We start from the raw sequence: 57,671 nt of genomic DNA on the forward strand, positions 1-57,671 counted from the left end.
GAAGCCACCAGGTACAAGGATACCATCTGTGTCGCCAACTAGTTCTTTTACATTTTCTGCTGTTACATGCTCAGCATTTACCCATTTTACTTCTACATCTGTATCAAATGTATATCCTGCATGGCGAAGTGCTTCTACAACAGAAATGTATGCATCTTGAAGCTCTACATATTTACCAACAAGAGCAATTCTTGTTTTCTTAGAAAGGTTACGTACTTTATCAACTAATGCTTTCCACTCTGTCATATCTGCAGGAGCGTTGTCTAGTTTTAAGTGATCACAAACGATTTGGTCCATGTTTTGCTCTTGAAGAGATAATGGAACTGCATATAATGTATCTGCATCTGCAGCTTCGATAACTGCTTTTGGATCGATATCACAGAATAATGCAAGTTTATCTTTCATATCTTGAGAAACAGGCATTTCTGTACGAACAACGATAATATTTGGCTGAATACCTAAGCTACGAAGTTCTTTAACGCTATGTTGCGTTGGTTTTGTTTTCATTTCACCCGCTGCTTTTAAGTACGGAATTAATGTACAGTGAATGTACATTACGTTATCGCGACCAATGTCGCTCTTAATTTGGCGAATTGCTTCTAGGAATGGTAGAGACTCGATATCACCAACAGTTCCACCAATTTCTGTAATAACAACATCCGCATTTGTTTCGCGACCAGCACGGAATACACGCTCTTTAATTTCATTTGTAATATGAGGAATAACTTGTACTGTTCCTCCTAAATATTCACCACGACGCTCTTTTTGAAGAACAGAAGAATAAATTTTACCAGTTGTTACGTTGCTGTATTTGTTTAAATTAATGTCGATAAAACGCTCGTAGTGACCAAGGTCTAAGTCTGTTTCCGCACCATCATCTGTTACGAATACCTCACCGTGTTGATATGGACTCATTGTTCCTGGGTCTACGTTAATGTATGGATCAAATTTTTGGATGGTTACATTTAAACCACGATTTTTTAAAAGTCTTCCAAGAGATGCTGCTGTAATCCCTTTACCTAAAGACGATACTACACCGCCTGTTACAAAAATATACTTAGTCATGAAAGTACTCCCTTCTGCTTTCTTGTTATATAATCACCGTTGCAAAGCGCAACGTATGTAGATAACAATGTATCTATCTTATTGTTAGACTCTTTTTATTTTCTAAACAAAAAACAAAAAAGAAAATTGCTCCCCTCATTACAAAATGTAATAAGTAGGGAGCAATTTTCTTTTATATTTACACTTAAAAAGTATGATCGTCCTTTTTTAAAGAGCCCAAAAATGATTCTACATGGACGATAATGAAAAGTCAAGGACTACAGTTCTTCCTCTTCCTCTTCAGTTTCATCATACTCAAGTTCTTCATCACCAAAATCATCGTCTTCTTCTAAATCATCAAGATCATCGTCGTCATCAAGAACATCGTCTAAATCATCGACGTCTTCCTCGTCTTCTTCATCTAAAGTAGTGAAGTCTTCCTCGTCTTCAACGTAATCATCAAAGTCTTCTTCTTCTTCAACTTTACGTTTCTTCTTAGCTTTCGGTTGAGGTAGGATCTCTTCATCAATTTGTTCATATGGATACCAAGTGCGAAGACCCCAACGATTTTCTCCTAAATTGATGAAACGTCCATCGATATTTAAATCTGTATAAAATTGTGCAATTCGCGCATTAACTTGCTCTTGAGATAATCCAAGTACTTGAGCAACTTCTTGAACTAAATCCTGGAATGATGTTGCTTGTTTTTTGTCCTCTAAAACACTATGTACAACTTCAATCATGGAAAATTCTTGTAGCTCTTCTGGAGAATATTGCTTAAAATCCACTTATGCGGCACTTCCTTTCTAAAAATATAATCCTATATATAACGGCCTGTTTAAAAAAATCCATACTATTCATTATAAACAAAACTCCAGCAAATATGCTACAAAAAAAACGTGAAACTTTCACAAGTGTTGAACAAAATGATTACAGCTATGATCCACTTTCATCCAAGACTTTTTCATATGAACGATTTGTCTATTTTGGAAGCATGTGCGCTCCATGCAATACATATCTAATTTGCATTTCTGTATACTCTTCTAATGTATACATTTTTTGTAGCGCCCAACGTCTAAAACCCCACATTTGCCCTTGAATAAAAATGTTATGAGCAAGCAACTGAATTTCCTTTTTTGTTAATTTGAACGTCCCATTTTCTGTACAATGCTCTAAAATCTTTTCAAACATCCCTACCATTTGAAACTCTTTTTCTAATACATATGGCAAAGATTCCTTTGGTAAAAAGCGAACTTCTTGGTACATAATCAATACTTCTTCTTGCAATTCATCCATCACTTTAAAATAATTTGTGATCGCTTTTCTTAAACTTTCGATGCTGCCCTTCTCTGTGCAAACGACTTCTTCTAACCGTTCTTTTACATGTTCATAAATACTATCACAAACTAAATACAAAACATCATCTTTTGTACGAATATATTCATACAGTGTACCAATGCTAAATCCCGCCGCTTTCGCAATCTCTCTCGTCGTCGTACGTGGAAACCCTTTTTGCTTAAAAAGCTGTACAGCCCCTTTAATCATTTGTTCGCGTCTTAGCGCCACTAACTTCTCATCTTTCACTGATGCCTGCACATTATGCTTAACCATCCCCTTTACCTCTCTTTCGTTTGCAGAAAAAGCGCAGGAGACTCCCTACGCTTTTTCCTCTCATTTTGTTAACATACGAGAAATGACAAGCCTTTGAATCTCTTGCGTTCCTTCATAAATTTGTGTAATCTTCGCATCGCGCATAAAGCGCTCTACTGGATAATCCTTCGTATATCCGTAACCACCAAATACTTGAACCGCTTCCGTTGTTACTTTCATCGCTATATCTCCAGCAAATAACTTTGACATCGCCGATTCTTTTCCGTAAGGAAGCCCTTCGGATTCAAGCCAAGCCGCTTGATACGTGAGTAACCTCGCTGCTTCTACATTCGTTGCCATATCCGCCAATTTAAAACTAATCCCTTGCTGCGCGGCGATTGGTTTTCCAAACTGATGTCGCTCCCTCGCATATGCCACAGAAGCATCTAAAGCAGCTTGTGCAATCCCTACTGCCTGCGCGGCAATGCCATTGCGACCGCCGTCTAGCGTCTGCATGGCAATTTTAAATCCTTGTCCCTCTTCACCAAGTAAGTTTTCAGCAGGGATGCGGCAATCTTCCAATATAATTTCTGTCGTTGGTGAAGAGCGAATACCAAGCTTACTCTCCTTCTTCCCAATCGAGAATCCCGGCGCATCACTTTCTACAATAAAAGCACTTGTGCCGCGCTGCTTCGCTTCTAGGTCAGTCAAGGCAAAAACAACGTAAATATCCGCAATACCACCGTTCGTAATAAAAATTTTAGAACCATTTAAAATATAGTGATCTCCCTCGCGCCTTGCTGTCGTTTTCATCCCCCCCGCATCTGATCCTGAACCTGGCTCCGTTAAACCATATGCACCGATTTTCTTTCCTTCTGCCATCGGGCGTAAAAACTGTTGCTTTTGCGCTTCTGTGCCAAATTTAAAAATAGGCCATCCTGCCAGAGAAGTATGTGCAGATAACGTTACACCCGTCGAAGCGCAAGCACGCGATAATTCCTCTACTGCAATTACATAGGCTAAGTAATCGCTTCCAATTCCGCCATATTCTTCAGGCCACGGAATCCCTGTTAATCCAAGGGCTGCCATTTGATCAAATAAAGTGCGATCAAAACTTTCTTCTTCGTCTCGCTTTGCCGCTGTGGGAGCAACTTCATTCCTTGCAAAGTCGCGTACCATTTTTCGGATCATTTCATGTTCTTCAGATAGCTTGAAATGCATAACCCTTTCCTCCCCATGCTCTTCTATTACAGCGCTCTACTAATTACAAGTCTTTGTATTTCACTCGTTCCCTCATAAATTTCACAAATTTTCGCATCGCGGAACAATCTTTCTACGGGATACTCTTTTGTATAACCGTAACCACCAAATACTTGGACTGCTTCAATTGTAACTTCCACTGCAGTTTTAGAAGCAAATAGCTTCGCAATGGAAGCTTCCTTCCCGCACGGAAGCCCCTGTACTCGAAGCGAAGCCGCCCTATATACAAGCAGTCGTGCGGCTTCTACACTCGTTGCCATATCCGCCAACTTAAAGCCAAGCCCTTGCTGCGCGGCAATCGGCTTCCCAAATTGCTTGCGTTCTTTTGCATAGTCTACTGCACAAGCGAGTGCCGCCTCGGCGATGCCAAGTGCCTGCGCTCCAATTCCAATACGGCCAACGTCTAAATTTGCCATCGCGACTTTGAAGCCTTGTCCTTCTTCGCCAAGTAAATTCTCAGCTGGAACCTTCATATCTTCAAAAGTAAGCTGCACTGTACGAGAGCCATGAAGCCCCATCTTATGTTCATCTTTTCCAATAATTAAGCCTGGCGTATCCTTCTCTACAATAAATGCAGATATTCCGCTCTTTCCTGCCTCTGAATTTGTAGAAGCAAATACGATATATGTATCCGCCTCGCCTCCATTTGTAATAAATATTTTGGAGCCGTTAATCACATAATGATCCCCATCTTTGATAGCTCTTGATTTCAAACTGCCCGCATCAGACCCAGCACCTGGCTCCGTTAAAGCAAATGCCCCTAAATACTCTCCTGTTGCAAGCTTTGAAACATACTTTTTCTTTTGCTCTTCTGTTCCAAAATATAAAATAGGATTTGTGCCAACAGATGTATGTACCGCTAAAATCACCCCAATGGCTGCACTTACCTTTGATAGTTCTTCAATCGCTAAAATATAAGAAATAAAGTCCATTTCAGCACCGCCATACTTTGCCGGTGCTGGAATTCCCATCAATCCCAGTTCCCCCATTTTCTTCAAAATCTCTCTAGGAAACACCCCTTGTTCCATCTCTGGAACAAAGGGAGCAACTTCCTTTTGAGCAAAATCCCGAACCATCTTCCTCATCATTTGTTGTTCTTCTGTAAAATGAAAATTCATATGCCTCGCCTCCATTTGCTATCGATCTTTTCAATTCTCTGGTAAGACTACTACTTTGAAAAAAGATGGAGACCTACCTTTTCTTACCCTTTACTCATATACGTAAAAACCACGACCTGTTTTTCGACCGAGCCAGCCAGCATTTACATATTTCCGCAATAGCGGACATGGACGATATTTGCTATCTCCTAAGCCTTCATGCAATACTTCCATAATGTATAAGCATGTGTCTAAGCCGATAAAATCTGCTAATGTTAACGGCCCCATTGGATGATTCATTCCAAGCTTCATGACCTCGTCAATCGCCTCTTTCGTTGCGACACCTTCATATAGCGCATAAATCGCTTCATTAATCATCGGTAATAAAATACGATTCGAAACAAAACCAGGGAAGTCATTTACTTCAACGGGCACTTTCCCAATTTTCTTTGTAATATCTTCAATTGCTTTATACACGGCATCATCTGTTGCAAGTCCGCGAATAATCTCCACTAATTTCATTACTGGTACAGGATTCATAAAGTGCATACCGATCACTTTCTCTGGTCGATTTGTTGCTGCTGCTATTTCGGTAATTGGCAATGAAGAAGTATTTGTCGCTAAAATGGTATGTTCCGGAGCAATTTCATCTAAATTTGCAAAAATTTTCTTTTTAATATCCATTTTTTCTACAGCAGCCTCAATAACAAGATCTGCTTCTTTTACACAATCTAATTCAATTGTAGTTGTAAGAAGACGTAATGTTGCGTCCTTCGCCTCTTCATCCATACGTCCCTTTTCTACTTGGCGCGCTAAATTTTTAGTTATTACACCGAATCCCTTCTCTAATTGCTCTTGCTTTACATCTTGCATAAACACTTCATAACCAGCCATTGCACACACCTGTGCAATACCTGATCCCATTTGCCCAGCACCGATTACAACAATTTTTTGTATACTCATTTCTTCTCCCCCTTTTTATTAATGAACTTCAATCATAATTGCGTCACCTTGGCCACCGCCGCTACAAATCGAAGCGATTCCAATTCCTCCGCCGCGCTGCTTCAACGCATGAATCAAAGTAACAATAATCCGTGCTCCACTCGCTCCAATCGGATGCCCCATCGCAACTGCTCCGCCATTTACATTGATCTTCTCAGTTGCAATTCCAGCAATATTTGCACTCGCAATTGCAACTGCTGCAAAGGCTTCATTAATCTCAAATAAATCAATATCATCCACTGTTTTTCCCGTTTTCTTCAGAAGCTCATTTATTGCATAACCTGGCGTTCTCGGAAAATTCTTTGCTTCTACAGCAATTGCTGTATGCGCTAAAATGGTCGCTACTGGCTTTCTGCCTTCTTGCCGCGCTCTGTCCTCGCTCATTAATACAAGCGCCGCCCCTCCATCATTAAGGCCCGGTGCATTTCCAGCTGTTACTGCCGCTGTCTTATCAAAAACAGGCTTTAATGTAGCTAATTTTTCGACTGTTGTATCTGCACGCGGCGCCTCATCCTTCGCAACAACGATTGGATCACCTTTGCGCTGTGGTACGGATACAGGTACGATTTCCTCGTCAAATCGCCCTTCTTTCTGTGCCGCAATTGCACGTTGATGACTGCGATACGCCCAATCATCTTGTGCTTCGCGAGAAATTCCTTCTTCCTTCGCTACCTCACCACCGTATACGCCCATATGGACGCCAGAGAAGGAACATGTTAAACCATCTACTATATTTAAATCAGCAACTTTACTATGTCCCATTCGATATCCCCAACGCGCGCCTTCTAAAATGTACGGACTGTTGCTCATGGATTCCATTCCGCCCGCTACAATTAACGTTTGATCCCCTGCGCGAATAATTTGATCCGCTAATGTCACAGCTCTAAGGCCTGATGCACAAACTTTATTTATTGTTTCCGTACGTGTCTCCCAAGGAAGTCCTGCTTCCCTCGCTGCTTGGCGAGAAGGAATTTGCCCCTGTCCTCCTTGCAGAACCGTCCCGAATATCACTTCTTCTACATCGTCTTTGTTCACATTTGCTCGCTCAAGTGCAGCTTGAATAGCAATTCCTCCAAGCTTGGTTGCTTTCACGTCTTTTAATACTCCGCCAAATTTTCCAACTGGTGTTCTTGCGGCACTTAAAATAACTGTTCTTACCAACTTTAATTCCCCCATTTCTTTTTGACTGCCGAGCGCTCGCTCGATATCTTTTCGTTGAGAAGAGGTGCAATCTGCACCTCTATCTAAAGTTGTATGAATTCTTCTAAATTACATCGCTTCTACCTTTGGCCCAATAACAGACCGTTCTAAAATCTCTGTTACATCTAGTGTTTGTACTTGTTCTTCAACTTCCTTCGCTTTCGTTCCATCGCTAATCATCGTTAAACAGTACGGACATCCTGTACCGATAATAGATGGTTTCACAGCAAGTGCTTGTTCCGTACGAGCCACGTTAATGCGTGAGCCTGTAGTCTCTTCCATCCACATTAATCCGCCACCTGCACCGCAGCACATTCCTGTTTCCCTATTGCGCTCCATTTCTACAACAGTAACGCCCGGAATCGCCTTTAAAATGCTGCGCGGCGCTTCATATACTTCGTTATATCTTCCTAAATAACAAGAATCATGGTACGTAATCGTCTCTTCAACGGGATGGACAGGTTTTAAACGTCCTTCTTTCACCCACTGGGCTAATAGTTCTGTATGATGATAGACTTCTGCTTGTAACCCAAAGTCTGGATACTCATTTTTAAATGTGTTATAAGCATGCGGGTCAATCGTAACAATTTTCTTTACACCCGATTTCTCAAATTCGGCAATATTTTTCGTTGCCATCTCTTGGAATACAAATTCATTTCCGAGGCGGCGCGGCGTGTCTCCCGAGTTCTTTTCTTTGTTTCCAAGGATCGCAAATGAAATGCCCGCTTTATTCATTAATTTCGCGAATGATATCGCAATTTTCTGACTGCGGTTGTCATATGATCCCATAGAACCAACCCAGAATAAATATTCAAATTCTTCGCCAGCCTTTGTTTTCTCTTTCACAGTTGGCACGGTTACCTCATCGTCACCTTGACGCCACGTTTCGCGCTCCTTACGATTTAGTCCCCACGGATTTCCTTGCCGCTCAATATTCGTCATAGCACGCTGCGCTTCAGCATCCATCTTTCCTTCTGTTAAGACAAGGTAACGACGCAAATCAATAATTTTATCAACATGCTCGTTCATGACCGGACATTGATCCTCACAGTTACGGCACGTTGTACAAGCCCAAATCTCTTCTTCTGTAATGACATCTCCAATTAAACTTGGATCATATAAAGGTGCTGTAGCTGCTGATTCTTGCTGTCCTTTACTAGAAGCCATAAGCGCCAATTGATTACCTTGTGTATTGTGAAAAGCAACAGCTGGAACCCACGGTACTTTTGAAGTTACCGCCGCTCCTTTATCTGTTAAATGATCGCGAAGCTTTACGATTAAATCCATCGGTGACAACATTTTTCCAGTTCCAGTTGCTGGACACATATTGGTGCAGCGTCCGCACTCTACACACGCATATAAATCAATAAGCTGCGTCTGTCTAAAGTCTTCAATCTTTCCAACACCAAATGTTTCTTGTGTTTCATCTTCAAAATCAATCTTTTCAAGTTTCCCTGGATTCGTAAGGCGAGTTAAAAATACATTTACCGGTCCTGCAATTAAATGTGCATGTTTGGACTGCGGAACATAAACTAAAAATGTTAATAAAATAAGTAAATGCACCCACCAAGAAAAATAAAATATATAAATGGATGCGATTTCATTTATTCCCGAAAGAACATAAGCAATTCCAGAAGCAATTGGTTCGCTCCAAGAAAGCTCTTCTCCGTGCCAAATAATGCCGGCTCCGTTACCAAGTAATACGGAAAGCATTAAGCCTCCAATAAAAATAAGGACGAGGCCTGATTTAAAATTTCGTTTTAAACGAACGAGCTTTTCAACATACCTTCTATAAAAAGCCCAAACAACTGCGATTAAAATCATAAGTGTGACAATTTCTTGGAAGAATGTAAATGCAGGGTATAGTGGTCCTAGTGGAAGATGTGATCCTGGTGCGAGACCTTTCCAAATGAAGTCGATTGCTCCAAATTGGACAAGAATAAATCCGTAAAAAAACATAACGTGCATAATACCGCTCTTTTTATCTTTGAGCAATTTTTTTTGCCCAAAGACGTTCACTTTGAGGATATCCCATCGCTCTTTAAATCGGCGGTCAAACTCTACTTTTTTTCCTAATTGTATGTAGGCCATCCTCGTTCGTATGAGGTATACAAACAAATATACCGCATAAGCAATAACCGCAATAGAAGCTAGCCAATTTACGATTAGTAAGCTATTCATTTTATGCTACCCCTCTCCTTATAAACCTTCCTTCTTTTTGAATCTTCGAAAATATATAATTTTCTGAATTATATCCCCCTACCCTCATTATATAATGAGTGAGCATTCAGTCAACAGTTTTTTGTTATACAACAACATCTTTTTTCATCAGTCTGTTTATTTTCATACTCTTACATCACCTATAAAAATAAATACGAGAAACTAGGATTGAATCACTTTACATTCTTTTGTTTAAACTATAAGCATTGTGATGCAAGTAAGGGAGAAGCATCTTACTAAAAAATGAGTGCGAGGAAGGAAGACTGGTAATGTTTTTTTCAGCTCTTTTACTAATAAGTGTTGTCCTTTGGATTGCAATAGATCTCTCGTATGGCAGAAGCCTTCATCTCAGACGGCTAAAGCCTCGTACTTTCCCTTTGCGCCGTAGTAATTTTCAGCTTTATACATACGGAACGGACTTATATAATAATTTATTTCACGATATTCGAAAAGCAACACACCATATCCATATTTTATTTTTTATTGTGAAAAATGATGAAATCAGTCAAGTCTTTTTACAATTGCTATGTGATAAAGCGAAACAAGGAGTTGAAGTGCGTCTCCTTCTTGACCAAATTGGAAGTCATCAATTATCAAAAAAATCTATTCAATCATTACAAAACAGTGGCGTCTCTTTTTCATTTTGCCACAAAGTAAAATTCCCCTTTCTTTTCTTTTCAGCGAATCAAAGAAATCATCGAAAAATTACAATCATCGATGGGAAAATAGGATATATTGGCGGCTTTAATATCGGGGAAGAATATTTAGGTCACAATCCTAAATTAGGATTGTGGCGCGATTATCATTTACGGCTTACTGGAGAAGGTGTGCAAGATTTGCAAAAACAATTTTTACATGATTGGCGTGACGATACAAATCAAGATTTATTAAAGAATACAATCTATTTTCCAAAACAAGCACCCGGTAGTATTCTTCATCGATTTATCCCAACAGATGGCGCTTATTTACAGTCTACATTTTTACATTTAATTGAAAGTGCAAATGAAAAAATCTATATCGGAACACCTTATTTTATCCCTGGTAAAAAAATTATGAACGCCTTATTACAAGCGAGAAAAAGAGGTGTGCAAATTACCATTCTTGTTCCTAACAAAGCCGACCATCCTCTTGTAAGAGAAGCAAAATTACCATACTGCCGAAAACTCATGCGAGCTGGGTGTAACATTTATGCATTTCAAGAAGGGTTCTTCCATGCAAAAATCATTATCATAGATAATCGTATATGCGATATTGGAACTGCCAATGTGGATATGAGGAGTTTATATATAAACTATGAGATGAATTGCTTATTGTATGACGAGGAGTTTATACATGCAATCCAAAAGAAGTTTAACAAAGATATTCAATCTTCCGTATTACTTTCCTTGCAAGATGTTAGTTCTCTATCCCTTATTGATAGAGGAAAGGAATTGCTGGGGACGATATTAGCGTTTTTTTTATAGGAAGGCTTATAAAAAAAGAAGATGTTACATGCGTTTTTCATATATCTCGTGTACTGTAGCTTTATAAAGCTTCTGTAATTGAAAAATGAGAAACACATAAACAATGATTACTGCACCTATCATTACATTCAAACTTTGGGAATGAGGAAAATATCTAAAGGTTGCTACAAAAAACAACTGCCTAAAATGTAGACAGTTGTTTTTATTTTAATGTTCAAAAGGTAAATCTGAAGCTAACTGTACTTCTTCTTGTTGATTTGTTAATGCCTGATCTTGACCTACACCAAAAGCAACACCAGCTAGCATTGCTACTGCTACTAAACTACAAGCAAGAAATTTCTTCATGTTTATCACCCTATGTTTTGTTTTTCCTAAATATAACATGAAATCGCCCTCATAAAACATGCAATTTTGCATATTCTAACCATGTTTAATTATTTATATATTTTTTCTTACATAGCAATATCTTTTTATATGAATGTAAATCCAATAATTCAAAAAATAAGAGCGCTTTATTATAAACTTCCTCAATTTCCTTTGATGGATAGCCTAACTTTTCTAAACATTCCCCTTTTTGATAATACAATTGCCCCAGTAGTGTCATACTACCGATATTACATGAAACCTCAATAGCTTGGTTCACTTGATACAGAGCCTCATTATATTTATCACTTAAATATAATGATTTTGCATAATTATATTTCACCTTAATTATAAATTCCTCGTTATTATGTAAAGATTCTAGTTGTTTCAAGATGTTTTGAAATAAAGTTATCGCTTTTTCCAATCGATCATTTTCTGCATAAATACTAGCTATTGAATTTTCAATATATAAGTTCTGAAATACATCCACACTACTATATTGCTGATGAATAATATTTTTCAATTCTAATACACAATATTCAAAACTAATTTTCTTTAAAACATATGCAGATAAATAATAGTACCAAAGAAGAAATTGTTTAAACTCAGGATGACTCTTTTCCTTTTTAAGTTCGTTGGAAATGATTTTATAAATTTCATCATATTGTTTTTTCTTACTCAGCAGCTGAATTTGATCTTTGAACCTTTTCTTCCTTTCAATATCAGAATAGACGAGAACCTCATAAAAGTGGGTAATCGGAACTTGTAATTTTGCTGCAATTCCTTGCAGTATGTCCATACTTGGATATACTGCACCAGATTCAATTCTGCTCACCTCTGATTGATGACATATATTTTCAGATAACTGTTTTTGCGTTAAACCCCTCATTACTCTAATCTTCTTTATTTCGCTTCCTAGCTTTTCTGCTTGCACGCTCGCTCACCATCCCATTACAGCAATCTATTCTTCTTAAGTTGTCATACAACTACAATAATGTTAATTCAATATGATTTGATATGAAATCATGCATAATATATATAAAATTCGACATTTTTTTCATAACATTCTCCTCAAATCATGTGAAAATTCATGGAGTTTTCATTGTCTTCAGTCTACTTCTCCGTTATCAATGGAAGTGATTTACACCCAAAATTTCAATAAAAATTAAAATGGCTCAGCCTAGTTTAACCATTAGAAAGTTAACAAATCTCAAAATAATATAAACAAAAATATTGCTAAAATTATTTGAAAGGTGAAAGAAATGAGGCTAAAGTTCCACAAGAACAGATCATTACTAAAACACGGAGATTTTCAACTTACAAACAACGAAACGAAGTACGCCTTACAAAAACATATAAGCATGATAAGAGATGCGATCAATGGAGTAATTACAACTATTAACGGTAAAATCCCCTAAATTTTAAATTAACAATCTAATCTTACTATAACAAATTTTTTGTCGAAAAATGAAGTAAAATCTGCATTACAGCTATTAATTTAGAACGTTTTACTGAAACGGCTGTCTATAAAAAAGGAAGTTTACCAACATATAATCAGTAAACTCCCTTTTTTATATCCATCCTTTTTCCTCTGCAATTGTAATTGCTTCAATTCTATTTTTCGCATCAAGCTTCGCTAATACGTCTGAAATATAGTTTCTTACTGTACCAGGAGAAAGATAAAGTGACTTTGCAATATCATTTGTTGCCTTTCCTTCTTTCGCTAATAAAAGGACTTCTCTCTCGCGATCTGATAATGGATTTTGTTCTTGCCATAATCCAAACATGAGCTCTGGAGAAATTTCGCGTTTTCCTTTCATCACATTGCGAATAGCTTCCGCTAACTCTTCGCTCGGGCTATCTTTCAATAAGTATCCATGTACACCAGCTTTCATCGCTCTTTCAAAGTAACCAGGACGTGCAAATGTTGTTAAAATCATTACTTTGCATGATGATTTCTTCTTCTGTAATGTTTCAGCAACATCCAATCCGCTTTGAATCGGCATTTCAATATCCATGATACTAACATCCGGTTGCAGCTTTTCAATTAATGTTAAAGCCTCTTCTCCATTTTCCGCTTGTCCAACCACTTCAATATCATCTTCTAAATCAAGTAGCGCCCCCAAGGCGCCGCGCAGCATTCGTTGATCCTCAGCAAGGATAATTCGAATCATGCTCTCACCCCATCTTTTCCTGTTCTAATTACAATAGGCACATTCACCGTTAACATCGTTCCTTGCTTCAGTTCCTTTAGTTCCAATGAACCATCAATAAGTGCAAGCCGCTCTTTCATTCCTAAAATCCCATTTCCATCATGACTTCGTTTTTGGAAACCTACTCCGTTATCTTTTACCTGCAAAATCAATTTTCCTTGTGTTTCGCATAAAGACACTTCGCATGATGTCGCCTTACTATGTTTCACAACATTCGTTATGGCTTCACGCAGGCACATTCCTACAATATTTTGCTCAAGCGGTGATAATGAATGAAAACTCGCCTGTTGATCTACTGCTAATGAAATATTAGCAGCATGTAAAATCACCTTTATTTGTTCCAATTCTTCTTCTACTGTAATCATTCGCATATCAGAAATGAGTTCACGAAGTTGCTTTAAGGCAGTTCGCGATGTTTGTGTAATTTCCTTTACTTCTATGCTGGCACGTTCTGGATTTTTCACAATCAACTTCTCAACAAGCTGACTTTTTAACGTAATAAGAGATAATGTATGTCCTAACGTATCGTGGAGATCCCTTGCAATTCGTTGGCGCTCTTCACGTTTTACTAGCTCTTTAATCTGTTCATTTGCTTCATTTAATTGATTCTTTAGCATCTTTTTCTGATTAAAATTACGCATCGCAAATGGCATCATAAGCATTAAAATAAACATCGGTACTCCACTTAAAAAAGAGGTGACTGAAAAGCCTTGACAAAACATGAATATGAAAGCAACAACAGTTAACACCAATAAAGAAAACAATACGCGAAAGGATTTTTTTGTTGGTGCAAATGCGATTGCATTTGCTGTAAAAAAGCATAAAAAAATAAGATAGGGGCTATAAAAAATCCCTAAACAAAACGCAATAAACATTTGAAAACATGCCCATACTATAAATGTTCGTTTTACAAAATAAAGTTGCCGATATGCTAGAACAAAAACAACTAGCATACCGGATCCTATTACTAACTTCCAACCAGTCTGTTCCGATAGCGTATAAATTGGAAATGCTAAATAGACAAGCCAGACGTACGGGAAAAAACCCATATTTTTTGGAAATAGTTCAAACTGCTTCTTCTCTTTCACTCTATACCGCTTCCTGTCTTTTTCTTATATATATTGATATTACAGCAAATATGAGAAAATAACCTCCTAAAATTACGACATTTTCCAACGATATAGACTTACCAGCTACAATATCCCATGCTCCACTTCCAAAATGATATGTTGGTGTCCATTCTCCAATCGCTCTTAATACTTTTGGAAATATTTCAATTGGCATCCATAAGCCGCCTAGCACTGCCAAACTCATATTTAAAATATTAGCAAGCCCTGAAGCTGCATCAGCTTTCTTAATAGATCCAACAATTGTTCCAAGTGCTAAAAATGGGGTGACACCTAATAAAAGCCACAATCCAGCACCGATCCACTGTCCCAATGTCAAATCTACATGATTCATTACCTTGCCTACGATAAAAATAACGAGGATAGAAAAAACATTTACTACTGTTTGGGCAATAACTTTAGCTGTTAAATATACTCCTTCTGGGAGGGGAGTAATTTTTAAAAGATGCGTCCAACCTTGTCCCTTTTCCTGCGATAGCCTTACACCGAAACTAAAAAGTGCAGTTCCTACAATACTGAAGGTTGCCATTGAAATTAAATAATGCGCTTTCCAAGCATCTCCGTTTTGTGGCACCTGAATAACATTTGTAAAAATGTAATAAAACATAACTGGCATTAATAAAGAGAAAAAGATAAATAATTTATTACGAAACGTACGTAAAATTTCTATTTTGCACTGCATCCATACTACTCTCATACAATTCCCTCCTTCTGATTTGCAACAAACTGTTCAAAGGCTTCATCAAGGCTTCCACGTTCCACTGCAATATCTTGAACAGGTAAACTCTTTTGAAAAATAGCCCGCAACGTATCATCTATATTATCTGTTCTTAAAATGATGCGCTGATTATGAAACTGCACACCCGTAACATGCGGTAATTCCTTCAATAAAGCTGTTGGGATTTTCTCCTTCATAGAAAAAGAAATCGTTTTTTGCGAAATGGTTGCTTTCATTTCTTCTGGTGTTCCATCAGCAATGATTTTCCCATTTGCAAATAACAAAATTCGATTAGCTAAAGCATCTGCTTCTTCTAAATAATGTGTTGTTAAAATAATTGTTTTTCCTTCACTTGCTAGTTTTCGAATTGTTTCCCAAAATTTTTTTCTAGATGTAATATCCATACCTACAGTAGGTTCATCTAAAAATAGCAATTCTGGGTTCCCTGCAAGGGCAAGGGCAAAATTTAGCCTTCTCTTTTGTCCACCTGATAATTTCTCACATCGCTGTTTTCTTTCTGATTCTAAATTCGATAACCGAAGTAACGTTTCTTTTGCAATTGGACTTGTATAATAACTACGAAATAATTCAATTGCCTCTTCTACTGTTATACTATCAATCACACTAACCTCTTGTAGCATCGCGCCGAGGCGATTTCGAACACTTTGATGTTTGGGACTCTTTCCAAATAGAGACACATTTCCTTCTGATGGCTCTTTTAATCCAAGCATCATAGAAATCGTTGTTGTTTTCCCCGCGCCATTCGGACCGAGCAATGCGACAATTTGTCCTTTCTCCACATGAAACGAAACGTGATCTACTGCTTTTTTATATTTAAATATTTTTGAAACATTATTTACTTCAATAATATTTTCCATCTCTCTACCCCCGTTGCTTCTTATGTTTATATTGTATAAATTGGAAAACTAAGAAAACAGTATGATGCGTCATGACTTACACATGACAATTGTCACATATTCTTTATGAATAGAATCAACCCTTGTATATTGCACACAAGTAGCAGGACAAAAATAAACGTGATACAATCGGGTAAGATACATTCGAGGAAGGACAGTGGTTTTCATGATTATTCGTAATGAACAAGATTTAGAGGGTTTACGAAAAATCGGCCGTATCGTTGCACTTGCACGCGAGGAAATGAAAAAGCAAGCGAAGCCAGGTATGACAACGAAAGAGCTTGATTTAATTGGTAAAAAAGTATTAGATGAACACGGCGCTATTTCTGCACCTGAAAAAGAATACGATTTCCCAGGTGTAACGTGTATTAGTGTAAATGAAGAAGTTGCCCATGGTATCCCAGGAGATCGTGTATTAAAAGAAGGCGATTTAGTAAACGTAGATGTATCTGCTGCACTTGATGGTTATTATGCGGATACAGGAATTTCATTTGTCCTTGGAGCAGATGAAGAAAAAGAAAAACTTTGCCAAGCAGCTGTAGATGCATTTTGGGCAGCTATGAAAAAAGTAAAAGCTGGTTCCAAACAAAATCAAATTGGTCGTGCAGTTTCTAACTTTGCACATAAAAACGGATATAACGTTATTCAAAACTTAACAGGACACGGTATCGGACTTAGCCTTCATGAAGCGCCAAATCACATTTTAAATTACTATGATTCAATGGATAACGCGCTTTTAAAAGATGGGCTTGTTATTGCTGTAGAGCCATTCATCTCTATGAAAGCGAATCATATTATTGAACGCGGTGATGATGGTTGGACATTCATTACACCAGATAAAAGCCTTGTTGCACAATGCGAACATACCATTATTGTCACACGTGGTGAGCCGATTATTTTAACACAATTACAAGACTAAAATAAAAAGGTGATTCTTTTTCAGAATCACCTTTTTTAACGGGGCGAGGCTGTTCAAATCTTGAACAGCCTCTTTTTTCATATGGATGCCTTACATATATCACTGATCATAATCATGGAATGCGAAAACATGATTATCATCTTCATAAGGTTCAAGCAATAAGAAAAAGAAATCCTAAATGGGATCTCTTTTCTCTACATAATCTAAAGTTTGGGTACACTAGATTCATGCAATTTAGGGGCTTTCAAAGAGAAAGCGAGCCTTCGATTAGAATGATAACATACATACCCCCGCCAAAAATATGCAACTATACATATTTTATAGTTCCACCTTATTTCTCAATTTAAAATAATTGAAAATACAGAAATTTTATAATAAAATAAAGGGTGTTAACCATCTTCTTTTGTCAGTCATACAGATTAGAAGAATGGGAGAGAAAAATATGAAAAGATTACTAAAGAAAAAAATAGTAAGCTCTTTGCTTGCTGCTACACTCGCTATTAGCCTCGCTCCAATCGGACAAGCAAAGGCTGATTCCCCACCAGAAACCATGAAAACTTCACCTATTACCCAACAAGTTGATGCAAATCGCGCCATCGAACACGTCCGATTCTTATCCGAAACCATCGGTCCACGCCCTGGTGGAACAAAATCAGAGCAATGGGCTTCCCGTTACGTTGGAATGAAACTACAATCACTCGGGTATGAGGTCGAATATCAACCTTTCTCTGTACCTGATCAATATGTAGGCTTTATAGACTCATCATTATCACAATCAAAAAGTTGGCAAGCTGGAGCTGCCCCAAATGCTCTTATTTCTAGTGAACCTGTTACCGCTCCACTCATTTTTGTACAAGATGGAACAGATGTAAATGATATTCCAAATGAAGTAAACGGAAAAATTGTTTTATTTGAACGAGGCGCTACGGTAACAGACTATAACAAACAAGTCGAAAATGCTGTAGCAAAGGGAGCTAAAGGTGTCCTATTATATAGCCTAATTGGCGGTCGCGGAAATTATGGGCAAACTTTTAATCCAAAGTTAACAAAAAAACAATCCATTCCTGTATTTGGTCTTGCTTATGCACAAGGGAATGCATTTAAAGAAGAACTTGCGACAAACAAAACGTTGACGCTCTCTTTAAAAGCAAGACATGAGACAAATTTACAATCTGCAAATGTGATCGCAAAAAAGAAACCAAAAAAGAGTACTGGAAATGAAAAAGCTGTCATTATAAGCTCTCACTATGATAGTGTCGTAGGGGCACCTGGGGCAAATGATAATGCTTCTGGAACAGGATTAGTATTAGAGTTAGCTCGTGCTTTTCAAAATGTAGAAACCGATAAGGAAATTCGGTTCATCGCTTTCGGCTCAGAAGAGAGGGGATTACTAGGCTCTGATCATTATGTACAAAACTTATCACAGAAAGAACGTGATCGTATTTTAGGTGTGTTCAATGCTGACATGGTTGCCACAAACTATGAAAAGGCTAAGAACTTATATGCGATGACTCTTGATGGTTCAACAAACCTTGTAACGAATGCTGCATTACAAGCTAGTAAGGAGCTAAATAATGATCTTGTTCTTCAAGGAAAGTTCGGTTCGAGCGACCATGTTCCATTTGCTGAAGTCGGTATTCCTTCTGCACTATTCATTTGGATGGGCGTTGATAGTTGGGATCCATTAATCTATCATATTGAGAAAGTATACCATACGCCTCAAGATAATGTACTAGAAAACATCTCACCAGAACGTATGAAAATGGCATTAGAAGTCATTGGTACTGGTGTTTATAACTCACTTCAAAATACAAATGTGCAAACAGAGCAAAAAGCAGCTTAATCATCAAACCACCGAATAATCGGTGGTTTTTTATTGAGAAAAAATAAATATGCATAAAAGCATATTCATTCCTTATCTTCTTCATGTAAAATATTAGATGTAACACAAATGATTACATCTAAAAGGAGGCATTTCTATTATGAAAAACATGATTATTGCTGGAGCATTAACACTTGCAGGAATTACAGGAGCTACTGCTTTCATCCCTGAAACAAAGGTAGCAGCAGCTACACAAGAACAAAGCTTTACAAAGTTCTATTCTCTTCAATCAGGTACTAGCTCTGAAAAAGAGCCGATTTTTCTAAAAAAAGGACAGGAGCTTACAATCCATCCTAATAGTAAGACTCCTAGTTATAGCGTTTATGATGCAAATCATAATCTAATCGGACAATACTTCGATGGTTATAGCCGCATTTTCACTGCGCAAAAAGACGGAAACATGTACGTACAATATCATGCACCATCTGTTTACTATAGCCCTGTTAGTTTTTCAGTTACTTATACAATTCAATAAAAAAAAAAGGCAATCACAGTATGATGTGATTGCCTTTTTCATTCTTCTTTATTACATTTTTTCTGGTGCTGATACTCCTACTAATGCTAATGCATTTTGAAGTGTAATGCGCACTGCTTTCATTAATTCATAACGAGCTTTACTTAATTCTAAGTTATCTTGATTTAATACTTTTTCTGCATTGTAGAAGCTATGAAGGGCTGCTGCTAATTCAAATGCATAGCTTGTAATACGATGCGGTAGACGTTTTTGTGCTGCTTCTGCAACTGCTGCTGGGAATTCACCAAGTTTTTTCAGTAAGTCAATTTCTTTCTCAGAAGCAATCAGTTTATAGTTTACATCTCCACCTACATGTAATCCAAGCTCTTCTCCTTGACGAAGGATGCTGCATACGCGCGCGTGAGCATATTGTGCATAGTATACCGGGTTTTCATTTGATTTTGATACAGCTAAATCCATATCAAAGTCTAAGTGAGAATCACCGCTGCGCATTGCAAAGAAGTAACGCATTGCGTCCACGCCTACTTCTTCCATAAGTTCACGAAGTGTAACGGCTTTACCCGTACGCTTACTCATCTTCACTTTTTCACCATTTTGGTATAGTTGTACCATTTGAATAATTTCTACTTCAAGTGTTTCTTTCTCATAGCCAAGCGCTTGAATTGCAGCTTTCATGCGAGGAATGTAACCATGATGATCCGCACCCCAAATGTTGATTAGTTTATCAAATCCGCGCTCTAATTTATCGCGGTGATAAGCGATATCTGGTGTTAAATATGTGTAAGAACCATCTTTTTTAATTAATACACGGTCTTTGTCATCGCCGTAAGCTGTTGAGCGGAACCAAGTTGCCCCATCTTCTTCAAAGATTTCATTGCGCTCTTTTAATACAGCAAGTGCTGCGTCAATTTTACCGTTTTTGTATAATGATGTCTCAGAGAACCATACATCAAACTTCACACGGAAGCTATCTAAGTCTTTTTGAAGTTTTGCTAATTCATATTTTAATCCGTATTGACGGTAGAATTCATAGCTTTCTTTTTCATCAGCCTTTACATAGCGATCGCCAAATTCTTCAGCTAAACGTTTTCCGATTGCAATAATATCAGCACCGTGATATCCATCTTCTGGCATTTCTTTCTCTAAGCCTAATGCTTGCATATAGCGTGCTTCAACAGAAAGAGCTAGGTTGTGAATTTGGTTACCTGCATCGTTAATATAGTACTCACGAGATACGTCGTATCCTGCTTTTGCTAATACGTTACATAACGTGTCGCCGACTGCTGCGCCGCGCGCATGTCCTAAGTGAAGATCTCCTGTTGGATTTGCAGATACGAATTCAATTTGAATTTTTTCCCCTTTACCCGTGTTTGTTTCACCGTAAGCTTCACCAGCTTTTACAATCGTTGGAATTAAATCTGTTAAATAACTGTTATCCATATGGAAGTTAATAAAACCAGGCCCAGCGATTTCAATTTTTTCAATAGAGGCTTTTGCTTTATCAAAGTTTGTAATTAACTCTTCTGCAATCATACGAGGAGCTTTTTTCGCAACGCGCGCTAACTGCATTGCCATATTTGTAGAGAAGTCACCGTGTGTTTTATCCTTTGGAGTTTCCAATATAACATTTGGAATTTGTTCTTCTGTTGCTAATTCTGCTTTTAATACAGCAGCCTTAATTTCTTCTTTAATCAATTCTTTTACTTGTTCTAAAGAGTTCATTATTTTGCCTCCTTTAAATTAATCGTAATTGTATATCTGCCAGCTTCTTGTTCACTTAGAAGCAATGCGTACGCTAAAAAGAGCTGTCCTTTTTTCTTTTCATCCGACCATTTAAAAAGAACATTATCCGTTTTTGTTTGCAATGCAAACGTGCCAAGTTCACTCTTATATGTACCAGTTGTCCATTCACCCTTTACATGCGTTTGACGCATTGAAACGACACCTGACCTCATAATGAGCACTTGTCCATCTTGAATTTTAATTATCGTCTTCACTTCGCCTTGTTCATTTGGCTCCTGGAATGTTACATATGTACTTTCACCTTTTACATAGTATTGACCATTTGCCTGAAAAGCAACGGTTTCCTTACGTGCCCCTTCACGGATTTCTGTGACGAAATGAACATTCACCGGCAAGCCTGCAAGTTGTTTTTCCACGTCTTGCACACCTTTCAACATTATTATAGATATTAAAATAAATCACTTTTCCTATCATATCAAAAAAAACCCATATCTGTCTGCTGAAAAATCAGGAAAACTCCTTTTCGTAAAATAATTCATTCTTTGTTTCCTTTATATGTTAAAATAACCATTAAATCTAAATATTCTATCATTTAAGGAGCGATAAACATGTTTTCACAAAAATTAAAGCAAGGTGATGAAATCCGAGTCATTTCACCTTCATGTAGTTTAAGTATCGTTTCTCATTACAATCGTAATCTCGCAATTGAAAGATTAACAAATATGGGCTTTCAAGTTACATTCTCGAAACATGCTGAAGAGATAGATCGATTCGCTTCCTCCTCTATTTCTTCAAGAGTTCAAGACATCCATGAAGCATTCTCTGATCCGAATGTAAAAGCCATTTTAACGACACTTGGGGGATATAACTCTAATGGCTTATTGAAATATCTCGATTATAATCTCATTCGTGAAAACCCGAAAATTCTTTGCGGTTACTCTGATATTACCGCTTTAAGTAATGCAATTTATAAAAAAACAGGTTTAGTTACATATTCAGGCCCACATTTTTCATCATTTGGAATGAAACACGGGCTCGACTATACGATAGATTACTTTTTAAAGTGTCTTACTACTAAAGATGCGATAGAAATAATCCCTTCTAAAACTTGGAGTGATGACCTATGGTATATCGACCAAGAACAGCGAGAATTTATGAGTAACGAAGGATATATTTCCATACATGAAGGGGAAAGTACTGGCGAGATTGTTGGCGGAAATATGAGCACTTTTAATTTATTGCAAGGCACACCATATATGCCAAGCTTACGTGATAAAATTTTGTTCCTTGAAGAAGATGATTTAACAGGTAAATCTACCATTCAAACTTTCGATCGCTATTTACACTCTCTCATCCAGCAGCCTGAATTTGAACATATAAAAGGCATTATATTAGGAAGAATGCAAAAAGGAGCAAAGTCTACTATAGAGGACATTCGAGAAATGATTGATTCAAATCCTGAACTCACACATATTCCTGTCATTGCTAACGCTAACTTTGGACATACAACTCCTATTTTTACTTTTCCGATTGGTGGGCGGGTAAAAATGATTTCGCATAAAACAAGTTCGTCGATTACAATTTTAACGCATTAATAAAGGAGCGAACCCCTTCGCTCCTTTATGATTTTTCTATCTTTTGCAACGCTTTTAGTGGAATCGATTCTTTCGGTACTTCCGCCCAACCTTTTCCTTGTATACCTTTTGCGTAAATCTTTATAAAGGTCCCTTCCTGTAATTGACGGTTCACCATCTTTTTAATCATTTGTTGTTTTCCATCTTCCGTATATCCTTTAAATGTATATAAATACTCACCATCTTTTTTCTCACCTTTATTGATAACCGCATAATAATCTTGTATTTCTTTATTTGAAAAGAAGTTGTCTACAAAGGCATCAACGCCTTCTGTTTTTGTTTGTAAATAATATGCTGTTCCACCTAAAATAATAGCGAAAACTGCTATCACTTTCATTGCCAGCTTCATAGATGCGCCTCCTGTCTGAATTTCTTATACCTGTATTATACGGAAAAGGGTATACTATACTCTATTGAAATGCATTACACTTCCCTTACATTATCGTAAGGTTGACTCACTTTGCAGTATTTTCCTAATAAAAAATTTTTCCGTTTCATCCTTTTTTGTATTATTATTGAATAATACAAATTTTTATAACAAAAATCAAAGGAGACAGTTTTTAAATGGCTATCTTACAAGGTTTAGCACTATTACTTGTTGTACTTTCTCTATTTACACTTTTTAGCTACCGCGCTCCTTACGGAATGAAAGCGATGGGAGCTTTAGCAAATGCCGCAATTGCCAGCTTTCTAATTGAAGCATTTCATCGTTATATTGGTGGCGAAATGTTTCATAGCGAATTTTTATTTGCCGTAGGAAAAGCATCTGGCGGTATGAGTGGTGTTGCATCGGCCATTTTAGTCGCATTAGCAATTGGTGTATCTCCTGTATATGCTGTGTTAATCGGTATTGCTACTAGCGGATTCGGTATTTTACCTGGATTTTTCGCCGGATATGTTTGCGCCTTTATTGTAAAATTCCTTGAAAAAAGGTTACCAGCTGGCGCGGAATTTTTAGCAATTTTATTTATTGCAGCACCACTATCACGCGGTATGGCTATGTTTATAGACCCTGTTGTAAATGCAACACTTGGGAAAATCGGTTCTATTATTTCGATTGCAACTACAGAAAGCCCAATTATTATGGGCGTTATGCTTGGTGGGCTCATCACAGTTATCTCTACATCTCCATTAAGCTCCATGGCTTTAACTGCTATGCTTCAGTTAACAGGCTTACCAATGGCGATTGGGAGTCTTGCCGTAGCAGCTTCAGCTCCACTGAACTTTATTTTCTTTAAACGTTTAAAGATTAGTTCCAAAAAAGATACGATTGCTGTCGCTATTGAACCATTGACACAAGCTGATGTTGTCGCTGCCAATCCGATTCCAATCTATACGACAAACTTTGTCGGCGGTGCGTTAGCTGGTATTATCACATCTTTATTTCAACTTGTAAATAATGCACCTGGTACCGCATCACCAATTCCAGGACTTCTTGTTCTTTTCGGATTTAACGATGCAATAAAAGTTACAATCGCCGCTATATTATGTGGGATTGTTACCACAATTATCGGTTATATCGGAACGCTTGTCTTCCGCAAATACCCGATCCGTACCGCTGATGAAGTCCGCGGAATTTCTTCAAAAGAAAAAGTCGCATAAAAGAAAGAGCGAGTTCCCTGCGTGAAACTCGCTCCTTTTTTCATATGACTTATAATCGTTGTTGAAATTTGAAGAGCGGTCGATATTGTGTATCGAATCACCGATATCGTAATTCGTGGTCGGCTCCGCTTTTATTTTACCCAACCAAGTAGCATTTCCCGCACGAATTTGCTTGCTGCGATTGGGGTTTGGTCACTATGATCGTAGACTGGGGCTACTTCGACTAGATCGGCTCCAACTACTTTTATATCTGAATTTGCAATTGCTACGATGGAATCTAATAATTCTTTAGATGTGATACCGCCAGCTTCTAATGTTCCGGTGCCAGGTGCATGTGCTGGATCTAATACGTCGATGTCGATTGTGACATAGACTGGGCGTCCTGCAAGTTTTGGCAATACTTTTTTTAATGGCTCTAACACTTCAAATTTATATAAGTTCATGCCCACTTCTTTTACCCATTCAAATTCTTCTTTCATACCAGAACGAATTCCGAAAGAATATACGTTTTCCGGACCAATTAAATCACACACTTTGCGAATTGGCGTAGCATGGGATAAAGGCTCCCCTTCATAGGACTCACGTAAGTCAGTATGAGCATCCATATGAATGATTGCTAAGTCTGGATATTTTTTTGCCATTGCCTTAAAAACTGGCCAAGACACTAGGTGCTCACCACCAAGACCTAGTGGAAACTTACCGGCATCTAATAGTTTTGTTACATATTCTTCAATCATGTCTATACTGCGCTGTGGATTTCCAAATGGTAATGGAATATCACCAGCATCAAAATATTTTACTTCTTCTAGTTCACGATCTAAATATGGACTATATTCTTCTAGTCCAATTGATACTTCACGAATACGTGCAGGGCCGAAGCGAGAACCTGGACGATAACTTACAGTCCAATCCATTGGCATCCCGTAAATAACAGCTTCTGCTTCTTCAAAACTTGGATGACTTTTAATAAATACTTTACCTGAATAAGCTTCATCAAAACGCATATTCTTTTCCTCCTTATGTGGAACCTAAGGTATCCCAACCTTTCATTATTTCTCAAATTTGGAGTGCTGTACTCCTCTTTCTCGATCACTCTTAACCTTCTTATCTATATAAGAAGACTTTTTTATTTTCTAAAGCATACATAACTAGCATGTTCAAGCCTTATAGACAAACACCTTAAATGAGTTATTTATGCTTTAGCGGCGGCTAAAAGGAATTGTTCCTTCTAGCCGTTCCCCGCCTTTACTTAATTAAATCTCCAACAAACTTCGGTAAAGCAAATGCTGCTTTATGAAGTTCTTTTGTATAATATTTCGTTTCGATATCATGGAAACGGTCTTCACTTACTTCTAGTGGATCATATTTTTTAGATCCAATTGTAAATGTCCAAAGTCCACTTGGGTACGTTGGAATGTTTGCTGTATACAAACGAGTAATTGGGAAAATTTCTTTTACATCTTTCACTACATTTGTAATTAATTCTGGTGTAAACCAAGGGTTGTCCGTTTGTGCAACGAAAATCCCATCTTCTTTTAACGCTTTAGAGATTCCAGCGTAGAATCCTTTTGTAAATAAGTTAACTGCTGGTCCTACTGGCTCTGTAGAGTCAACCATAATTACATCGTATTCATTTTCACTTTCTGCGATATGTAGGAAACCGTCTCCTACTTTTACTTCCACACGTTCATGATCTAATGCGCCTGCAATAGATGGTAAATATTTTTTAGAATACTCGATTACTTTCCCATCGATTTCAACAAGTGTTGCTTTCTTCACACTTGGGTGTTTTAGTACTTCGCGAATGACACCACCATCGCCACCACCAACAACTAATACGTTCTCAGGGTTTGGATGTGTAAATAAAGGAACATGCGCTACCATTTCATGATAGACAAACTCATCTTTTTCTGTTGTCATTACCATGCCATCTAAAATCAGCATGTTTCCGAATTCTTCTGTTTCTACCATATCAAGCTTTTGAAATTCTGTTTGCTCCGTATGTAATGTGCGGTTAATACGCGCCGTAATTCCAAAATGTTTTGTTTGTTTCTCAGTGAACCATAGTTCCATCGTACAATCACGCCTTTCATTGCAAATTTATAATGGGGACATCATTAATGTCCCCTAACAAAAATAAAACAAAACATCGGAAAAGTATAGTTAAAAGTGTAAAAAGACTAAAAATATATTTAAGTCGATTATCGACATAAAGAAAACCCTTTCTTAAGAAAGGGCCTTTGTCTCTATTTCTGCTGATCGACGAACAGGAATGAAAATCATAACACATCCAACTAAGACAACGATTCCACCTACTAAAAACGGACTCTGTGGTGAAATTGCATGACCAATAATTCCCGATAAAATAGGAGCAATTGCTCCGCCTAACCAGCGTACAAAGTTATACACACCCGATGTAATCGATCTTTCATAAGGTGAAATATCCATCACATAGCTTGTGTATAGAGCGTTATTTAATCCAGATGCTAATCCAGATAAGATAATGAAAACAATTTGTAACCACATGATTTGAACAAAGAATAATGCAATTAATAAGATTGCAAATACAAATAAGCTGAAGCGTAGCAATGCCTTCGGTTCATATTTCCCTTCTAATTTATGAGCTAATATCGCAGAACCATACGCTAATGCTAGACCCCATCCGCAAAATACAAATCCAAGTTGGATTGCTGATAAATGCATAATGAGTGGTGAATACGCTAGCACAACGAAGAAACCATAGTAATATAACATACCTGAAATCGCACCTTGCATAAATGGTTTATACTTCACCAAGTTAAGTAATTCTCCTACACCAGCTGCCTTACGCTTCACTTTTCGCTCCGGCTCTTTTACAAAAAAGAATACTAAAATAAATGCTAAGAAAATTAACAGGCTCGTTGCAAAAAATGGATAACGCCATGAATACCCGCCTAATATACCACCTAATAACGGTCCGCCAGCCATACCTAAACCAATTGCTGCCTCATATAAACCGACTGCCTCATGAACTTCTTTACTTAGAGAAATCAATAATGTCATTGCTGTTGCAAAAAACATCGCGTTCCCTAGTCCCCATCCAGCACGGAAAAGAGATAATTGCGCGATTGTTTGTGATATAGCACATGTAAATGCAAAAACAGTTACAATCGCAAGACCAATTGTCATCATTCTCTTATCTCCAAATCTAGAAGCAAAGATTCCCGCTGGTAACATCATAATTGCCATCGTTAAAATATACGCTGTAAATAGCATCTCTACTTGCCAATGTGTGGCACCAATTTTCTCAGCTATAATTGGCAAAATAGGGTCGACAACTCCAATACCTGAGAAGGCTAAGAATGTAGCCAATACTGTAATGAATCTTCCCATTTTCTGTCTACTCTCCATATTCATTTACTCTCCTTTTGTTTTCTCTAAGAAATTACGCGCGCGCTCTAAGCTGTTTTCTAATTCAGCTTTCACTCGCTCCATTTGTTTCATTTTTATATCTAATATTTGGACTTGGCTTTCAAGCATATCTTTAATTTCTTGAATCATCGCTCGATCAAGTGGATTATCACTATTTTTTCTTTGTTCCATTCGCTCTTTCAATGATAAAAAATGCTGCATTTCTTGCAGAGTAATGCCTAATACTTCTTTTGCTTCTACAATCTTCTTAATTCGTTCAATATCTCGCTCTGTATAAAGACGAATATTTCCTTCACTGCGTTCCGGCGGATGAATTAAACCGATTTCCTCATAATAACGAAGTGTACGTTTTGTTAAACCGACTTGCTTCGTTACTTCATCGATTTTATACATATGTATCCCTCCTCTCATTACATCATTACATTTTACGTTAACGTTAACTTTTGTGCAACTATTATATTTTTGTAAATATTTGTCATATGAATTGTGTTTTTTCTATATCAGTTTCATAATGGAGAAAAGGAACTCATAAGGAGATTTTGAAATGAAGAAACCACTTATTTTTGCACACCGCGGAGCGAAAGGTAGCCATCCAGAGAATACGATGATTGCTTTCCAAGAAGCCGAACGCATTGGTGCTGACGGTATCGAGCTTGATGTCCACCTATCAAAAGATGGTGAACTTGTTGTCATTCATGACGAAACTGTTGATCGTACAACAAATGGTGCGGGATTCGTTTCTGAACAAACAGTAGCGGAACTACAAAGTTTAGATGCTGGAAGTCATAAGCGCCCTTCTTTTCATGAAGCAAAGATTCCTACTTTGCGCGAAGTACTCATTTGGCTCTCTACAACAAAACTGCAGCTAAATATTGAACTTAAAACAGATGTGATCCACTATCCGAATATTGAACAAAAAGTTGTCGACCTTGTACGAGAGTACCATCTATCAAACAAAATTATATTCTCATCCTTTCATCATGATTCTATTTCATTATTAGCTGAAATAGCATCTGAAATTCCGAGAGCCCTGTTATATGATGAACCAATGTTAGATCCAGTTGGGGAAGCAAGAAAAAGAAAAGCGACTGGGCTACACCCTAACTTTAAACTGTTAACAAAAGAATTCGTACAAATGGCGCAGAAACAAGGATTTATCTTCCGCCCTTATACAATTAACGAAGAGAAAGACTTGCAAACCATGATAGATTACGGAGTGGATGTCATCATTACGGACTGGCCTACGCGTGCTCTTGAGCTCCTTTCTTAACGGAAAGGGCTCTTTTTTGTGTTTAAAATACAATAAAACCCTCAATACTAGTAAAAGTATATGACGAGGGGATGAAGAAGATGGATCAAACTATCGATTCAAAACTACAAAAATATAAACGTCTTTTCTTCACCATAGTTTTTTCATCTGTTCTTTTTTTCGTTTGTTCCTTTTTTATCATTATTATCGTTGCAAAAATAATGGGACCACCCCCCACTTTGGTTCCGCAAACGAGTATTTTTTATGCGAATGACGATACAGTTATGGGACAGAGCAATAAGATGCAAAAGCGCTATAATATTTCGCTTGAACAGATTTCTCCTTATGTAAAAGAGGCGACGCTTTCGATTGAGGATCAAAGATTCTATAATCATCATGGTTTCGATACGAAGCGAATCATTGGAGCAATCATTGCTGATATAAAGGCGATGGCTAAAGTACAAGGGGCTAGTACGATTACACAACAATACGCTCGTAATCTTTACTTAGACCATGATAAAACATGGAAAAGAAAGCTATTAGAGGCACTGTATACAATCCGCCTTGAAGTCAATTATAGTAAGGATCGTATTTTAGAGGGCTATTTAAATACCATTTACTATGGACATGGCGCTTACGGAATCGAAGCAGCTGCCCAGCTATATTTCAATAAAACAGCAAAAGATTTAACATTGGCAGAAGCGAGTATGCTTGCTGGAATTCCAAAAGGACCAAGCCTTTATTCACCTTACTTAAAAAAAGAACGTGCTAAACAAAGACAATCGCTTATTTTAAATGAAATGGTCGAGCAAGGGTATATTACAAAACAACAAGCTGAAGCAGCAAAAAAAGAAAAGCTAGCACTTTCTTCATTAGATACAAAAGAAGTAACAGAAATAGCACCGTACTTCCAAGATGCCGTACAAGCTGCTCTTCTTCACGACGTTGGATTAGATGAACAAACATTACAACGCGGTGGTCTTCGTATTTATACAACATTAGATCCAAAGCTACAAAGCATTGCAGAACAAGCTGTGAAGGACCATATTCCAAAGACAACAGATATCCAAACCGCCCTTGTTTCCATGAATCCGAAAACAGGGGAAGTAGCTGCTCTTGTAGGAGGAAAAGATTACAAGGAGAGCCAATTTAACCGGGCCATCCAAGCTGCTCGTCAGCCGGGGTCAACCTTTAAACCATTTTTATATTACGCAGCACTAGAGAAAGGCTTTACACCTGCTACTCGGTTAAAAAGTGAATATACCGTATTTACTTTAGGAGACGGTGTTTCGAAGTATCAACCGAAAAATTATAAAGGATATTATGCAGATGACTTTGTAACGATGGCACAAGCCCTTGCCGTATCGGATAATGTATATGCTGTCAAAACAAACTTATTTTTAAGGACTGAAACTCTCATAAAAACAGCGAAACAATTTGGTATTACAAGTTCATTGCAAGATGTTCCTTCTCTCGCTCTCGGTACATCTCCTGTAAAACCAATTGAAATGGTAAATGCCTATAGTATGTTTGCTAATGGCGGAAAACAGGTGAAACCAGCCTTTATTCGCCGCGTTGTTGACCACGAGGGAAATATTTTATATGATGCACACTTAGAAAGTAAGCAAGTTCTTGATAAAAATAAAGCATTTGTTATGGAAGAGATGATGACTGGAATGTTTAACAAAAACTTAAGCAGTTATGCTGCTGTAACAGGACAATCCCTTCTTCCAAAACTGTCACGAACATATGCCGGAAAATCAGGTTCAACCGAAACAGATAGTTGGATGATTGGTTTCACACCACAACTTGTCACAGGAGTTTGGGTCGGATATGACCAACCAAAACCGATTTCCAACCCAGCTGAACAAGGCTATGCGAAAAGAATCTGGGCAGATACAATGGAAAAAGGATTAGATGGTCAGCCGAAGAAAAAGTTGAAGCAACCAAGTGATGTTATCGCTTTAAATATCAATCCTGAAAATGGAAAAATCGCGACAAAAGGATGCCCTACCTCTGTAAAAATGTATTTCACAAAAGGGACGGAGCCAACTGAATATTGTATGGACCATGTTGATGATAAAGAGGACTTTGAGAAAACTAGTAAAGAGAAGAAAAAGGATAGCTGGTGGAAGAAATACATCCCATGGTAAACGAAATAAAAGCCTACTAGAAAATTGAACTACACCCTATAAAATGGACAGTTTCATAAAAAGACCTTTAAAAATTAAACACTTAAAAAATGGTTCCGGTATTGTACCGGAGCCATTTTTTTGAGTGTCCACAATTCGGGGTACATTTCAAAGTACTTCTAGTAGCCTTTCCCTTTCTTATCTTCAATTGGTTTAAAGATGTTATACACCAACGATTTTATTCGCCTAATAATGCATGACGTAATTCTGCGCTCGATTCATTCCAAATTGCTTCATTATGCTCTTTTAGGAATCTTCCCAATACTTTTTTAGACGCTTCATCCATATGATCAACGATGATGTGACGCTTCAATGATTTATCCATTTTATTTACATGTTCAGGAAGCGATTTGTAGCCGCGGCGTATTTCGCGGTCAACTGTCATTTCACAGGCTGTGACGCCGGCATAATACGCACCTTTTTCCGTTCTTTCAATCGTTACCCAAACGAGCCAATACGGTTTTCCGTTTGGAACTTCTTCTTTATTTATTAAAAATTTAATTCCCTTTTCTACAGCACTGCGCGCATGCATCGCTCCGATATCAACAAAGGCTGTTTGTTCTGTTACATCTACAATAACAGGTGAGATGTTTTCTAGGCTAAGCGCGCCCACACCAAAACCACCATGTCCATCTGTTGAATCGTTCTTTACAATATTAAAACCGATTTTTTTCTTTTTCTCTGTCATAGACAATTCCTCCTCGCTCACATATTATATAAGCCCAAAGATAGGCGCGATGATACTTTCTAAAAACCCTAATACTTGCGGAATAACTACGCTAAAAATAGGTTGAATCGTATAGCGATCAAGCGGTGTAATTACAAGAATTAATAACGCAATTGCTCCATATTTTTCATACTGCGTCATTTTAGCGCGAACATTTGCTGGCGCTAAATCTTCCATAACACGATATCCATCAAGTGGCGGAATTGGTAATAAATTAAAGACAAGCAAAACAACATTAAGAACAATAAAAATTTCAAAAAATTGTCCTAATGTATCTGCTACTGCAAATGGAATTGCAGTTAAAACACCAATCCTTAATAGACCATACCAAATGATTAAACCGATTGCCGCCAAAAGAAAGTTACTAATCGGCCCTGCAATAGATACTAAAATGCCAGCAAGACGTGGCCTTTTAAAATTATATGGGTTAACAGGTACAGGACGTGCCCAACCAAAACCTAAAATAAGTACAGCAATCATACCAATTGGGTCTAAATGAGACATTGGGGACAACGTTAAACGTCCCTGTCTTTTTGCTGTGTCATCCCCAAACTTATATGCAATATATGCATGTGCAAATTCATGCACAGATAAAGCGATAATAATAGCCATTGCTACTAGTGGAATTTGGTGCAACGGATACCTAAATAACTGATCCATACTTCATCTCCTCTTCATTATGTCAAAAAAGAAAATATTTGTTTTTTTGCGATTGTTCTCTCTTAAAATCCGTTATAATAAGATTGTAACTTACATAAAGGAGCGATTATACATGCCATACGTAACAGTGAAAATGCTAGAAGGACGCACGGAGGAACAAAAGAAAGCTCTTGCTGAAAAAGTAACTGCAGCAGTAAGCGAAACAACTGGTGCTCCAGAAGAAAACATCGTTGTTTTCATTGAAGAAATGTCTAAAAACCATTACGCAGTTGGTGGAAAACGCTTAAGCGACAAATAATTTCAATCTTTTTAAGTAAGAAGCAGTCTGATAGCTGCTTCTTATTTTTTCCCTTCTAATAGCTGGATAATTTTCTCTTTATATTTTCCTTTTCGTCCATCTTCATAGATTAAGTCATGTGGATAAAATAACTTTTGATCCGTTCTTTTCTTACCAGTAATAGCCTCAACGATATCTGATTCACGCGAAAGTTCCCGAAGTTCTCCATTTGGCATACGAAGTAAAATCGGAAGACGTTCCTCTTCCTCTCCCGCTCGGTAAAAGTCATATGGTAAATCTGACGTTGAATCAACAACTAAGTAATATTCTGGATCTAGACCAATCTTTTTAAATAAACTGCTTAACTCCATCCAATTATCTAAACCGTGTTTCTCAGTAAATTCTACATATTTAAAAAGATTTCGGTTCATAAAACGGCGACATAAATCACTAAGTATCGGATCCTCTTCCTCTTGCCATACCTGGAAGTAGTAATACATCACATTTTCATCTAGTTTTAAGTAATCTTCTACTGTTACTTCTTCTTCAAATAAAGAATAGAAATGTACTGGATGATACTTAAATGTATAATACTGTTCGTGCAATGTTTTCGCACGGTGTAAAATCTTCGTTAAAATGACTTCAGCGCTGCGCGTTACAGGATGAAAATACACTTGCCAATACATTTGGTAACGACTCATAATGTAATGCTCAACAGCATGCATACCACTGCTCTTAATAACAACTTGGTCACCATATGGACGCATTACACGCAATATACGCTCCATATCGAAATTCCCATACTTTACACCCGTGAAATAGGCATCTCGCAACAAGTAATCCATACGATCCGCATCGATTTGACTTGAAATCATACTAATTGCCAATTTATTATGAGATGTTTTCGCAATCACGTCCGCTACCTTCTGCGGAAATTCACGATCTACACGGCGTAAAACTTCATTCACCTCAGTATCGCCAACAATAATTTTTTGTGTAAATTGCTCATGATCAAGTGAAAACACCTTTTCAAACGAATGCGAAAATGGTCCGTGGCCAACATCATGCAAGAGCGCAGCACATAAGCATAATAATCTATCTTCTGCATTCCAATTTGGTCTGCCATCAAATACATCATCAATCATACGACGAATAATCTCATATACACCTAATGAATGAGTAAAGCGACTATGTTCCGCACCATGAAATGTAAAAAATGTCGTTCCAAGCTGCTTAATACGGCGCAAACGTTGAAATTCCTTCGTTCCGATTAAATCCCAAATCACGCGATCACGCACGTGTACATATTTATGTACTGGGTCTTTAAACACTTTTGTTTCGCTGAGTTTGTCGTTTAAATATACCATACCGACACCCTCCTTCCTTACTGCATTCTTACTTTATATTATAAACGAAATAGGAAACAGAAAGAAACGAAAGACTATAGAAATGCATAAAATTCCCCTGTATACAAAAAATCACCTCCGCCAAGGCGAAAGTGATTTTCTTTATTTACTATTTTCCTAAAACGAACTCAGCAATTTCATCTAAGATCATTTCTTTACCAAGTGGGAAGTATCCTTTGTTTACTGCATCATTTTTAATTGTAAATACATGGTTGTTCTTAACAGCGTTCATGTTTTTCCAAATTGTTTCTTCTTGGAATTCTTTTAAGCGCTGAGAACCGTCACCTGTTGTAAATACGAATAAGTAATCTGGGTTGTAGTCGATTAATGCTTCTTTTTGCACTTGTACTAACGGTTTATCCATCGGTGTCCCTGCAACTGCCGGTAATTTTAAATCTGTAAAGATTACGCTACCGTAACCGTAATCACCATATACGCGGAATGCATTTGGATATGCAGCCATTTTCATAAACTTCGCATCGCCAGTTTTCGCAACGATTTTATCATGTAACTTGCTTGCTTTGTCATCATACTTTTTAAACCATTCTTTTGTTTCTTTTTCTTTATCAAAGATTTTACCTAATTCTTCAAACTTCGGACGCCATTGATCTAATGGAGTTTTTAACATAACAGTTGGTGCAATTTTAGATAGTTGATCATAGATTTTTTCTTGACGATTATTCACAAGAATTAAATCTGGTTTTGCAGCAGCTACTGCCTCAATGTTGATTTTGTCGCCCCAAGCAGAGCCAACTGGTTTTACACCTTTTAATTTATCTGCAATATGAGCATCAATTTTTTCTTGAGATGTATTTGCAGTAATAATTGGTTTCATTCCAAAGATTAATAATTCTTCCGTTGAACCACTAAGGTCAGCAATTTTCTTTGGTTTTGCAGGGATTTTCATTTCCCCTTTTGCATGCTGTACAGTACGTTCCTCCACTTTTGCATCAGCTTTCTTTTCTTCCTTCTTATCAGAAGAACAAGCTGCAAATAGTACAGAAGTAACAACGAGTACCATTGCTAATAATGTCAGTTTGAACCTTTTCATATGTTTTCCCCCTCCTGGATATCATTTGTTTTATAAGCTGTACATCACTATACGAAACGATAAAATTAATTTATCAACATATTCATATTATAAGCTTCGTATAACCCATTCTAACGGGTGTTCAACTTCCCATACGAAAGCGAGAAGTTCAACATCCATTAGAATGCTTCCCCTCTAACCGCTGAAGAGAGGAAGCTTCCCTATTTATGCTTTTTTACGCAATTGTTGATTAATCATCATTAAATCGTATGTTAAACAAATCGGTTTACAATTTACAGGACATGGAACAATTTGCGCTTCGATTTCAAACACTTCGCGCAGCGTCTCACTTGTCATTACTTCATCTGGAGTTCCTTGCTTAATGAGCTTACCAGCTCTTAAAGCAATCATATGATCAGAAAAACGAGAAGCATGATTCAAATCATGAATGACCATAACAATTGTACGGCCTTCCTCATGGTTTAACTTCTTCAATAAATTTAATACTTCTAACTGGTGAGCCATATCTAAATATGTTGTCGGCTCATCTAATACAAGTAAGTCCGTTCCTTGAGCAAGTGCCATTGCAATCCATACTCGTTGACGTTGACCACCTGATAACGCCTCCGCTGGCCGGTGTGCAAACTCTGTCATCCCTGTCACTTCAAGCGCCCAATGAATATAGTGATAATCTTCTTCTTTCAAAGTTCCAAATCCTTTTTGGTGCGGAAAACGCCCATACGAAACAAGTTCAAACACAGTAAGGCCTGTTGGCACTTCTGCAGTCTGTGGTAAAATCGCCATTTTCTTTGCAATTTCCTTTGTTGGCTGTTTCTCAATTGCTTTTCCATCCAGATAAACAGTCCCTCGTTTTGCTTTTAAAATACGAGAAGCTGTCTTTAACAATGTGGATTTCCCGCATCCGTTTGGTCCAATAATTGTTGTGATCTTTCCTTCGGGAATTTCCACTGATAATCCATCAATAATTAATCCTTCATTGTAGCCAACGGATACCGAGTCAACTGCTAAAGTTACCATTCAAAACGCGCCTCCCTTTATTTTGTCCTCATAAGTAAATAAATAAAATATGGTGCACCAATAACAGAAATAACAAGACCGACTGGTATTTCTGAAGTTGTGAGTACACTTCTAGAAATCAAATCTGCAAACAGTAACAGAAATGTTCCAATTAATGCTGCTGTCGGTAACATAATTTGGTGTTTCCCTCCGACAAGGCGCCTTGCTAAGTGTGGTGCCATCAATCCGATAAACCCAATTCCACCTGCAACAGCTACAGATGCACCAGCTAAGCAAACGGCAATAAATAATAATTTACGTCTTTCTTTCTCAACATTGACACCGAGACCGACTGCCGCTGCATCACCTAAATTCATGACATTCAGTACATGAGCCTTTCGGATTGCAATCGGTAAAAAAATGAGCATCCATGGAAGTACACTTAATACAAACTTCCAATCCGTCCCCCATAAACTACCCGCTAACCAAATCGTTGCAAAGCGAAAGTCATTCGAAGTCATTTTCATTGAGAAAATTAAACTAACCGCTCCAAATCCTGCTGCAACTGCAATCCCAACAAGAATAAGACGCGTCGATGAAACGCCATTTTTCCATGCGAGTGTATAAATAATAACCGCCGCCAATATCGCACCAACCAACGCAAAAAATGGAAGAATGAATACGGATAGGAACGTACCAGTTCCTACTTTTCCAAAAAAGAAATAGACGAAAACAACAACTGTTAATCCTGCTCCCGCATTAATACCAATAATCCCAGGGTCAGCAAGTGGATTTCGTGATAAACCTTGCATGATCGCCCCTGATATTGCTAATGCTGAACCAACTAAAATCGCAATAACCATTCGAGGTATACGAAATTCAAACAAAATAACAGATTGCTCTTCAACCCCTAACCCTACTAACGATTTCAATACGTCTATCGGCGGTATTTTAAATGTTCCTGTATTTAAACTAATGAAAAATACGGACACAATTAATCCAGCTAAAATCGTTAAAACAGAAATGTTCTTTTTTGTTAAAATACTTGTCCTCATATTTTCCCTCTCCCTTCATTACGAGCTAAGTAAAGGAAGAACGGGACACCGATTAAGGCTGTAATTGCGCCAATTGGTGTTTCAAATGGAGGATTGATAATGCGAGATAACATATCTGCACATTCAATTAATAAGCCACCTAATACAGCGGAACATGGAATGACCCATCTATAATCAGACCCAACGAGAAAGCGTGTCATATGTGGAATAACAAGACCTACAAATCCGACTGATCCGGCCATAGATACGGCTGATCCTGTTAAAACAAGGACAATTACAGTCCCGATAAATTTAATGAAAGTTGTATTTTGCCCAAGCCCAATCGCAATTTCTTCACCGAAGCTTAAGATCGTAATGTATCTGGACATTATAATTGCTAAAGCAAGGCAAACAAGTCCAATTGGTAACAACATATTAATACTTGCCCATTTCACACCTGAAACGCCACCTGCATTCCACATACTTACTTCTTGAGCGAGATTAAAATAAAGTGCGATACCAGATGAGATAGCACCAAGTAGAGCGCTGATTGCCGCACCAGCTAGCGCTAACTTAACAGGTGTTAGTCCTCCTGGTGAAGAAGCTCCCACACCGTATACAATACTTGCACCAAATGCTGCTCCAACAAACGAAGCAATCACAAACATTAAGTATGGTGAATTAGGGAAAAATGCATACATAATCGCAATTCCAAATACCGCTCCATCTGTAATTCCCATTAAAGATGGTGATGCAAGCGGATTTCGCGTCATCCCTTGCATAATTGCTCCAGATACTGCTAGAAACGCACCTGCGACTACGCCTCCAATTGCTCTCGGCATGCGAAGCTCCCAAATGACATTATGATGTGTTAATGAATCATCAAATTGAAAAACAGCTTGCCATACCGTCTTTAAGCTAATATCTGCTGCTCCAAATGAAATGGAAACGGCCATACTTAAAGCCAACAAAATCGTGCCTGCTATTAAAATAATAGAAGCAATAAACGGCCTGCTCTTAATCTCTTTTATATTTACTTGCTGCTCTATACCCCTCGCACTTGCTCCCATCTCTCAACCGCCCTAACCAATAATATATATGTAACAAAATGAGATTGATTCTCAAGAAATAATAAAAATAAAATTGACTTTCTTACCCTTTTTGATAATGATTCTCAGAATCATATTCTTTATTCTACCTAGCACCATAAAAGACTGTCAACCATTATTTTGCAATATGCAATTACAAGCATTCGGATCGAACTCCTATTTGAATATAAAAGTTATCTAATTGTCCATACACCAACACTTCATTTTTTCATTTTCCCTTATTTTCCCTCGTATTAAAATTCGTTTTATGACAATAAAAAAAGAAGAGTGAAACACTCACTCTTCCTCTTACTTATTTAACTTCGCTTCAATTTTCTTAATTAGCTCGTCTTCATCAGGTGCTGCAACTGGACGATTGTTTACAAAAGCGAATGATTTTTTACGACCCGGTCCACAATAAGATTGACATCCAATTTCAATACTTGCACATGAATCTATTTTTTTAAGCTTCGGTATCAACGTTTTAATGTTCGTTGCTTGGCAATCATCACAAACACGAAATTCGTTTCCCATTTTATATAACACTTCCTCTATTTTAAACTTTTCACAAGTACATTTAACATAAAGTGAAACTTTAATCAGTGGGGGTTTTCTTCATCCCCCACTGATTATGAGCCCTCACCAATCGGGCTGTTACGGGCAGCCCTACTCCCACCTATCTTCCTTGCTTCTCTCTGCATCTTGAGGCGGGAGTCTTACTGCCCTAAAATAGCGGGATAAACACTAAATGGTATTTTACCGCTCTTTTAAGCTTGATGCAAGTTTCCTCTATCGCTTCGCACAGCAGAAATCCTTTGCTTTATTTTTACGTTTCCCTACATAAATAACCTTCATTCAAACCTTACATCGTATCCACATGTAAGAAAAGCAAAGAGGCGAAACAAATCATCAAAATCTACCATAATTTTAAAAGCTTTGTATAAAAGCAGTTCTTTTTGCCCAATATAAAAATAGGAAGTTCATAAAAAGAAAGGGAGTTGAATCTATGAAAGTAAGACAAGATGCTTGGACAGATGAGGATGATTTATTACTTGCCGAAACAGTCCTCCGTCATGTTCGAGAAGGAAGTACACAGTTAAATGCATTTGAGGAAGTTGGAGATCGATTAAACCGGACATCAGCAGCTTGTGGTTTTCGTTGGAATGCCGTTGTTCGCTATAGCTATGAACAAGCTCTTCAGTTAGCAAAAAAACATCGCAAAGATAAAATGCGCGCTGCTGGCGGTGAACATGCAAAAAAACGTCTACTTTATACACCGCCAACTCCATCAGTGATCACGTCGCATGAAGAACAAGCAGTACAAGTACAACCAACTGCTTCTAAATCTTCTATCACAATGCAAGATGTCATTCAATTTTTACAAACAATAGGATCTTCCAATGTGAAAGTAACCGCAATCGAAAACGAGAATACGAGATTAAATCAAGAATTAAAAGAGCAAATACTTCGCAACGAAGAATTAGAGAAGAAACTGGAAAAATTAGAAAAACAATCGAATACGGTGCAAGAAGACTACGAAACACTGATGAATATTATGAATCGTGCTCGTAAATTAGCACTGATGGACGAAGAAGAACGCACGCAAACCTCTTTCCGAATGGATCGAAACGGTAATTTAGAAAAAATTGCAGAATAAAAAGGATGCGAAAAAAGCATCCTTTTTTATTCTGCACTTAAATTGCCATATTTCTCTCTCTAATTGATAACATTCTCTTTCATTACTATATCTCCAACCATCTTAGCCCCAGTAAGATTCTTTTACAATCTCCCCCACAACCTTTTTTTGCTATAATAAAGATTGTCATTTTATAGATAAGGGGTTAATGATATGAGCAATTCCCATTCGATTTTATCTCAACCAGAGTGGCGCATTATTGATCAGTCTAGTTTAGGACCTACATTCCACGCTCTGCAATCATTTGCAATGGATGATACGCTATGTACAACAATTGGAAATGGTGCTTCAGCTTCAACAATGCGCTCTTGGGTTCATCACAATACAATTGTTCTCGGAATCCAGGATTCACGGCTTCCTCATTTACAAGAAGGAGTTTCTTTCTTAAAAGAGAAAAATTTCAATGTCATTGTCCGCAATTCCGGCGGCCTTGCGGTCGTGCTTGATGAAGGAGTTTTAAATGTATCACTTTTATTCCAAGAATCTGATAAAGGTATCGATATTGACCTTGGATATGATACAATGTGGCATTTAATTAAAGAAATGCTAAAAGATTACGATGTCAATATTGAAGCAAAGGAAATCGTAGGCTCTTATTGTCCTGGAAGCTATGATTTAAGCATTCGTGATCAAAAATTTGCTGGTATTTCACAGCGCCGTATTCGCGGAGGGGTAGCTGTACAAATTTATTTATGCGCTACAGGGAGCGGCGCTGAGCGCGCAGCTCTTGTTCGTGATTTTTACAATATAGCGATTCAAGGGGAACAAACAAGGTTTACGTATCCTAACATTGTACCAAGTACAATGGCTTCATTATCTGAATTACTAGGTGAAACAATTACTGTTCAAGACTTAATGCTGCGCCTGTTAAAAACATTGCAACAGTTTGCACGAAAGTTAACACCTTCACAACTAACGATAGATGAAGTTCCACTATATGAGATGAACTTACAGCGCATTATTGATCGTAATAATAAAGCGCTTGGCCTCGAGAAATAGCGAAAAAAGCCCCGCTCTAATAGCGGGGCTTTATCATTATAGTGCTTGAGCTGCTGTAATTAAAGCTAACTTGTACACTTCTTCTTCGTTGCAACCACGAGATAGATCGTTTACCGGCATATTTAAACCTTGTAAGATTGGTCCTACAGCTTCAAAGTTACCTAGGCGTTGAGCAATTTTGTAACCGATATTACCAGCTTCTAAGCTTGGGAATACGAATACGTTAGCATCACCTTTTAGAACAGAACCTGGAGCTTTCTTCTCAGCTACAGATGGTACAAATGCTGCGTCAAATTGGAATTCTCCATCTAATGTTAATTCAGGAGCCATTTCTTTTGCAATACGAGTTGCCTCTACAACTTTTTCAGTTTCTGGAGATTTCGCAGAACCTTTTGTAGAGAAGCTTAACATAGCAATGCGTGGATCAATGCCGAATAGTTCAGCAGTTTTTGCACTTTCAATACCAATTTCGGCTAAATCTTGGCTATTTGGTGCAATGTTGATTGCACAATCAGCGAATACATATTTCTCATCTTCACGTACCATGATGAATACGCCTGAAGTTTTTGTAACGCCTGGTTTTGTTTTAATGATTTGAAGTGCCGGACGAACTGTATCTGCTGTAGAATGAGCTGCTCCACTTACTAAACCGTGTGCTTTCCCCATATATACAAGCATTGTGCCGAAGTAATTTTCGTCTTTTAGGATTTTACGAGCATCTTCTTCTGTTGCTTTCCCTTTACGGCGTTCAACGAAAGATGCTACCATTGCATCCATTTCTTCATATGTAGCTGGATCATAAATATCAACACCTGCTAATGTTAAATTCAGGCTAGCAGCTTTTGCGCTAATCTCTTCTTTATTACCAACTAAAATTGGTTTTACAATTTCTTCTTTTGCTAAACGCTCTGCAGCGCCTAAAATTCTTTCATCAGTTCCTTCAGGAAGTACGATAGAAATGCCTTTTCCTTGAACTTTTTCTTTTACTGTTGTAAATAAATCGCTCACGAATAAACCCTCCTACAAATGTTAAAAAACTCTACCTTTAAGAATACTTCTTTTCACATATATTTTAAACTTATAGCTCCTAAAAAATAGGGAAAAACGAAATGATTATATTTTCATAAAATTCAGCTTTATTAAATATAAGTTCACTCTTATTTCTATCACCTTAAAATATGACAATTTTATGCACCCAAGCGTTACATAGATGAATTTAATATTATATATGCTATAGTTAACGTATAAAATATCATTAACTGAGGTGAAAGAAATGAGTGAAGCAGCAAAAACGTTAGATGGTTGGTATTGTTTGCATGATTTACGTTCTATCGATTGGGTATCTTGGAAAACATTATCTAGCGAAAAACGTGAACAAGCAATCGTTGAATTTTTAAATATAATTGAAAAGTGGAATAAAGTAGCTGCAGAAAAGCAAGGTAGCCATGCAATGTATACAATCGTTGGTCAAAAGGCTGATATTATGTTCATGCTACTACGTCCAACAATGGAAGAGTTAAATGAAATTGAAACAGAATTAAATAAAACAACATTAGCTGAATATATGATTCCAGCATATTCTTATGTATCTGTTGTTGAACTAAGTAATTATCTTCCAGCTGATGAAGATCCATATCAAAATCCACAAATTCTAGCACGTTTATACCCTGAATTACCAACAGCAAATCACATTTGCTTCTATCCAATGGACAAACGTCGCCAAGGTAATGATAACTGGTACATGCTTCCGATGGAAGAACGCAAAAAACTTATGTATAGCCATGGTAAAATTGGCCGCCAATATGCTGGTAAAGTACGTCAAGTAATTACAGGTTCCGTCGGCTTTGATGATTACGAATGGGGTGTAACACTGTTTGCTGATGATGTCCTTCAGTTCAAGAAACTCGTATACGAAATGCGTTTCGATGAAGTAAGCGCACGCTACGGCGAATTTGGAACATTCTTTGTCGGAAACATTTTACCAAGCGAAAAAGTAACAAACTTTTTACATGTATAAGGAAACGAAAGCTTACGCCAAAAAGTCTTACATACCGACCTTTTGGAGACAGATTTCTTCTTACGATGAGACAAGTCGTTTTAGAAAAAATGATAAGAAATATTGAATGTAAAACGGGAGAAAGGGGATACCCCTTCCTCCCATTTTTTTATATCTTTTAATATCCTATTAAAATCCTCATTTTTCCGCAATTTTAAGTCAAAATAGATAAATTTTTGTCAAAATCCTCACAAAATCATGCTAGAATGATACAAGCTATATGCTAATAACGATGCGAAGGTGATAATGTATATGAGGAAAATCTTATCTATTTTACTAGCTTTTCTATTGTTATTTTCTTCCTTAGGAGCAACTAACTCCCATGCAGAAGAAAACATACATATAGAAGCTGCCGCTGCTATTTTATTTGATGCAGACACAGGAAAGATACTACATGAACAAAACCCTGATGAATTGCTAGCTGTTGCAAGTATGTCGAAATTGATGGTTGTGTATGCTGTTTTAGAGGCAATTAAAGCAGGAAAAATTACTTGGGATACAAAAGTAAATATTTCGGATTACGCTTATGAAGTATCGCGTAATAATGAATTTTCTAATGTTCCATTTGAAAAGGGAAGACAATATACAGTGCGAGAATTATATCACTCTATTGTTATCTTTTCCGCAAATGGATCTAGCATTGCACTTGCTGAACTTCTTGCAGGAAGTGAAAAAAACTTCTTAAAGCTTGCTGATGAATATGCAAAAAAACTAGGGTTAAAGAAATATAAATTTGTAAACGCTACAGGGTTAAATAATGCTGATTTAAAAGGAAAACATCCTGAAGGAACCGATCCAAATGGAGAAAATTCCTTATCAGCTCGCGATATGGGTATTCTAGCAAAAACAATAATTACAAAGTATCCAGAAATGTTAGAGGATACAAAACAGAGATTTCGAAACTTCCCTGATCATCATCCAAAACCAATTCGAATGGAAAACTGGAATTGGATGCTACCTGGAGCTGCATTCGCTTATGAAGGAACAGATGGATTAAAGACGGGAAGCTCTGACACAGCGGGATATGGCTTTACCATTACAGCAAAACGTGGCGACTTACGTCTTATTTCTGTAATTATAAAAACAAAATCAATGGATGAACGTTTTACAGAATCTCGTGAATTAATTGATTACGGCTTTCATAACTTTGAAAAGAAAAAATTAAAACTAGATAAAAATAATACGATTTCTGTAGTAAAAGGAAAAGAAGATGCCGTATCAATAGCACCTGAAAAGGAAATAGAAATTGTCACAAAAAAAGGAAGTAAACCACCTTACAAAATTTCTACCGAAGCCATTCCCTCCCTTGCTGAAGAGGGAAAGCTAATTGCTCCTATTAAAAAGGATGCTAAAGTAGGTTCAATTGTCTTAGAAACAACCGATCGATATGGGTTCTTAGATGGTAGTAAACAGCTGAAAGTTACGGCTAAAACAACAGCAGAAGTGGAAAAAGTAAATTGGTTTATAGTAACGTTGCGATCTATTGGTGATTTCTTTTCAAATATATGGTCAAAAATATTCGAATCATAAAGGGGCTGGCAAAATGCTAGCCTTTTTTATTATTTTCCTCCCTGTACAGTTAAAATTCTCTTTCTTAAAACTTTGTTTGGTTGTCATATCCGCTTCCTTTTCCTCATACGTATGAACTAGTAATTGTTCTAAACTTCATCCAGAAATAAACCTCTTTCTCTAATGCATTCCAAACAGAGAGGTGAGACATAATGGCTGTTATTCCGTATACAGAAGAAGATGTGAAATTATTAGCTAGGCTGATGCGCGCCGAAGCTGAAGGTGAAGGACAACAAGGTATGCTAATGGTTGGGAATGTTGGAGTAAATCGTGTTCGCGGAAACTGTTTAGACTTTAAAAGCATACGAAATTTACGCCAAATGGTTTATCAAAGACCTGGTGGATTTGAAGCAACTCAAAAAGGTTATTTCTATCAACGAGCACGCGAGCAAGATATTGCGCTTGCCAGACGGAATATTCAAGGTCAGCGTTTTTGGCCTGCAAATTTTGCATTATGGTTCTTTAGACCTGAAGGCGCTTGTCCACCAACTTGGTATAACCAACAAAATTCTGGCCGTTTTAAAAAACATTGTTTCTTTCAACCTTCCGGTTCGGACTGCCCAGGGGTGTATTAAAGGATAAACTGAGGAGGGATTTTTGAATGGCACAGCAACAAAATCCATACTACGGAACAGGTTTCTATCAACCTTCAGGAGGTTATGTGCAACAACCACAGCAACAGCAAATAACTCCGCAACAACAACAAGCTCTGCAGCAACAGCAAGCCCTACAACAACAAGCTGCACAAGCACAATATGCAATATCTCAAGGAATGCTCCCATTAGAGCAATCCTATATTGAAAATATTCTTCGCTTAAATAAAGGGAAACAAGCGACTGTCGTTATGACATATGAACGCAGTAGTACTTTAGGGACACAATCTTATACTGGTATTATTGAAGCTGCTGGGCGCGACCATATCGTGATTAGTGAACCACAGTCTGGAAAGCGCTACTTATTGCTTATGATTTATTTAGATTATGTTGAATTCCCCGAAGAAATTACGTATCTACCTAGTCAACAAGCGACTTACGCTCCAAGATAATAAACAAAGCTGGCAAATGCCAGCTTTTTTTTATAATCCTTTTACAATTGCAGTTCCTAGTAAAATCCATCCTACAATAAACGCGACACCGCCAAGAGGAGTAATTGGCCCAAAAAACTTAATGCCTGTTATACTTAATGCATACAGACTTCCGGAAAACATAATAATTCCGGCTACCATAAACCAACCTGCTGCACTTACAAGAGATGACTGAATTTTGTCCATTAATAATGCAACAATCAACAATCCTCCTGCATGGAACATTTGGTATGTAACTCCTGTCTTCCACACCTCTAACATTTTAGCGGAGACTTTGTTTTCTAAACCATGTGCGCCAAAAGCTCCTAATGCAACTGATAGTCCTGCTGCAATACAACCTAATAAGAAGAAAATTTTCATAAGAATTCCCCTTTTTATCTTTATGATAAGAAATTTTCACATATAAGCCAAACGTTTTACCCTTTAAAAATCAAATAAAGAACTTCCGTTTGCATCATCTTCTTTCATATATACAGGTTCCCCAGCCGATACTGTCGTGACTTGTTGCGTTACTGGTGCTGTCATCGGATGAGACGAAATTACTTGTGACTGTAATTTCGGTTCTACATACACACTTGTTTCAGCCTGTTCATCTAATAGTAAATCACATAGTGCACGAACAACTGACAAATGCTCCTTCACCTTCTGCCCTTCACTACCTTTTGCTTTTGCAATCTCATTTGCCATTTTATTTAAAATTTTATCACTAGACACTTGCATACATCGTCACCTCTTACTTTATATTTCTTTCTTAAATTGCTCCAGTTTCTCTACCGGACCAAATACTATTATCATATCACGTTCTTGTAGTTTTTCCTGTCCTGTCGGATTATGGATCATATCTCCATTTCTTAAAATCGCTAAAATGGTGACATCAAATTGATTTCTCACGTTACTTTCCAGCAATGTTTTTCCAATCAAAATCGCATCTTTTCCAATTTGAAACTCTTCTATTGCAAATGATTGTTCTGTCCCATATAGCACTGTATCAATATAATGAACCGCCAATGGATTTGCAATACCTTTTGCAATATGAATTCCAGCCATACTAGATGGATTAATCACTTTATCCGCGCCAGCGCGACGTAACTTTTCTTCTGTTTCTGGTTTTTCAGCTCTAGCCACAATTTTGATGTTACGATTGAGTCCTCTTGCTGTTAGCACAATAAATACATTTTCAGCATCATTGGCAACAATCCCCACAAGGCCAGCAGCTCTCTTAATTCCAGCTTTCATTAATATTTGATCTTCCGTAGCATCACCATGTACATATAAAATTTTTTCGTTTTCTAGTACTTCTCTATCTTTATCAATAACAACAAAAGGAACTTTCTTTTCCTGTAATTCATGTACAACTTGAAGTCCTACTCTACCACAGCCGCATACAATGATATGATCTTTTAATCCTGCTATTTGTTTGTTCATTTTCTTCCTCCGCACTGCATGAAATAAATTTCCCTCTATAATCATTGCTGCCACTACCCCAATGGCATATGTAACAATCCCTACACCAATAGGTATAATTAAAAGTGCAAAAATTTTTCCAGCTTGTGTTACTGGAATTGCATCTCCATACCCTACTGTTAATACTGTAATCATTGTCATCCAAAAAGCTTGAAACAAACTAATTTCTTCTATTACCATAAATCCAATTGTTCCAAGTATTACAACAAAACACATACATATAATCGCTATTAACAATTGCCTGCGTGCATTCATACTGTTCCTCAACTCTTTTCTCAATCTACAAATCTTTGCCAGGTAAAATAAAATACGTATATACTAGAAATGGAATCTATGAAAGAGGTTGATATCATGAAAACATTTCTTTCTGCCCTGCAGTGGGCATTATTTATTTTGGCGGGTAGCCTAATTGTACCGATTAGTGTTGCCACCAGTTATGGATTGAATGGTGCTGAAGCGATTGCTTTTATACAAAGGACATTATTTGTTCTTGGATTTGCAGGCTTATTGCAAGCTCTGTTTGGCCATAAGTTACCTATTCAAGAAGGCCCGGCTGGCCTTTGGTGGGGAGTCTGCTCTCTTTATGCAAGTTTAGGTATCGTACTATTCGGATCAAACGTTGAAACGCTCCGCGTCTTACAATACGCTTTCCTATTAAGCGGTATTATTTGTATTATTCTTAGTGTCTTTGGACTTATTGATAAGCTCGTTCATTATTTTACACCAACAGTAATCGGAACGTATTTATTCCTTCTTGTTGCACAGCTGAGCGGTGCTTTCTTAAAAGGAATGTTTGGGCTTGATGGAAGTCATACGAAAGTGCAAATAAACGTATTTATTCTCTCACTTATTGTTATTGTACTATCTTTTTTCATTATGAAGCTACCTATTATTGGGCAATATTCTGTTCTTTTTAGTATTGTCTTCGGATGGATTTTATTTGCGTGCTTCGGTTTATCAAATCCTATTCCACCCGTAACAGAGATCATTCAGCTTCCATCTATATTTGTTTTTGGATCGCCTCGTATTGAATGGAATATGGCAATCACAGTTCTGTTTGTCACACTACTTCTTCTTACAAACATGTTAGCAAGTATTCGCGTTGTTCAAAAAGTAGTTTCCCAATACGAAGAAAATGCAGTACAAAATCGCTTCAAGCAAGCTGGTATTATAACAGGTATCAATCAATTGCTAGGCGGTCTATTTTCAGCGGTAGGACCTGTAGCTATTTCAGGATCAGCTGGTTTTATCGCAACAACAAATATTTATAAGCGAATTCCTTTTATATTAGGATCAAGTTTTATTATTCTCATTAGCATATTCCCAAAGATTACTTCATTCTTTGCAGCTATCCCTATCGCCGTTGGATATGCAGCCATTTATCCCGTATTTGCAAGTATGATTGGCCTTGCCTTTCGTGAATATGATTCAGTACAAAATAAAGAACGTCTATTTCGCGTTGCTGGGTTGTCGCTCTTTACTGGAATTGGAGTTATGTTTGTACCACCAGAAGCATTCTCAGCCCTTCCACCCGTTTTCGCATCATTTTTTAGTAACGGTCTCGTCCTTGGCTCCGTTATGGCCATTTTACTTGAAGTTCTATTTTCCCGTTCAAAAGACAAACAATTTTCGTAAATAGGAGAACTTCCATTATTGCACTCTACTTTTCAAGTTGCTACGATAGTTATAAATTATCATGGGCATATCGCCCTTGATAATTTATACTAACAATGTAATCTACCTTTTCGTTATGCAAGAAGAAGTTCGATGTCTTACAATTTACTTCTTCATATTTTTATTTCTAGTACTGTTATTTATCATTTCAATACAGAAAGGAACTTTCTATATGTCTTATAAAATGATTGTTTTAGATTTAGATGATACTTTATTACGTGATGATCACACGATTTCAGAGCGTACAAAGCAGGCTTTAATGACAGCTCAAGAACAAGGTGTTAAAGTCGTACTTGCTTCAGGGCGCCCAACGTTTGGTATGCGTCATATTGCTAAAGAACTTCGTTTAGAAGAATACGGAAGCTTTATCTTGTCATTTAACGGTGCAAAAATTATTAATTGTAAAACAGATGAAGAACTATTTAGCAGTACGTTATCACCTGAAATCGTTCACAATTTATATGAGATTAGTAAAGAAGAAGGCGTTTGGATTCACACATATATGGGTGATGATATTATAACGGAAGAAAATAATCCCTATACAGAAATCGAGGGACAACTTACAGGTATGCCAATTATCCAAGTAGATAGTTTTGTCGCTGCTGTACAAGAACCTGTTGTCAAAGTATTAATGAATAAAGAAGCAGAGCGACTGATTGAAGTAGAGAAGAAGCTCCAAAAACAATTAGAAGGAAAGCTAAGTGTTATGCGTTCCAAACCATACTTCTTGGAGTTCACAGAAGCTGGTGTTACAAAAGGAACGAGCTTAAACCAACTCATTCAAAAGCTTGGTATTAAGCGCGAAGAAGTCATCGCGATGGGCGACAGCTATAATGATCAGACAATGATTGAATTTGCTGGCCTTGGCGTTGCGATGGGCAATGCCCCAGATGATATTAAAGCCATCGCAAACTATGTAACAGATACGAATATGAACGACGGTGTTGCAAAAGTAGTCGAGAAATTTGTACTAGAAAATGAAGTAATTGCTTAATTGAAGCATTCATACCTCCCCTTTGAAGTCAAATACTTCAAAGGGGTTTTCTTTACATGTGAGAGATTTTGTGAAGATATTTTGAACTTTACAACATTATCATAGTGTAAACTTCGTTTTTGTATATAATGAAACAAAAAAGACTATTTTATTTTGGAAACGAATACAAATTTATTATATACAAGCTTATATTTAAGGAGGCTATCTCATGTTATCTACACCAGTTGGACGATTAAGAGCAATCGGATTCGTTGAAGGGATTTCTTTTCTATTACTATTATTTGTAGCAATGCCATTAAAATATTTTGCAGGATTTGCAGCAGCTGTGAAAATTACAGGTATGGCTCACGGTGTATTATTTATTTTATTTATCTTTGCAGTCATTCAAGTAACGATTGCAAACCGTAAATCTATTTTATGGGTTCTTGGCGCACTTCTTGCATCCATTATTCCGTTTGGTACATTTGTATTAGATGCAAAATTAAAGAATGAACAATAAAAGGTAGCTCACACAAGCTACCTTTTTTATGATTACATTATAAATTTGGAATTTGCCAATCGATTTCTTTTTCACCAATGGTAGATAAAAAGTGATTTACTTTTGAAAATGGCTTGCTTCCAAAAAAACCGCGGCTTGCTGAAAGCGGACTTGGATGTACAGACTCAATGATATAGTGATTTGGATTCGTAATTCTTTTTTTCTTTGCTTGTGCGTGACGTCCCCATAATATGAAGATTACTGGTTTTTCACGCTCATTTAACAACTCAATGACACGGTCTGTGAACTGTTCCCATCCTTTTCCTTTATGAGAATTCGCCTCTCCTTCGCGAACTGTTAAAACAGTATTAAGCAATAATACGCCTTGCTCTGCCCATTTTACTAAATAGCCATGATTCGGAATTTCGCATCCAATATCCGCCTTAAGTTCCTTATACATATTTTGTAAAGATGGTGGTACCCTTACTCCTGGTTGTACAGAAAAACTTAATCCGTGCGCTTGATTTGGTCCATGATATGGATCTTGTCCTAAAATAACAACCTTTGTATCCTCATAACTCGTATAATGTAATGCGTTAAAAATATCATTTGCATTTGGATATATGACCCGCGTACTATACTCTTCTTTTAAAAATTGTCTCAAGTTTTGATAGTATGGCTTCTCAAACTCTGGTCCAAGTATTGGTTCCCAATCATTCTTTAAAATGTTCTTCATTACCCTCACTCCTGATTCATTTAATTAACCATATCTTGCTTCGTAAACACTACAAAGGAAACAACGAAAGAGACCACTGCCCAAATTGTTAAATTCATTAACGAAAATCCCATCGATAAACCTTGTAGCGCTGGTAACTTTCCTGATAAATAATCTGTTAATGATAAATTGACGCTAAATATATATTTTGCACCTTCCCATGATGTTGCGAAAGAACTTAAAATACCACCAGCAATTAAAGCTGCTAACATGATTCCCATACCAGCGGGCGTATTACGAATCAAAACGGAAACCATGAAGGAGATTGTCCCGACAACTATTGCTACAAACCAAGCTAACCCATACGCCATTAAGTTATATTGCCATTGCGGGATTAAGTGCACAAAATTCGTATTTAATGTTTCCTTATCAATGACAAACCCTGTTAACACAGGTAAATTCCATCCTGCATATCCAAAAACAATGCCAGATAGTACATAAGAGAAAAGACCAACAAGCAATAATATAAGTGAAATAAACAAAAGCATCGTAACATATTTACTCAAGAGAATTTTCCAGCGCCTAATTGGACGAGTTAAAAGCATTTTCATTGTCCCATCACTTCTTTCACCCGATACAATATCAATTGCCACAATCATGACAAGAAGTGGGATAAACAATGTAATCCCTTGTTCAATGAACGCCCTTACAAAAGTTGGCGCTCCCGGTGCTGCTGGATTAATGTTATGATCTAAATAATATTGTTGCTGCTCTACTCTAACTTTAAGCCAATCTCGCCACTCTTCTGGCAACCTAGAATTGTTCAAACGATTTTGTGAATCGACAATTTGCTGCTGAAGTGCAACTTTCCAATCATTTGTCCCAAGCCTCTTTTGTGTTGTTTGTATCTCTCTATACTGCGCGTATACAAAAAGCGGAATGAGAATGACTAATATTAACATCACCACAAAAATACGTTTCTTACGATAAATTTTCTCAGATTCATTCAAAACAAGATTAGCAAATTCACGCATGTGCCTCACCTCTTGTGAGTTCAATAAATAGATTTTCTAATGTAAACACAAGTTCTTTCACACTATGTACCTCTATCTCACTCTCTACAAACCGCTTATTCCAACTGCTAATGGATTTCACATCCATACGGCATAGTAAACGATGGTGATCCATGCTAACTTCACTCACTTCTTCTGATTTTTCCAATAGATCTTTCGCTTTCAAAATGGGTGTAACAATCCACTCTACGCGGTCGCTTGCAGCTTTTATTAACTCTTCAATAGGAGCAACTTTAATAATTTTTCCTTTATGAATAATGGCTACGCGATCACATATCATTTGCACTTCACTCAATAAATGGCTTGAAATAAATACGCTCATCTTTTCATCTCTCACAAGCTTATGTATAAATTCTCTTAACTCTCTTATACCAGCGGGATCTAATCCATTTGTTGGCTCGTCTAATATAAGAAGTTTTGGTCTTCCAAGAAGAGCTTGTGCAATTCCAAGGCGTTGCTTCATTCCAAGAGAATATGTTTTTACTTTATCATGAATCCGTTTATCTAAATGAACCATCTTTGCAATTTCAAAAATACGTTCATCTGGTATACCGCCTAACATCCTTGCAAATTGCTTTAAATTTTCAAAGCCTGTTAAGTACGTATAAAGCTCTGGATTTTCAACAATACTACCAATTTGTCGCATTGCTTCTCGAAAATTGTCCTTAATATGATAACCACCGATAGAAATTTCACCTTCCGTTGCCTGAATCAGTCCAACTAACATTCGAATGGTTGTCGTTTTCCCTGCACCATTTGGTCCAAGAAATCCAAACACTTCTCCTTGTTTAACATCAAATGAAATATTTTCTACAAGCGTCTTCTTTCCGATAACCTTTTTTACATTCCTTACCGAAAGGATTGTCGTCATTTGGCTCCTCCCCCTTGTAGCTTTAGCTTACTTATAACATTTTTCACTAAGCGATCTGCCATATATGAATAACCTATTTCATTCGGATGAAAATGATCTGAATACAATAGTTCTTTTCCGCGACTTTGAAACAAATCGAATGTCGGTACAATGTATACATTTTTATGATTGACTGCTATTTTTTCTAACGATGCATTCCAATCTACGACAATATTTGATGAGCCTTTTAAATCTTCTACATCTTCGAAAGGATTATATAACCCTAGCCAAAAAATAGGACTATCCGCATTTACTTTACGCACTTCTGTTATAATTTTTTTCGCTTGATTTTGAAACGTTTCCGTATCTGGACGGTATGTTTCCAAGTCTATTTTCCCAAGCGATTCCCAACCTGGGAATAAATCATTCCCTCCAATTGTTAACACAATAAGATCCGCACGCTTAATGGAATATTTAGCGCCGCTACTCTCGATTTGCTGTAACAAATCCGGCATCTTCGCTCCACTAACAGCTAAATTCGTTAATGCAACTTTTGTCTTATTCCCTTTTTCCAACTCTTCTTTCATGCGTCCAACATAACCAATTCCTTCTTTATCACCAACACCTCTCGTTAGCGAGTCCCCTAAGCTAACGACTTGCAACGCCCCAGATTTCTTTTTTTCTTTTCCTTGCACTTCTTCTCGTTTCATGACGAAATTCGAGGCTTTTGGATTCAATACATCGTTAATACCTGAAAGAAAACCGTATGCAAATAAGCAAAAAGACGCCACCGTAAGAAGTAATATTCCCTTTACTAATTTTGCCCTCATATGAAAACTCCTTTTCGTTCTCTTAGATTGTTCCTAATTATACCAAACCACAATTTGAAAAGCGATTTTGCCCATTATGTTGTTTCTCACTCTCTTCATTGTGACCGAACTTTTCCGCATAAATAAAGCCTATTGAGTTATGAAAAACTCAATAGGCCTTTTCTACTTTATTGTAAAACAACTTCCCGAATATAATCAGACACAACCTTCTCATTATTTGGCAACTGGATTCAGCTGTTTTGTATCAATTGCAATACTCAAATCTTTCAAATCAGCCCCTAGCCTTTCCATATTACTTCGCATCCCCTTCGATTCGATAGTTTGCTTTCACACAATCTACTTCCTCATATGATCCCAGTGTATGTAAAATATATTCGTAGTCTGCCAGAGATGCGCGATGAGTAACGATAACAATTTCAGCTTTTCCTTTCTCCTGAAGTGGCATTTGAATAATTTTTTCAAAGCTTACACCTCGTTCAGAGAATAGCGATGTAATTTTTGCAAATACACCAATTTCATCTTTTACATGCAATCGTAAAAACTTTTTCACAAAAATTTCATGAGGCTCTTTTAATACTTTCTCATACTGTGGAGAAACTGCACTATTACCCGTTACACCAAGGCGAATATTTTGCATAACGGCAACGAGGTCAGAAACAACCGCCGTTGCTGTTGGTAAACTTCCAGCACCAGGTCCGTAAAACATCGTCTCCCCTACTGCCTCCCCGTATACATATACAGCATTATATTCATTTTGAACAGCTGCTAGAGGATGTGTATTGGAAAGCAAAGTTGGCTCAACTGTTACTTCTAGCCTGTCGCCATCACGCTTTGCAAGTCCGATTAACTTGATTGTATAGCCTAAACTTTTACTATATGCAATATCTTCTTCCGTAATAGAAGTAATCCCCTTCACTTTCACATCCCCAAGTTCTACATTGGTAGAGAAACCAAGAGTCGCTAAAATCGTCATCTTTCTTGCCGCATCTAAACCTTCTACGTCTGATGTTGGATCCGCTTCAGCAAATCCAAGCTGCTGCGCTTCTCTTAACACGTCGTCATACGCTCTCCCTTCGTCAGTCATTTTTGTCAAAATAAAGTTTGTTGTGCCATTCACGATCCCCATTACTTTTGTAATCAAATCTGAGGAAAGCCCCTCTACAATGCTTCGTAAAATAGGGATACCACCTGCAACACTTGCCTCATAAAATAAATCAGCGCTGTTTTCTTTTGCCACTGTTAAAAGTTCTGCCCCATGTAAGGCCATTAAATCTTTATTGGCAGTCACAACATGTTTTCCATTCTTTAAAGCTTGCAAAATATAAGCTTTTGCTTCTTCTATCCCGCCCATTACTTCAATAACAACATCAATATTCGGATCATCTATAATTTCATTTGCACGTTTCGTTAATAAATTAGGGGATACTTGGATCTCACGTTCTTTATCTATATTTTGCACGAGTACTTTTGCTACTTTCACTGGGCAACCTACTTGGTGCATTAATCGATCCTGATGGTTCTCGATAATACGAACCACACCGCTTCCGACTGTTCCAAGTCCTAATAACCCTACCTGAATCTCATTCATAACACTGTCCACCCCTCTAAAAAAATGTATTTAGATGCCATTATATAATTTAAAATTCTGAAAAACAATGTATTTTGAACATTACAAAAATAGAAATTGGTCTATGCAAAGAAAACGCCACCACATGTTATAGCATCCTTTACAAAATATAAGGGGTTTCTTGATATACATAATAATTAAGCCAATTCGAAAATAGTAAATTCCCATGACTTCGCCATCTAACAAGTGGTTTTTCATCTGGATTATTATACTTGAAATAGTTTTTTGGAACTGCTATATCCAATCCTCTTTGTATATCCCGTTCATATTCTCGTTTTAATGTATCACAGCTATATTCACTATGCCCAAGAACGAAAATATGTTTTCCATTTTGCCCGATAACAAGATGGACACCAGCTTCTTCTGAAGTTGCAAGCAATTTCAAGTCTTCTACCTTTTCTATGTCTTTTGCATGTACTTCTGTATGACGAGAATGCGGTGCAAAAAAGAGCTCATCAAATCCTTGTAACAATTTCACATGTTGCTCAAGTACTTCATGTTCAAACACACCGAACATTTTTTCTTCAAGCGGATATTTAGGAATCCCATAATGATAGTACAATCCAGCTTGTGCTCCCCAACAAATGTGCAATGTAGACGTTACATTCGTTTTCGAATAGTCCATTATTTTCTTGAGCTCTTCCCAATAATCCACATCTTCAAATGGAAGAGTTTCAATCGGAGCTCCTGTAATAATAAGCCCATCAAATCTCTCTTTTTCAATATCGCGAAATGTCTTATAAAAACTTGTTAAATGATCTTGCGCTACATTGCGAGAGATATGCGATTCCATATGAAGTAAATGCACATCCAATTGAAGGGGCGTATTACCGAGTAATCTAAGTAATTGCGCCTCGGTTTCTTGCTTTTTGGGCATTAAGTTCAAAATTGCAATTTTTAAAGCTCTAATATCTTGTGTTTCTGCTCGCTCCTTTGTCATGGCAAAAATATTTTCTTCTTGCAATACTTTACGAGCTGGTAAATCCTTGTCAATTATGATTGGCATGTGTTTTGCCCCCAATTAAAGCTGCATCCAAATCAGCAATAATATCAGAAACATCTTCTATACCAACTGATAAACGAATTAAATCTGACGTAACACCGGCTAAACGTTGATCTTCTTCCGTTAACTGCCTATGTGTTGTACTAGCAGGGTGAATAACACAAGTTCTTGCATCTGCGACATGTGTTACAAGCGTTGCCAATTTCACATTTGCGATAAATTCTTTCGCCGCTTCTAGTCCGCCTTTAATTCCAAACGTTAAAACTCCACTTGCACCTTTTGATAAGTATTTTTGCGCCAATGGATAGTTTTCGTTACTCTCTAATCCTGGATAATTGACCCACTCAATACGCTCATGCTTAGAAAGCCACTTTGCAATTGCAAGAGCATTTTCACTATGACGTTCCATTCTCAAATGCAACGTTTCTAAACCAATATTGCTAATATATGCATTAAATGGGCTCATACAATTTCCATAGTCCCTTAATAATTGAACACGCGCTTTCACAATATATGCCGCTTCCCCAAAATCCAGCACATAACTTACACCGTGATAACTTGGATCAGGTTCTACAAGTTCGGGATATTTTCCATTCGTCCAATCAAAATTCCCTCCATCAATTACAACGCCACCTAATGAGCTTGCATGCCCATCAATATACTTTGTTGTAGAATGGACCACAATATTTGCTCCATGCTCAAACGCCTGACATAAATATGGCGTTGCTAATGTGTTATCAACAATAAACGGTACGTCTAGTTCTGTTGCAGCACGAGAAAATTCCTTGAAGTTCAAAACGTTCATAGCTGGATTTCCAAGTGATTCTGCATAAATAAGCTTTGTTTTATCATTGGAAAGCGCCACAATTTCATTAGCGGATAAGTTCGGATTAAAGAATGTAACATCAATCCCAAGCTTACGCAAACTAACTCCAAACAAGTTAAAAGTCCCTCCATAAACGGTTGAAGAACAAAGTAAATGGTCACCACTGCTACAAA

The 57,671-nt window shown here is 37.4% G+C and carries 57 protein-coding genes and 1 pseudogene (2 of these 58 cut by a window edge); 18 read left to right on the forward strand and 40 right to left on the reverse strand.

Going from position 1 to position 57,671, the window contains the following annotated elements; translation table 11 throughout:
* The 8 genes and pseudogenes from pyrG to MR063_RS10875 all read right to left on the reverse strand — a co-directional run.
* Positions 1-1,065: the 5' portion of a CTP synthase gene (pyrG, locus tag MR063_RS10840; protein WP_242145177.1), read on the reverse strand. The gene continues 543 nt to the left of window position 1, outside the view; only the first 1,065 of its 1,608 coding nucleotides appear in the window; the start codon lies at positions 1,063-1,065; the stop codon falls past the left edge of the window.
* Between the two features lie 257 nt (positions 1,066-1,322).
* On the reverse strand, positions 1,323-1,832 hold the full coding sequence (gene rpoE, locus MR063_RS10845; protein WP_242197534.1) for a DNA-directed RNA polymerase subunit delta: 510 nt from the start codon (positions 1,830-1,832) through the stop codon (positions 1,323-1,325).
* A gap of 193 nt (positions 1,833-2,025) precedes the next feature.
* Positions 2,026-2,655: a TetR/AcrR family transcriptional regulator gene (locus tag MR063_RS10850; protein ID WP_242197537.1), complete on the reverse strand. Its 630-nt coding sequence runs from the start codon at positions 2,653-2,655 to the stop codon at positions 2,026-2,028.
* Between the two features lie 60 nt (positions 2,656-2,715).
* Positions 2,716-3,855: an acyl-CoA dehydrogenase gene (locus MR063_RS10855; protein ID WP_242197541.1), complete on the reverse strand. Its 1,140-nt coding sequence runs from the start codon at positions 3,853-3,855 to the stop codon at positions 2,716-2,718.
* A gap of 26 nt (positions 3,856-3,881) precedes the next feature.
* On the reverse strand, positions 3,882-5,012 hold the full coding sequence (locus MR063_RS10860; protein WP_242197544.1) for an acyl-CoA dehydrogenase: 1,131 nt from the start codon (positions 5,010-5,012) through the stop codon (positions 3,882-3,884).
* A gap of 90 nt (positions 5,013-5,102) precedes the next feature.
* Complete coding sequence (locus MR063_RS10865) at positions 5,103-5,954, reverse strand: 3-hydroxybutyryl-CoA dehydrogenase (RefSeq protein ID WP_242197547.1); 852 nt, start codon at positions 5,952-5,954, stop codon at positions 5,103-5,105.
* Between the two features lie 18 nt (positions 5,955-5,972).
* Positions 5,973-7,253: pseudogene (locus tag MR063_RS10870) on the reverse strand (acetyl-CoA C-acetyltransferase).
* A 9-nt stretch (positions 7,254-7,262) separates the two neighbouring features.
* Positions 7,263-9,374 carry a (Fe-S)-binding protein gene (locus tag MR063_RS10875; protein ID WP_242197550.1) on the reverse strand — a complete coding sequence of 704 codons (2,112 nt, stop codon included), beginning with the start codon at positions 9,372-9,374 and terminating at the stop codon, positions 7,263-7,265.
* 308 nt (positions 9,375-9,682) lie between these two features.
* Between MR063_RS10875 and cls the strand changes: the two genes are divergently transcribed.
* Positions 9,683-10,876: a cardiolipin synthase gene (gene cls / locus MR063_RS10880; protein WP_242197553.1), complete on the forward strand. Its 1,194-nt coding sequence runs from the start codon at positions 9,683-9,685 to the stop codon at positions 10,874-10,876.
* 207 nt (positions 10,877-11,083) lie between these two features.
* Here cls and MR063_RS10885 read toward each other — a convergent pair whose 3' ends face one another.
* From MR063_RS10885 to MR063_RS10910, 6 genes are all read right to left on the reverse strand, one after another.
* Positions 11,084-11,221, reverse strand: a complete 138-nt coding sequence (locus MR063_RS10885) for a quorum-sensing peptide PapR (RefSeq protein ID WP_012096314.1) — start codon at positions 11,219-11,221, stop codon at positions 11,084-11,086.
* Between the two features lie 85 nt (positions 11,222-11,306).
* Positions 11,307-12,173: a helix-turn-helix domain-containing protein gene (locus MR063_RS10890; RefSeq protein ID WP_242145169.1), complete on the reverse strand. Its 867-nt coding sequence runs from the start codon at positions 12,171-12,173 to the stop codon at positions 11,307-11,309.
* A 637-nt stretch (positions 12,174-12,810) separates the two neighbouring features.
* Positions 12,811-13,413: a response regulator transcription factor gene (locus MR063_RS10895; protein WP_242197556.1), complete on the reverse strand. Its 603-nt coding sequence runs from the start codon at positions 13,411-13,413 to the stop codon at positions 12,811-12,813.
* The gene (locus MR063_RS10900) at positions 13,410-14,540 is read right to left on the reverse strand and encodes a sensor histidine kinase (protein ID WP_242197559.1); all 1,131 of its coding nucleotides are present in this window, start codon (positions 14,538-14,540) and stop codon (positions 13,410-13,412) included. Before MR063_RS10900 ends, MR063_RS10895 begins: the two co-directional genes overlap by 4 nt.
* Before the next feature lies 1 nt (position 14,541).
* Positions 14,542-15,276, reverse strand: a complete 735-nt coding sequence (locus MR063_RS10905; protein ID WP_242197562.1) for an ABC transporter permease — start codon at positions 15,274-15,276, stop codon at positions 14,542-14,544.
* The gene (locus tag MR063_RS10910) at positions 15,273-16,175 is read right to left on the reverse strand and encodes an ABC transporter ATP-binding protein (RefSeq protein ID WP_242197565.1); all 903 of its coding nucleotides are present in this window, start codon (positions 16,173-16,175) and stop codon (positions 15,273-15,275) included. Before MR063_RS10910 ends, MR063_RS10905 begins: the two co-directional genes overlap by 4 nt.
* A 205-nt stretch (positions 16,176-16,380) precedes the next feature.
* Here MR063_RS10910 and map point away from each other — a divergent pair, with 205 nt between their 5' ends.
* The 3 genes from map (at position 16,381) to MR063_RS10925 (ending at position 19,490) form a co-directional block, all read left to right on the forward strand.
* Positions 16,381-17,133, forward strand: a complete 753-nt coding sequence (map, locus tag MR063_RS10915) for a type I methionyl aminopeptidase (protein WP_242197567.1) — start codon at positions 16,381-16,383, stop codon at positions 17,131-17,133.
* A gap of 442 nt (positions 17,134-17,575) precedes the next feature.
* Entirely contained in the window at positions 17,576-18,976 is a 1,401-nt protein-coding gene (locus MR063_RS10920) for a M28 family metallopeptidase (protein WP_242197570.1), read from the forward strand.
* 139 nt (positions 18,977-19,115) lie between these two features.
* Positions 19,116-19,490, forward strand: coding sequence for a hypothetical protein (locus MR063_RS10925; RefSeq protein ID WP_242197573.1), 375 nt, complete (start codon positions 19,116-19,118; stop codon positions 19,488-19,490).
* A gap of 51 nt (positions 19,491-19,541) precedes the next feature.
* On the opposite strand, the gene argS is transcribed toward MR063_RS10925, so the two are convergent.
* Positions 19,542-21,212, reverse strand: coding sequence for an arginine--tRNA ligase (gene argS, locus MR063_RS10930; RefSeq protein ID WP_242197575.1), 1,671 nt, complete (start codon positions 21,210-21,212; stop codon positions 19,542-19,544).
* Positions 21,212-21,649: a YwiB family protein gene (locus tag MR063_RS10935; protein ID WP_242145160.1), complete on the reverse strand. Its 438-nt coding sequence runs from the start codon at positions 21,647-21,649 to the stop codon at positions 21,212-21,214. Before MR063_RS10935 ends, argS begins: the two co-directional genes overlap by 1 nt.
* Before the next feature lie 192 nt (positions 21,650-21,841).
* Here MR063_RS10935 and MR063_RS10940 point away from each other — a divergent pair, with 192 nt between their 5' ends.
* The gene (locus tag MR063_RS10940; RefSeq protein ID WP_242197578.1) at positions 21,842-22,828 is read left to right on the forward strand and encodes a S66 family peptidase; all 987 of its coding nucleotides are present in this window, start codon (positions 21,842-21,844) and stop codon (positions 22,826-22,828) included.
* A gap of 25 nt (positions 22,829-22,853) precedes the next feature.
* On the opposite strand, the gene MR063_RS10945 is transcribed toward MR063_RS10940, so the two are convergent.
* Entirely contained in the window at positions 22,854-23,216 is a 363-nt protein-coding gene (locus tag MR063_RS10945) for a YxeA family protein (RefSeq protein WP_242197581.1), read from the reverse strand.
* Positions 23,217-23,431: 215 nt separating this feature from the next.
* Between MR063_RS10945 and MR063_RS10950 the strand changes: the two genes are divergently transcribed.
* Positions 23,432-24,469 (forward strand): PTS sugar transporter subunit IIC, encoded by a 1,038-nt coding sequence (locus tag MR063_RS10950; protein ID WP_242197583.1) that lies wholly within the window; start codon positions 23,432-23,434, stop codon positions 24,467-24,469.
* Positions 24,470-24,600: 131 nt separating this feature from the next.
* Here MR063_RS10950 and speB read toward each other — a convergent pair whose 3' ends face one another.
* The 4 genes from speB to MR063_RS10970 form a co-directional block, all read right to left on the reverse strand.
* A complete protein-coding gene (gene speB / locus MR063_RS10955) occupies positions 24,601-25,473 on the reverse strand; it encodes an agmatinase (RefSeq protein ID WP_012096328.1) in 873 nt (290 codons plus the stop codon).
* A 241-nt stretch (positions 25,474-25,714) separates the two neighbouring features.
* A complete protein-coding gene (gene speE / locus MR063_RS10960; protein WP_087099523.1) occupies positions 25,715-26,542 on the reverse strand; it encodes a spermidine synthase in 828 nt (275 codons plus the stop codon).
* Between the two features lie 153 nt (positions 26,543-26,695).
* On the reverse strand, positions 26,696-27,859 hold the full coding sequence (locus MR063_RS10965; protein ID WP_242197586.1) for an MFS transporter: 1,164 nt from the start codon (positions 27,857-27,859) through the stop codon (positions 26,696-26,698).
* 6 nt (positions 27,860-27,865) lie between these two features.
* Complete coding sequence (locus tag MR063_RS10970) at positions 27,866-28,273, reverse strand: MerR family transcriptional regulator (protein ID WP_242197589.1); 408 nt, start codon at positions 28,271-28,273, stop codon at positions 27,866-27,868.
* Between the two features lie 151 nt (positions 28,274-28,424).
* Between MR063_RS10970 and MR063_RS10975 the strand changes: the two genes are divergently transcribed.
* Complete coding sequence (locus MR063_RS10975; RefSeq protein WP_242197592.1) at positions 28,425-29,150, forward strand: glycerophosphodiester phosphodiesterase; 726 nt, start codon at positions 28,425-28,427, stop codon at positions 29,148-29,150.
* Between the two features lie 80 nt (positions 29,151-29,230).
* Complete coding sequence (locus MR063_RS10980; RefSeq protein ID WP_242197595.1) at positions 29,231-31,282, forward strand: transglycosylase domain-containing protein; 2,052 nt, start codon at positions 29,231-29,233, stop codon at positions 31,280-31,282.
* A gap of 217 nt (positions 31,283-31,499) precedes the next feature.
* Here MR063_RS10980 and MR063_RS10985 read toward each other — a convergent pair whose 3' ends face one another.
* Positions 31,500-32,009, reverse strand: coding sequence for a YwhD family protein (locus MR063_RS10985; RefSeq protein WP_242197598.1), 510 nt, complete (start codon positions 32,007-32,009; stop codon positions 31,500-31,502).
* 24 nt (positions 32,010-32,033) lie between these two features.
* Complete coding sequence (locus tag MR063_RS10990; RefSeq protein WP_242197601.1) at positions 32,034-32,708, reverse strand: site-2 protease family protein; 675 nt, start codon at positions 32,706-32,708, stop codon at positions 32,034-32,036.
* Between the two features lie 112 nt (positions 32,709-32,820).
* Here MR063_RS10990 and MR063_RS10995 point away from each other — a divergent pair, with 112 nt between their 5' ends.
* Entirely contained in the window at positions 32,821-33,006 is a 186-nt protein-coding gene (locus MR063_RS10995) for a 2-hydroxymuconate tautomerase (RefSeq protein WP_001147171.1), read from the forward strand.
* 41 nt (positions 33,007-33,047) lie between these two features.
* On the opposite strand, the gene MR063_RS11000 is transcribed toward MR063_RS10995, so the two are convergent.
* The 6 genes from MR063_RS11000 to MR063_RS11025 all read right to left on the reverse strand — a co-directional run bounded on the left by MR063_RS11000 (position 33,048) and on the right by MR063_RS11025 (position 39,094).
* Positions 33,048-34,352, reverse strand: a complete 1,305-nt coding sequence (locus MR063_RS11000) for an HD domain-containing protein (RefSeq protein ID WP_242197604.1) — start codon at positions 34,350-34,352, stop codon at positions 33,048-33,050.
* Between the two features lie 148 nt (positions 34,353-34,500).
* Positions 34,501-35,442, reverse strand: a complete 942-nt coding sequence (locus MR063_RS11005; protein ID WP_242197607.1) for an ABC transporter substrate-binding protein — start codon at positions 35,440-35,442, stop codon at positions 34,501-34,503.
* Between the two features lie 204 nt (positions 35,443-35,646).
* A complete protein-coding gene (locus tag MR063_RS11010) occupies positions 35,647-36,459 on the reverse strand; it encodes an ABC transporter ATP-binding protein (RefSeq protein ID WP_242197610.1) in 813 nt (270 codons plus the stop codon).
* 17 nt (positions 36,460-36,476) lie between these two features.
* On the reverse strand, positions 36,477-37,493 hold the full coding sequence (locus tag MR063_RS11015) for a FecCD family ABC transporter permease (RefSeq protein ID WP_242197612.1): 1,017 nt from the start codon (positions 37,491-37,493) through the stop codon (positions 36,477-36,479).
* A complete protein-coding gene (locus tag MR063_RS11020; RefSeq protein WP_242197614.1) occupies positions 37,490-38,542 on the reverse strand; it encodes a FecCD family ABC transporter permease in 1,053 nt (350 codons plus the stop codon). The genes MR063_RS11015 and MR063_RS11020 overlap by 4 nt, the downstream gene beginning before the upstream one ends.
* Positions 38,543-38,869: 327 nt before the next feature.
* Entirely contained in the window at positions 38,870-39,094 is a 225-nt protein-coding gene (locus MR063_RS11025; RefSeq protein WP_242197616.1) for a YuzB family protein, read from the reverse strand.
* Positions 39,095-39,566: 472 nt separating this feature from the next.
* Here MR063_RS11025 and MR063_RS11030 point away from each other — a divergent pair, with 472 nt between their 5' ends.
* Together MR063_RS11030 and lipL are read left to right on the forward strand one after the other, a co-directional pair.
* Positions 39,567-40,217 carry an RsfA family transcriptional regulator gene (locus tag MR063_RS11030; RefSeq protein ID WP_242197619.1) on the forward strand — a complete coding sequence of 217 codons (651 nt, stop codon included), beginning with the start codon at positions 39,567-39,569 and terminating at the stop codon, positions 40,215-40,217.
* Between the two features lie 192 nt (positions 40,218-40,409).
* Positions 40,410-41,255, forward strand: coding sequence for an octanoyl-[GcvH]:protein N-octanoyltransferase (gene lipL, locus MR063_RS11035; RefSeq protein WP_242197622.1), 846 nt, complete (start codon positions 40,410-40,412; stop codon positions 41,253-41,255).
* A gap of 36 nt (positions 41,256-41,291) precedes the next feature.
* Here lipL and pta read toward each other — a convergent pair whose 3' ends face one another.
* Entirely contained in the window at positions 41,292-42,263 is a 972-nt protein-coding gene (pta, locus tag MR063_RS11040) for a phosphate acetyltransferase (RefSeq protein ID WP_242197625.1), read from the reverse strand.
* A gap of 265 nt (positions 42,264-42,528) precedes the next feature.
* Here pta and hemQ point away from each other — a divergent pair, with 265 nt between their 5' ends.
* The 4 genes from hemQ (at position 42,529) to gerQ (ending at position 45,925) form a co-directional block, all read left to right on the forward strand.
* Positions 42,529-43,272 (forward strand): hydrogen peroxide-dependent heme synthase, encoded by a 744-nt coding sequence (gene hemQ / locus MR063_RS11045; RefSeq protein ID WP_242197628.1) that lies wholly within the window; start codon positions 42,529-42,531, stop codon positions 43,270-43,272.
* A gap of 285 nt (positions 43,273-43,557) precedes the next feature.
* The gene (locus MR063_RS11050; protein WP_242197632.1) at positions 43,558-44,841 is read left to right on the forward strand and encodes a serine hydrolase; all 1,284 of its coding nucleotides are present in this window, start codon (positions 43,558-43,560) and stop codon (positions 44,839-44,841) included.
* A gap of 191 nt (positions 44,842-45,032) precedes the next feature.
* Positions 45,033-45,455, forward strand: a complete 423-nt coding sequence (locus MR063_RS11055; protein ID WP_242145139.1) for a cell wall hydrolase — start codon at positions 45,033-45,035, stop codon at positions 45,453-45,455.
* 26 nt (positions 45,456-45,481) lie between these two features.
* The gene (gene gerQ / locus MR063_RS11060) at positions 45,482-45,925 is read left to right on the forward strand and encodes a spore coat protein GerQ (protein WP_242145138.1); all 444 of its coding nucleotides are present in this window, start codon (positions 45,482-45,484) and stop codon (positions 45,923-45,925) included.
* A 30-nt stretch (positions 45,926-45,955) separates the two neighbouring features.
* Here the strand turns inward: gerQ and MR063_RS11065 are convergent, their stop codons facing one another.
* The 3 genes from MR063_RS11065 to MR063_RS11075 form a co-directional block, all read right to left on the reverse strand.
* Positions 45,956-46,324 (reverse strand): DUF423 domain-containing protein, encoded by a 369-nt coding sequence (locus tag MR063_RS11065; protein WP_242145137.1) that lies wholly within the window; start codon positions 46,322-46,324, stop codon positions 45,956-45,958.
* Between the two features lie 63 nt (positions 46,325-46,387).
* Positions 46,388-46,684 (reverse strand): YwdI family protein, encoded by a 297-nt coding sequence (locus tag MR063_RS11070; RefSeq protein ID WP_242145136.1) that lies wholly within the window; start codon positions 46,682-46,684, stop codon positions 46,388-46,390.
* Positions 46,685-46,702: 18 nt separating this feature from the next.
* Positions 46,703-47,683 carry a potassium channel family protein gene (locus MR063_RS11075; protein WP_242197635.1) on the reverse strand — a complete coding sequence of 327 codons (981 nt, stop codon included), beginning with the start codon at positions 47,681-47,683 and terminating at the stop codon, positions 46,703-46,705.
* Between the two features lie 96 nt (positions 47,684-47,779).
* Between MR063_RS11075 and MR063_RS11080 the strand changes: the two genes are divergently transcribed.
* The 3 genes from MR063_RS11080 (at position 47,780) to MR063_RS11090 (ending at position 50,595) form a co-directional block, all read left to right on the forward strand.
* A complete protein-coding gene (locus MR063_RS11080; RefSeq protein WP_242197638.1) occupies positions 47,780-49,063 on the forward strand; it encodes a purine/pyrimidine permease in 1,284 nt (427 codons plus the stop codon).
* 211 nt (positions 49,064-49,274) lie between these two features.
* The gene (locus MR063_RS11085) at positions 49,275-50,096 is read left to right on the forward strand and encodes a Cof-type HAD-IIB family hydrolase (RefSeq protein WP_242197641.1); all 822 of its coding nucleotides are present in this window, start codon (positions 49,275-49,277) and stop codon (positions 50,094-50,096) included.
* A 208-nt stretch (positions 50,097-50,304) separates the two neighbouring features.
* A complete protein-coding gene (locus MR063_RS11090) occupies positions 50,305-50,595 on the forward strand; it encodes a DUF3817 domain-containing protein (RefSeq protein ID WP_242197645.1) in 291 nt (96 codons plus the stop codon).
* Between the two features lie 37 nt (positions 50,596-50,632).
* Here MR063_RS11090 and MR063_RS11095 read toward each other — a convergent pair whose 3' ends face one another.
* The 7 genes from MR063_RS11095 to MR063_RS11125 form a co-directional block, all read right to left on the reverse strand.
* Positions 50,633-51,310 (reverse strand): uracil-DNA glycosylase, encoded by a 678-nt coding sequence (locus MR063_RS11095; RefSeq protein WP_242197647.1) that lies wholly within the window; start codon positions 51,308-51,310, stop codon positions 50,633-50,635.
* 20 nt (positions 51,311-51,330) lie between these two features.
* Positions 51,331-52,323 carry an ABC transporter permease subunit gene (locus MR063_RS11100; RefSeq protein WP_242197650.1) on the reverse strand — a complete coding sequence of 331 codons (993 nt, stop codon included), beginning with the start codon at positions 52,321-52,323 and terminating at the stop codon, positions 51,331-51,333.
* Positions 52,316-53,233, reverse strand: coding sequence for an ABC transporter ATP-binding protein (locus tag MR063_RS11105; RefSeq protein ID WP_242197653.1), 918 nt, complete (start codon positions 53,231-53,233; stop codon positions 52,316-52,318). The genes MR063_RS11100 and MR063_RS11105 overlap by 8 nt, the downstream gene beginning before the upstream one ends.
* Positions 53,230-54,042, reverse strand: a complete 813-nt coding sequence (locus tag MR063_RS11110) for an SGNH/GDSL hydrolase family protein (protein WP_242197655.1) — start codon at positions 54,040-54,042, stop codon at positions 53,230-53,232. The genes MR063_RS11105 and MR063_RS11110 overlap by 4 nt, the downstream gene beginning before the upstream one ends.
* A gap of 292 nt (positions 54,043-54,334) precedes the next feature.
* Positions 54,335-55,630: a homoserine dehydrogenase gene (locus MR063_RS11115; protein WP_242197658.1), complete on the reverse strand. Its 1,296-nt coding sequence runs from the start codon at positions 55,628-55,630 to the stop codon at positions 54,335-54,337.
* 139 nt (positions 55,631-55,769) lie between these two features.
* The gene (gene metA, locus MR063_RS11120) at positions 55,770-56,675 is read right to left on the reverse strand and encodes a homoserine O-acetyltransferase MetA (RefSeq protein ID WP_242197661.1); all 906 of its coding nucleotides are present in this window, start codon (positions 56,673-56,675) and stop codon (positions 55,770-55,772) included.
* Positions 56,659-57,671 carry the 3' portion of a bifunctional O-acetylhomoserine aminocarboxypropyltransferase/cysteine synthase gene (locus tag MR063_RS11125; protein WP_242197664.1) on the reverse strand. 286 nt of this gene lie beyond the right edge of the window, so 1,013 of the gene's 1,299 nt are visible here — the last part of the coding sequence; its start codon lies beyond the right edge, outside the window; its stop codon occupies positions 56,659-56,661. The genes metA and MR063_RS11125 overlap by 17 nt, the downstream gene beginning before the upstream one ends.

Source organism: Bacillus cereus group sp. BfR-BA-01492 (assembly GCF_022662815.1).
Classification (GTDB): Bacteria; Bacillota; Bacilli; order Bacillales; family Bacillaceae_G; genus Bacillus_A; species Bacillus_A cereus_BD.

Bases quoted from the DNA above. Each gene is read 5' to 3' on its own strand.
- MR063_RS10850 (WP_242197537.1), bottom strand. From the start codon at position 2,655: ATGGTTAAGCATAATGTGCAGGCATCAGTGAAAGATGAGAAGTTAGTG.
- MR063_RS10855 (WP_242197541.1), bottom strand. From the start codon at position 3,855: ATGCATTTCAAGCTATCTGAAGAACATGAAATGATCCGAAAAATGGTA.
- MR063_RS10860 (WP_242197544.1), bottom strand. From the start codon at position 5,012: ATGAATTTTCATTTTACAGAAGAACAACAAATGATGAGGAAGATGGTT.
- MR063_RS10865 (WP_242197547.1), bottom strand. From the start codon at position 5,954: ATGAGTATACAAAAAATTGTTGTAATCGGTGCTGGGCAAATGGGATCA.
- MR063_RS10875 (WP_242197550.1), bottom strand. From the start codon at position 9,374: ATGAATAGCTTACTAATCGTAAATTGGCTAGCTTCTATTGCGGTTATT.
- cls (WP_242197553.1), top strand. From the start codon at position 9,683: ATGTTTTTTTCAGCTCTTTTACTAATAAGTGTTGTCCTTTGGATTGCA.
- MR063_RS10885 (WP_012096314.1), bottom strand. From the start codon at position 11,221: ATGAAGAAATTTCTTGCTTGTAGTTTAGTAGCAGTAGCAATGCTAGCT.
- MR063_RS10895 (WP_242197556.1), bottom strand. From the start codon at position 13,413: ATGATTCGAATTATCCTTGCTGAGGATCAACGAATGCTGCGCGGCGCC.
- MR063_RS10905 (WP_242197562.1), bottom strand. From the start codon at position 15,276: ATGAGAGTAGTATGGATGCAGTGCAAAATAGAAATTTTACGTACGTTT.
- MR063_RS10910 (WP_242197565.1), bottom strand. From the start codon at position 16,175: ATGGAAAATATTATTGAAGTAAATAATGTTTCAAAAATATTTAAATAT.
- map (WP_242197567.1), top strand. From the start codon at position 16,381: ATGATTATTCGTAATGAACAAGATTTAGAGGGTTTACGAAAAATCGGC.
- MR063_RS10920 (WP_242197570.1), top strand. From the start codon at position 17,576: ATGAAAAGATTACTAAAGAAAAAAATAGTAAGCTCTTTGCTTGCTGCT.
- MR063_RS10925 (WP_242197573.1), top strand. From the start codon at position 19,116: ATGAAAAACATGATTATTGCTGGAGCATTAACACTTGCAGGAATTACA.
- argS (WP_242197575.1), bottom strand. From the start codon at position 21,212: ATGAACTCTTTAGAACAAGTAAAAGAATTGATTAAAGAAGAAATTAAG.
- MR063_RS10940 (WP_242197578.1), top strand. From the start codon at position 21,842: ATGTTTTCACAAAAATTAAAGCAAGGTGATGAAATCCGAGTCATTTCA.
- MR063_RS10945 (WP_242197581.1), bottom strand. From the start codon at position 23,216: ATGAAGCTGGCAATGAAAGTGATAGCAGTTTTCGCTATTATTTTAGGT.
- MR063_RS10950 (WP_242197583.1), top strand. From the start codon at position 23,432: ATGGCTATCTTACAAGGTTTAGCACTATTACTTGTTGTACTTTCTCTA.
- speB (WP_012096328.1), bottom strand. From the start codon at position 25,473: ATGCGTTTTGATGAAGCTTATTCAGGTAAAGTATTTATTAAAAGTCAT.
- speE (WP_087099523.1), bottom strand. From the start codon at position 26,542: ATGGAACTATGGTTCACTGAGAAACAAACAAAACATTTTGGAATTACG.
- MR063_RS10965 (WP_242197586.1), bottom strand. From the start codon at position 27,859: ATGGAGAGTAGACAGAAAATGGGAAGATTCATTACAGTATTGGCTACA.
- MR063_RS10970 (WP_242197589.1), bottom strand. From the start codon at position 28,273: ATGTATAAAATCGATGAAGTAACGAAGCAAGTCGGTTTAACAAAACGT.
- MR063_RS10975 (WP_242197592.1), top strand. From the start codon at position 28,425: ATGAAGAAACCACTTATTTTTGCACACCGCGGAGCGAAAGGTAGCCAT.
- MR063_RS10980 (WP_242197595.1), top strand. From the start codon at position 29,231: ATGGATCAAACTATCGATTCAAAACTACAAAAATATAAACGTCTTTTC.
- MR063_RS10985 (WP_242197598.1), bottom strand. From the start codon at position 32,009: ATGACAGAGAAAAAGAAAAAAATCGGTTTTAATATTGTAAAGAACGAT.
- MR063_RS10990 (WP_242197601.1), bottom strand. From the start codon at position 32,708: ATGGATCAGTTATTTAGGTATCCGTTGCACCAAATTCCACTAGTAGCA.
- MR063_RS10995 (WP_001147171.1), top strand. From the start codon at position 32,821: ATGCCATACGTAACAGTGAAAATGCTAGAAGGACGCACGGAGGAACAA.
- MR063_RS11000 (WP_242197604.1), bottom strand. From the start codon at position 34,352: ATGGTATATTTAAACGACAAACTCAGCGAAACAAAAGTGTTTAAAGAC.
- MR063_RS11005 (WP_242197607.1), bottom strand. From the start codon at position 35,442: ATGAAAAGGTTCAAACTGACATTATTAGCAATGGTACTCGTTGTTACT.
- MR063_RS11010 (WP_242197610.1), bottom strand. From the start codon at position 36,459: ATGGTAACTTTAGCAGTTGACTCGGTATCCGTTGGCTACAATGAAGGA.
- MR063_RS11015 (WP_242197612.1), bottom strand. From the start codon at position 37,493: ATGAGGACAAGTATTTTAACAAAAAAGAACATTTCTGTTTTAACGATT.
- MR063_RS11020 (WP_242197614.1), bottom strand. From the start codon at position 38,542: ATGGGAGCAAGTGCGAGGGGTATAGAGCAGCAAGTAAATATAAAAGAG.
- MR063_RS11025 (WP_242197616.1), bottom strand. From the start codon at position 39,094: ATGGGAAACGAATTTCGTGTTTGTGATGATTGCCAAGCAACGAACATT.
- MR063_RS11030 (WP_242197619.1), top strand. From the start codon at position 39,567: ATGAAAGTAAGACAAGATGCTTGGACAGATGAGGATGATTTATTACTT.
- lipL (WP_242197622.1), top strand. From the start codon at position 40,410: ATGAGCAATTCCCATTCGATTTTATCTCAACCAGAGTGGCGCATTATT.
- hemQ (WP_242197628.1), top strand. From the start codon at position 42,529: ATGAGTGAAGCAGCAAAAACGTTAGATGGTTGGTATTGTTTGCATGAT.
- MR063_RS11050 (WP_242197632.1), top strand. From the start codon at position 43,558: ATGTATATGAGGAAAATCTTATCTATTTTACTAGCTTTTCTATTGTTA.
- MR063_RS11055 (WP_242145139.1), top strand. From the start codon at position 45,033: ATGGCTGTTATTCCGTATACAGAAGAAGATGTGAAATTATTAGCTAGG.
- gerQ (WP_242145138.1), top strand. From the start codon at position 45,482: ATGGCACAGCAACAAAATCCATACTACGGAACAGGTTTCTATCAACCT.
- MR063_RS11065 (WP_242145137.1), bottom strand. From the start codon at position 46,324: ATGAAAATTTTCTTCTTATTAGGTTGTATTGCAGCAGGACTATCAGTT.
- MR063_RS11070 (WP_242145136.1), bottom strand. From the start codon at position 46,684: ATGCAAGTGTCTAGTGATAAAATTTTAAATAAAATGGCAAATGAGATT.
- MR063_RS11075 (WP_242197635.1), bottom strand. From the start codon at position 47,683: ATGAATGCACGCAGGCAATTGTTAATAGCGATTATATGTATGTGTTTT.
- MR063_RS11080 (WP_242197638.1), top strand. From the start codon at position 47,780: ATGAAAACATTTCTTTCTGCCCTGCAGTGGGCATTATTTATTTTGGCG.
- MR063_RS11085 (WP_242197641.1), top strand. From the start codon at position 49,275: ATGTCTTATAAAATGATTGTTTTAGATTTAGATGATACTTTATTACGT.
- MR063_RS11090 (WP_242197645.1), top strand. From the start codon at position 50,305: ATGTTATCTACACCAGTTGGACGATTAAGAGCAATCGGATTCGTTGAA.
- MR063_RS11095 (WP_242197647.1), bottom strand. From the start codon at position 51,310: ATGAAGAACATTTTAAAGAATGATTGGGAACCAATACTTGGACCAGAG.
- MR063_RS11100 (WP_242197650.1), bottom strand. From the start codon at position 52,323: ATGCGTGAATTTGCTAATCTTGTTTTGAATGAATCTGAGAAAATTTAT.
- MR063_RS11105 (WP_242197653.1), bottom strand. From the start codon at position 53,233: ATGACGACAATCCTTTCGGTAAGGAATGTAAAAAAGGTTATCGGAAAG.
- MR063_RS11110 (WP_242197655.1), bottom strand. From the start codon at position 54,042: ATGAGGGCAAAATTAGTAAAGGGAATATTACTTCTTACGGTGGCGTCT.
- MR063_RS11115 (WP_242197658.1), bottom strand. From the start codon at position 55,630: ATGAATGAGATTCAGGTAGGGTTATTAGGACTTGGAACAGTCGGAAGC.
- metA (WP_242197661.1), bottom strand. From the start codon at position 56,675: ATGCCAATCATAATTGACAAGGATTTACCAGCTCGTAAAGTATTGCAA.